The 54,933-nt window shown below is 72.1% G+C and carries 54 protein-coding genes, 3 tRNA genes and 3 pseudogenes (2 of these 60 only partly in view); 35 read left to right on the forward strand and 25 right to left on the reverse strand.

From position 1 onward, the window contains the following. The 6 genes from ACH4D3_RS06375 to ACH4D3_RS06400 form a co-directional block, all read left to right on the forward strand. A protein-coding gene (locus ACH4D3_RS06375; protein WP_398317025.1) for an ABC transporter permease crosses the window boundary here: on the forward strand, nt 1-769 show its 3' portion. It extends 29 nt beyond the left edge of the window; 769 of the gene's 798 nt are visible here — the last part of the coding sequence; the start codon falls outside the window, past its left edge; it ends in the stop codon at nt 767-769. A 51-nt stretch (nt 770-820) separates the two neighbouring features. After that, nucleotides 821-1,882 carry a 2-aminoethylphosphonate ABC transporter substrate-binding protein gene (locus tag ACH4D3_RS06380; protein WP_398317028.1) on the forward strand — a complete coding sequence of 354 codons (1,062 nt, stop codon included), beginning with the start codon at nt 821-823 and terminating at the stop codon, nt 1,880-1,882. Between the two features lie 75 nt (nt 1,883-1,957). After that, nucleotides 1,958-2,737, forward strand: a complete 780-nt coding sequence (locus tag ACH4D3_RS06385) for an HAD-IIA family hydrolase (protein WP_398317031.1) — start codon at nt 1,958-1,960, stop codon at nt 2,735-2,737. Nucleotides 2,738-2,840: 103 nt separating this feature from the next. Then, entirely contained in the window at nt 2,841-3,395 is a 555-nt protein-coding gene (locus ACH4D3_RS06390; RefSeq protein WP_398317033.1) for a hypothetical protein, read from the forward strand. A 2-nt stretch (nt 3,396-3,397) separates the two neighbouring features. Beyond that, nucleotides 3,398-4,132: a class F sortase gene (locus ACH4D3_RS06395; protein WP_398317036.1), complete on the forward strand. Its 735-nt coding sequence runs from the start codon at nt 3,398-3,400 to the stop codon at nt 4,130-4,132. Nucleotides 4,133-4,398: 266 nt separating this feature from the next. After that, nucleotides 4,399-5,430, forward strand: a complete 1,032-nt coding sequence (locus tag ACH4D3_RS06400) for a glycoside hydrolase family 6 protein (protein WP_398317039.1) — start codon at nt 4,399-4,401, stop codon at nt 5,428-5,430. 61 nt (nt 5,431-5,491) lie between these two features. On the opposite strand, the gene ACH4D3_RS06405 is transcribed toward ACH4D3_RS06400, so the two are convergent. The 3 genes from ACH4D3_RS06405 to ACH4D3_RS06415 all read right to left on the reverse strand — a co-directional run bounded on the left by ACH4D3_RS06405 (nt 5,492) and on the right by ACH4D3_RS06415 (nt 9,758). Further along, nucleotides 5,492-7,429, reverse strand: coding sequence for a galactose oxidase-like domain-containing protein (locus ACH4D3_RS06405; RefSeq protein WP_398317042.1), 1,938 nt, complete (start codon nt 7,427-7,429; stop codon nt 5,492-5,494). Continuing rightward, nucleotides 7,426-9,387, reverse strand: a complete 1,962-nt coding sequence (locus tag ACH4D3_RS06410; RefSeq protein ID WP_398317045.1) for a glycosyltransferase family 2 protein — start codon at nt 9,385-9,387, stop codon at nt 7,426-7,428. Before ACH4D3_RS06410 ends, ACH4D3_RS06405 begins: the two co-directional genes overlap by 4 nt. 297 nt (nt 9,388-9,684) lie before the next feature. Next, a tRNA-Lys gene (locus ACH4D3_RS06415) sits at nt 9,685-9,758 on the reverse strand. Between the two features lie 196 nt (nt 9,759-9,954). On the opposite strand from ACH4D3_RS06415, the gene ACH4D3_RS06420 reads away from it, so the two are divergent. From ACH4D3_RS06420 to ACH4D3_RS06430, 3 genes are all read left to right on the forward strand, one after another. Beyond that, the gene (locus ACH4D3_RS06420; RefSeq protein WP_398317048.1) at nt 9,955-10,971 is read left to right on the forward strand and encodes a peptidoglycan-binding protein; all 1,017 of its coding nucleotides are present in this window, start codon (nt 9,955-9,957) and stop codon (nt 10,969-10,971) included. A 56-nt stretch (nt 10,972-11,027) separates the two neighbouring features. Beyond that, a complete protein-coding gene (locus ACH4D3_RS06425) occupies nt 11,028-12,179 on the forward strand; it encodes an SPFH domain-containing protein (RefSeq protein ID WP_398317051.1) in 1,152 nt (383 codons plus the stop codon). A gap of 146 nt (nt 12,180-12,325) precedes the next feature. Continuing rightward, a complete protein-coding gene (locus ACH4D3_RS06430) occupies nt 12,326-12,931 on the forward strand; it encodes a lytic polysaccharide monooxygenase (protein WP_398317054.1) in 606 nt (201 codons plus the stop codon). A gap of 45 nt (nt 12,932-12,976) precedes the next feature. Here ACH4D3_RS06430 and ACH4D3_RS06435 read toward each other — a convergent pair. The 6 genes from ACH4D3_RS06435 to ehuB form a co-directional block, all read right to left on the reverse strand. Continuing rightward, nucleotides 12,977-13,050 (reverse strand) — tRNA-Lys (locus ACH4D3_RS06435). Nucleotides 13,051-13,152: 102 nt separating this feature from the next. Beyond that, nucleotides 13,153-13,911, reverse strand: a complete 759-nt coding sequence (locus ACH4D3_RS06440) for an IclR family transcriptional regulator (RefSeq protein ID WP_398318887.1) — start codon at nt 13,909-13,911, stop codon at nt 13,153-13,155. A gap of 181 nt (nt 13,912-14,092) precedes the next feature. Continuing rightward, nucleotides 14,093-14,878 carry an ectoine/hydroxyectoine ABC transporter ATP-binding protein EhuA gene (ehuA, locus tag ACH4D3_RS06445; RefSeq protein WP_007449894.1) on the reverse strand — a complete coding sequence of 262 codons (786 nt, stop codon included), beginning with the start codon at nt 14,876-14,878 and terminating at the stop codon, nt 14,093-14,095. Continuing rightward, the gene (gene ehuD, locus ACH4D3_RS06450) at nt 14,868-15,518 is read right to left on the reverse strand and encodes an ectoine/hydroxyectoine ABC transporter permease subunit EhuD (RefSeq protein ID WP_398317057.1); all 651 of its coding nucleotides are present in this window, start codon (nt 15,516-15,518) and stop codon (nt 14,868-14,870) included. The genes ehuA and ehuD overlap by 11 nt, the downstream gene beginning before the upstream one ends. Beyond that, the gene (ehuC, locus tag ACH4D3_RS06455; RefSeq protein WP_398317060.1) at nt 15,515-16,216 is read right to left on the reverse strand and encodes an ectoine/hydroxyectoine ABC transporter permease subunit EhuC; all 702 of its coding nucleotides are present in this window, start codon (nt 16,214-16,216) and stop codon (nt 15,515-15,517) included. The genes ehuD and ehuC overlap by 4 nt, the downstream gene beginning before the upstream one ends. Beyond that, nucleotides 16,213-17,142 carry an ectoine/hydroxyectoine ABC transporter substrate-binding protein EhuB gene (gene ehuB / locus ACH4D3_RS06460; protein ID WP_398317063.1) on the reverse strand — a complete coding sequence of 310 codons (930 nt, stop codon included), beginning with the start codon at nt 17,140-17,142 and terminating at the stop codon, nt 16,213-16,215. The genes ehuC and ehuB overlap by 4 nt, the downstream gene beginning before the upstream one ends. A 107-nt stretch (nt 17,143-17,249) precedes the next feature. Between ehuB and ACH4D3_RS06465 the strand changes: the two genes are divergently transcribed. Next, the gene (locus ACH4D3_RS06465; protein ID WP_161379005.1) at nt 17,250-17,744 is read left to right on the forward strand and encodes a DUF3830 family protein; all 495 of its coding nucleotides are present in this window, start codon (nt 17,250-17,252) and stop codon (nt 17,742-17,744) included. Nucleotides 17,745-17,910: 166 nt separating this feature from the next. Here the strand turns inward: ACH4D3_RS06465 and ACH4D3_RS06470 are convergent, their stop codons facing one another. Both ACH4D3_RS06470 and ACH4D3_RS06475 read right to left on the reverse strand, forming a co-directional pair. Beyond that, nucleotides 17,911-19,302, reverse strand: coding sequence for an amidase (locus ACH4D3_RS06470; RefSeq protein WP_398317066.1), 1,392 nt, complete (start codon nt 19,300-19,302; stop codon nt 17,911-17,913). Between the two features lie 35 nt (nt 19,303-19,337). Next, the gene (locus tag ACH4D3_RS06475; protein ID WP_398317069.1) at nt 19,338-20,321 is read right to left on the reverse strand and encodes a D-2-hydroxyacid dehydrogenase; all 984 of its coding nucleotides are present in this window, start codon (nt 20,319-20,321) and stop codon (nt 19,338-19,340) included. A 188-nt stretch (nt 20,322-20,509) separates the two neighbouring features. On the opposite strand from ACH4D3_RS06475, the gene ACH4D3_RS06480 reads away from it, so the two are divergent. From ACH4D3_RS06480 to ACH4D3_RS06505, 6 genes are all read left to right on the forward strand, one after another. After that, on the forward strand, nt 20,510-21,412 hold the full coding sequence (locus ACH4D3_RS06480; protein WP_398317072.1) for a decarboxylase: 903 nt from the start codon (nt 20,510-20,512) through the stop codon (nt 21,410-21,412). Further along, nucleotides 21,409-22,140, forward strand: coding sequence for an aspartate/glutamate racemase family protein (locus ACH4D3_RS06485; RefSeq protein WP_398317075.1), 732 nt, complete (start codon nt 21,409-21,411; stop codon nt 22,138-22,140). The genes ACH4D3_RS06480 and ACH4D3_RS06485 overlap by 4 nt, the downstream gene beginning before the upstream one ends. Nucleotides 22,141-22,556: 416 nt before the next feature. Further along, nucleotides 22,557-24,122: a polysaccharide lyase family 1 protein gene (locus tag ACH4D3_RS06490; protein WP_398317078.1), complete on the forward strand. Its 1,566-nt coding sequence runs from the start codon at nt 22,557-22,559 to the stop codon at nt 24,120-24,122. Between the two features lie 151 nt (nt 24,123-24,273). After that, complete coding sequence (locus ACH4D3_RS06495) at nt 24,274-24,621, forward strand: hypothetical protein (RefSeq protein WP_398317081.1); 348 nt, start codon at nt 24,274-24,276, stop codon at nt 24,619-24,621. Between the two features lie 153 nt (nt 24,622-24,774). Then, complete coding sequence (locus ACH4D3_RS06500) at nt 24,775-25,389, forward strand: bifunctional DNA primase/polymerase (protein ID WP_398317084.1); 615 nt, start codon at nt 24,775-24,777, stop codon at nt 25,387-25,389. Next, nucleotides 25,380-25,453 (forward strand) — tRNA-Lys (locus tag ACH4D3_RS06505). The genes ACH4D3_RS06500 and ACH4D3_RS06505 overlap by 10 nt, the downstream gene beginning before the upstream one ends. A gap of 177 nt (nt 25,454-25,630) precedes the next feature. Here ACH4D3_RS06505 and ACH4D3_RS06510 read toward each other — a convergent pair. After that, nucleotides 25,631-26,893 carry a M6 family metalloprotease domain-containing protein gene (locus tag ACH4D3_RS06510; RefSeq protein WP_398317087.1) on the reverse strand — a complete coding sequence of 421 codons (1,263 nt, stop codon included), beginning with the start codon at nt 26,891-26,893 and terminating at the stop codon, nt 25,631-25,633. Nucleotides 26,894-27,225: 332 nt separating this feature from the next. On the opposite strand from ACH4D3_RS06510, the gene ACH4D3_RS06515 reads away from it, so the two are divergent. After that, nucleotides 27,226-29,184, forward strand: a complete 1,959-nt coding sequence (locus tag ACH4D3_RS06515) for a putative bifunctional diguanylate cyclase/phosphodiesterase (protein WP_398317090.1) — start codon at nt 27,226-27,228, stop codon at nt 29,182-29,184. Here the strand turns inward: ACH4D3_RS06515 and ACH4D3_RS06520 are convergent. Then, nucleotides 29,160-30,260, reverse strand: a complete 1,101-nt coding sequence (locus ACH4D3_RS06520) for an LLM class flavin-dependent oxidoreductase (RefSeq protein WP_398317093.1) — start codon at nt 30,258-30,260, stop codon at nt 29,160-29,162. The two genes, ACH4D3_RS06515 and ACH4D3_RS06520, sit on opposite strands and share 25 nt — an antisense overlap. 133 nt (nt 30,261-30,393) lie before the next feature. Next, nucleotides 30,394-30,987, reverse strand: a complete 594-nt coding sequence (locus ACH4D3_RS06525; protein WP_398317096.1) for a TetR/AcrR family transcriptional regulator — start codon at nt 30,985-30,987, stop codon at nt 30,394-30,396. A gap of 138 nt (nt 30,988-31,125) precedes the next feature. On the opposite strand from ACH4D3_RS06525, the gene ACH4D3_RS06530 reads away from it, so the two are divergent. Further along, entirely contained in the window at nt 31,126-31,983 is an 858-nt protein-coding gene (locus ACH4D3_RS06530; protein ID WP_398317099.1) for a class I SAM-dependent methyltransferase, read from the forward strand. A gap of 36 nt (nt 31,984-32,019) precedes the next feature. Here ACH4D3_RS06530 and ACH4D3_RS06535 read toward each other — a convergent pair. Then, nucleotides 32,020-32,448, reverse strand: a pseudogene (locus ACH4D3_RS06535) (hypothetical protein); the annotation flags it as partial. On the opposite strand from ACH4D3_RS06535, the gene ACH4D3_RS06540 reads away from it, so the two are divergent. The 3 genes and pseudogenes from ACH4D3_RS06540 (at nt 32,433) to ACH4D3_RS06550 (ending at nt 33,979) form a co-directional block, all read left to right on the forward strand. After that, nucleotides 32,433-32,630 carry a hypothetical protein gene (locus ACH4D3_RS06540; RefSeq protein WP_398317102.1) on the forward strand — a complete coding sequence of 66 codons (198 nt, stop codon included), beginning with the start codon at nt 32,433-32,435 and terminating at the stop codon, nt 32,628-32,630. The pseudogene ACH4D3_RS06535 and the gene ACH4D3_RS06540 overlap by 16 nt on opposite strands. Beyond that, on the forward strand, nt 32,602-33,117 hold the full coding sequence (locus ACH4D3_RS06545) for a DUF6879 family protein (protein WP_398317105.1): 516 nt from the start codon (nt 32,602-32,604) through the stop codon (nt 33,115-33,117). The genes ACH4D3_RS06540 and ACH4D3_RS06545 overlap by 29 nt, the downstream gene beginning before the upstream one ends. Before the next feature lie 14 nt (nt 33,118-33,131). Further along, a pseudogene (locus tag ACH4D3_RS06550) lies at nt 33,132-33,979 on the forward strand (helix-turn-helix domain-containing protein). Here ACH4D3_RS06550 and ACH4D3_RS06555 read toward each other — a convergent pair. Both ACH4D3_RS06555 and ACH4D3_RS06560 read right to left on the reverse strand, forming a co-directional pair. Next, nucleotides 33,980-34,177, reverse strand: a complete 198-nt coding sequence (locus ACH4D3_RS06555) for a DUF397 domain-containing protein (protein ID WP_398317108.1) — start codon at nt 34,175-34,177, stop codon at nt 33,980-33,982. 4 nt (nt 34,178-34,181) lie between these two features. Continuing rightward, nucleotides 34,182-35,033, reverse strand: coding sequence for a helix-turn-helix domain-containing protein (locus ACH4D3_RS06560; RefSeq protein ID WP_398317111.1), 852 nt, complete (start codon nt 35,031-35,033; stop codon nt 34,182-34,184). Between the two features lie 223 nt (nt 35,034-35,256). On the opposite strand from ACH4D3_RS06560, the gene ACH4D3_RS06565 reads away from it, so the two are divergent. Beyond that, a complete protein-coding gene (locus tag ACH4D3_RS06565) occupies nt 35,257-35,667 on the forward strand; it encodes an ATP-binding protein (RefSeq protein WP_398317114.1) in 411 nt (136 codons plus the stop codon). A 9-nt stretch (nt 35,668-35,676) separates the two neighbouring features. On the opposite strand, the gene ACH4D3_RS06570 is transcribed toward ACH4D3_RS06565, so the two are convergent. After that, the gene (locus ACH4D3_RS06570; RefSeq protein WP_398317117.1) at nt 35,677-36,243 is read right to left on the reverse strand and encodes a dihydrofolate reductase family protein; all 567 of its coding nucleotides are present in this window, start codon (nt 36,241-36,243) and stop codon (nt 35,677-35,679) included. A 128-nt stretch (nt 36,244-36,371) separates the two neighbouring features. Continuing rightward, nucleotides 36,372-37,226 carry an NAD(P)H-binding protein gene (locus tag ACH4D3_RS06575; protein ID WP_398317120.1) on the reverse strand — a complete coding sequence of 285 codons (855 nt, stop codon included), beginning with the start codon at nt 37,224-37,226 and terminating at the stop codon, nt 36,372-36,374. Between the two features lie 122 nt (nt 37,227-37,348). Between ACH4D3_RS06575 and ACH4D3_RS06580 the strand changes: the two genes are divergently transcribed. Continuing rightward, nucleotides 37,349-37,936: a TetR/AcrR family transcriptional regulator gene (locus tag ACH4D3_RS06580; protein WP_398317123.1), complete on the forward strand. Its 588-nt coding sequence runs from the start codon at nt 37,349-37,351 to the stop codon at nt 37,934-37,936. On the opposite strand, the pseudogene ACH4D3_RS06585 reads toward ACH4D3_RS06580, so the two are convergent. Further along, a pseudogene (locus ACH4D3_RS06585) lies at nt 37,917-38,537 on the reverse strand (LD-carboxypeptidase); the annotation flags it as partial. The gene ACH4D3_RS06580 and the pseudogene ACH4D3_RS06585 overlap by 20 nt on opposite strands. Nucleotides 38,538-38,583: 46 nt before the next feature. After that, complete coding sequence (locus ACH4D3_RS06590) at nt 38,584-38,949, reverse strand: VOC family protein (protein WP_398317126.1); 366 nt, start codon at nt 38,947-38,949, stop codon at nt 38,584-38,586. Nucleotides 38,950-39,053: 104 nt separating this feature from the next. Between ACH4D3_RS06590 and ACH4D3_RS06595 the strand changes: the two genes are divergently transcribed. Continuing rightward, the gene (locus ACH4D3_RS06595; RefSeq protein WP_398317129.1) at nt 39,054-40,019 is read left to right on the forward strand and encodes a helix-turn-helix transcriptional regulator; all 966 of its coding nucleotides are present in this window, start codon (nt 39,054-39,056) and stop codon (nt 40,017-40,019) included. Nucleotides 40,020-40,112: 93 nt separating this feature from the next. On the opposite strand, the gene ACH4D3_RS06600 is transcribed toward ACH4D3_RS06595, so the two are convergent. Next, on the reverse strand, nt 40,113-41,540 hold the full coding sequence (locus ACH4D3_RS06600) for an MFS transporter (protein WP_398317132.1): 1,428 nt from the start codon (nt 41,538-41,540) through the stop codon (nt 40,113-40,115). A 308-nt stretch (nt 41,541-41,848) separates the two neighbouring features. On the opposite strand from ACH4D3_RS06600, the gene ACH4D3_RS06605 reads away from it, so the two are divergent. From ACH4D3_RS06605 to ACH4D3_RS06655, 11 genes are all read left to right on the forward strand, one after another. Further along, nucleotides 41,849-43,336 carry an aldehyde dehydrogenase family protein gene (locus ACH4D3_RS06605; protein WP_398317135.1) on the forward strand — a complete coding sequence of 496 codons (1,488 nt, stop codon included), beginning with the start codon at nt 41,849-41,851 and terminating at the stop codon, nt 43,334-43,336. A 22-nt stretch (nt 43,337-43,358) separates the two neighbouring features. Beyond that, nucleotides 43,359-44,369: a VOC family protein gene (locus ACH4D3_RS06610; protein WP_398317138.1), complete on the forward strand. Its 1,011-nt coding sequence runs from the start codon at nt 43,359-43,361 to the stop codon at nt 44,367-44,369. Continuing rightward, nucleotides 44,366-45,166 (forward strand): aspartate dehydrogenase domain-containing protein, encoded by an 801-nt coding sequence (locus ACH4D3_RS06615; protein ID WP_398317141.1) that lies wholly within the window; start codon nt 44,366-44,368, stop codon nt 45,164-45,166. Before ACH4D3_RS06610 ends, ACH4D3_RS06615 begins: the two co-directional genes overlap by 4 nt. Beyond that, nucleotides 45,163-45,981: an alpha/beta fold hydrolase gene (locus tag ACH4D3_RS06620; protein ID WP_398317144.1), complete on the forward strand. Its 819-nt coding sequence runs from the start codon at nt 45,163-45,165 to the stop codon at nt 45,979-45,981. The genes ACH4D3_RS06615 and ACH4D3_RS06620 overlap by 4 nt, the downstream gene beginning before the upstream one ends. A 5-nt stretch (nt 45,982-45,986) precedes the next feature. Then, nucleotides 45,987-46,508 carry a cupin domain-containing protein gene (locus tag ACH4D3_RS06625; RefSeq protein ID WP_398317147.1) on the forward strand — a complete coding sequence of 174 codons (522 nt, stop codon included), beginning with the start codon at nt 45,987-45,989 and terminating at the stop codon, nt 46,506-46,508. Next, nucleotides 46,501-47,253, forward strand: coding sequence for an SDR family oxidoreductase (locus tag ACH4D3_RS06630; protein ID WP_398317150.1), 753 nt, complete (start codon nt 46,501-46,503; stop codon nt 47,251-47,253). The genes ACH4D3_RS06625 and ACH4D3_RS06630 overlap by 8 nt, the downstream gene beginning before the upstream one ends. 38 nt (nt 47,254-47,291) lie before the next feature. Next, nucleotides 47,292-48,083, forward strand: coding sequence for an SDR family oxidoreductase (locus tag ACH4D3_RS06635; RefSeq protein ID WP_398317153.1), 792 nt, complete (start codon nt 47,292-47,294; stop codon nt 48,081-48,083). Between the two features lie 9 nt (nt 48,084-48,092). After that, entirely contained in the window at nt 48,093-49,724 is a 1,632-nt protein-coding gene (locus ACH4D3_RS06640; RefSeq protein WP_398317156.1) for a thiamine pyrophosphate-binding protein, read from the forward strand. A gap of 14 nt (nt 49,725-49,738) precedes the next feature. Then, a complete protein-coding gene (locus tag ACH4D3_RS06645) occupies nt 49,739-50,698 on the forward strand; it encodes a PDR/VanB family oxidoreductase (protein ID WP_398317159.1) in 960 nt (319 codons plus the stop codon). Between the two features lie 71 nt (nt 50,699-50,769). Beyond that, the gene (locus tag ACH4D3_RS06650) at nt 50,770-50,997 is read left to right on the forward strand and encodes a recombinase-like helix-turn-helix domain-containing protein (RefSeq protein WP_398317161.1); all 228 of its coding nucleotides are present in this window, start codon (nt 50,770-50,772) and stop codon (nt 50,995-50,997) included. Between the two features lies 1 nt (nt 50,998). After that, nucleotides 50,999-52,027, forward strand: a complete 1,029-nt coding sequence (locus ACH4D3_RS06655) for a Rieske 2Fe-2S domain-containing protein (RefSeq protein WP_398317164.1) — start codon at nt 50,999-51,001, stop codon at nt 52,025-52,027. Here the strand turns inward: ACH4D3_RS06655 and ACH4D3_RS06660 are convergent. From ACH4D3_RS06660 to ACH4D3_RS06670, 3 genes are all read right to left on the reverse strand, one after another. Beyond that, nucleotides 52,006-52,554 carry a MarR family winged helix-turn-helix transcriptional regulator gene (locus ACH4D3_RS06660; RefSeq protein ID WP_398317167.1) on the reverse strand — a complete coding sequence of 183 codons (549 nt, stop codon included), beginning with the start codon at nt 52,552-52,554 and terminating at the stop codon, nt 52,006-52,008. The genes ACH4D3_RS06655 and ACH4D3_RS06660 overlap by 22 nt on opposite strands. Nucleotides 52,555-52,804: 250 nt before the next feature. Beyond that, entirely contained in the window at nt 52,805-54,160 is a 1,356-nt protein-coding gene (locus tag ACH4D3_RS06665) for an AAA family ATPase (RefSeq protein WP_398317170.1), read from the reverse strand. Then, on the reverse strand, nt 54,157-54,933 hold the 3' portion of the coding sequence (locus ACH4D3_RS06670) for a hypothetical protein (RefSeq protein WP_398317173.1). It continues 852 nt past the right edge of the window; 777 of the gene's 1,629 nt are visible here — the last part of the coding sequence; its start codon lies off the right edge, out of view — the gene reads right to left on this strand; it ends in the stop codon at nt 54,157-54,159. Before ACH4D3_RS06670 ends, ACH4D3_RS06665 begins: the two co-directional genes overlap by 4 nt.

Raw genomic sequence — 54,933 nt, forward strand, 5'->3', positions numbered from 1 at the left:
GGCCGTGTGGGCGCTCTTCCTCGTCCTCTTCCTGCCGCTGTTCGCCCTCCCGCTCCTCGTGGTCCTCGGCGCCTCCTTCGCCACCAACTGGTCCGGCGTACTGCCCTCCGGCCCCACCACCGCCCACTACGCGGCCGCCACCCGCGGCGAAGCCCTCCAGGCGCTCACCACCAGCCTGGTCACCGCCATCGCCGCCAGCCTCCTCGCCCTCGCCACCGGCACCTGGGCCGCCCTCGCCGCGGCGGCGCTGAAGCAGCGCCACCGCAAGGTGCTCGACGCCCTCTTCGTGCTGCCGCTCGCGGTGCCCTCCGTCGTCGTGGGACTCGCGACCCTGGTCGCCTTCTCCCAGCCGCCGATGCTGCTCAACGGCACCCGCTGGATCGTGATCATCGCCCACACCGTGCTGGTCACCGCCTTCGCCCACCAGTCCGTGTCCGCCGCCCTCACCCGCCTCGATCCGGCCTACGAGCAGGCAGCCGCGTCACTGGGCGCCTCACCGGCGTACGTCCTGTGGCGGGTGAGGCTGCCCCTGCTGCTGCCGTCCCTGACCGCCGCCGCCGGGCTCTGCTTCGCCCTGTCCATGGGCGAGCTGAGCGCCACGATGATGCTCTACCCGCCCGACTGGACCCCGCTGCCCGTCCTCGTCTACGCGGCCACCGACCGCGGCGCCCTGTTCACCGGCTCCGCCGTCGCCGTGGTCCTCATGGCGGCCACCCTGCTGGTGCTGCTCGCCGTCTCCCGGATCCGCACCAGAGCCTCCTACCGCTGAACCAGCCCCTCCCGTCCCTCCCGTCCCGTCACGCAAGGAGTCCACCTCGCCATGCCCAGGAACGCCCTCAAGCCGCTCACCGCGCTCACCGCCGTCACCGCCCTCGCCGTCCCGCTGACCGCCTGCTCCGGCACCTCCGCCGCCTCCGACGAGAACGTCGTCACCGTCTACAGCGCCGACGGCCTCAAGGGCGAGAACGGCGACGGCTGGTACGACCAGGTGTTCAAGGACTTCGAGAAGGAGACCGGCATCAAGGTCGAGTACGTCGAAGGCGGCTCCGGCGAGATGGTGCAGCGCACCGTCCGCGAGAAGCGCAACCCGCAGGCCGACGTCCTCGTCACCCTCCCGCCCTTCATCCAGCAGGCCGACACCAAGGGCCTGCTCCAGAAGTACGCCCCGAAGGGCGCCGAGCGGGTCAGCAGCGCCGACAAGGCCGCGAACGGCACCTGGACCGCCGTCGTCAACAACTACTTCGGCTTCGTCCACAACAGGAAGGAGCTGAAGCAGGCCCCCGCCACCTGGGAGGACCTGCTCGATGCGAAGTACAAGAACAAGCTCCAGTACTCCACCCCCGGCGTCGCCGGCGACGGCACCGCCGTCCTCATCAAGGCCATGCACGACTTCGGCGGCGAGCAGCCCGCCATGGAGTACCTGAAGAAGCTCCAGGCCAACAACGTCGGCCCGTCCGCCTCCACCGGCAAACTCGCCCCCAAGGTCGACAAGGGCGAACTGCTCGTCGCCAACGGCGACGTGCAGATGAACTACGCCCAGTCCAAGTCCATGCCCAACCTCGGCATCTGGTTCCCGGCCCCCGAGGGCGGCAGGCCCACCACCTTCGCCCTGCCCTACGCGGCCGGCCTGGTCACCGACGCCCCGCACACCGAGAACGGGAAGAAGCTCCTCGACCACCTGCTGAGCCAGAAGGCACAGCGGCAGGTCAGCGAGATCGGCGGCGGCTTCGCGGCCCGCCAGGACGTCAAGGCCACCGACGCCAACGCCATCGCCCTCACCAGGCTGATGGACGGCGTGGAGGTCTTCGAACCCGACTGGAACGACATCGAGGAGAACCTCACCTCCTACATCGACGCCTGGAAGGAAGCCACCGGAAGCTGAGACGGCCGTTCCCACAAGATCCCGCACTGTCTAGGCTGGGGCGCACGCAGGACCGCGCAGGCAGGAGACCCGCACATGGCAGACCGCAAGCCCATCGAGTCGTGGCTCACCGACATGGACGGGGTCCTCATCCACGAAGGCGTGCCGATCCCCGGCGCCGACGCCTTCATCAAGAGGCTCCGCGAATCCGGCAAGCCCTTCCTGGTCCTCACCAACAACTCGATCTACACCCCGCGCGACCTGCACGCCCGGCTGCGCCGCATGGGGCTGGAAGTGCCGATCGAGGCCATCTGGACCTCGGCGCTGGCCACCGCCCAGTTCCTGGAGGACCAGCGGCCCGGCGGCTCGGCGTACGTCATCGGCGAGGCGGGACTGACCACGGCCCTGCACGACATCGGCTACATCCTCACCGACCACGACCCCGACTACGTGGTCCTCGGCGAGACCCGCACCTACTCCTTCGAGGCCATGACGAAGGCGGTACGGCTGATCAACGCCGGCGCCCGCTTCATCTGCACCAACCCCGACGAGACCGGCCCCTCCGCCGAGGGGCCGCTCCCGGCGACCGGCGCGGTGGCCGCCCTGATCACCAAGGCGACCGGCAAGCAGCCGTACTTCGCGGGCAAGCCCAACCCGCTGATGATGCGCACCGGGCTCAACGCGATCGGCGCCCACTCCGAGACCAGCGCGATGATCGGCGACCGCATGGACACCGACGTGCTGGCCGGCATGGAGGCCGGGATGCAGACCTTCCTCGTCCTGACCGGCCTCACCCGGCCCGAGCAGGTGGAGAACTTCCCGTACCGCCCGTCCCAGGTGGTCGACTCCATCGCGGACCTCGTGGAACGGGTCTGAAACGCGGACCTCCTCCGCATGACCCGATCGGAGTAGCCCCGACCCCGCGCGGGATGCGGTGCCGGGGCTCGCGGGGCAGCCTCCAGGTAACTGGAGGTACACGATGGGCTCACTGAAAGTAACCCTCTGTGCGGGTGCCGCGCTGGCCACCGCGTTGTGCGCACCGGCGGCCTACACCTACGCGGCGGACGGCGGCGGCATCTCCGTGTCGCCGTCCTCGCCCGCCCCCGGCACCGACGTCACGCTCCGCGTGCCCGACTGCACCGAGAAGACGGCGGTCGCCGTGTCCGCGGCCTTCGAGTCGGACGTACGGCTCAGCCTGGCCGCGGGAGACGGCGTCCTCGTCGGCTCCAGCCAGGTCCGCACCAGCGTCCGGGCCGGTGCGTACGCCGTGCAGGTCAAGTGCGGCGAGCAGGCGCGCAAGGGCACCATCACCGTCCACGACGAGCGGCGCCCGACCGCACCCGCCTCGCCCGTCGCCCCCGTCGACGCGGGCGGCGGCGGCACCGCGGAGCTGGCCGCGTCGGGGACCGGGGACGGGGCGCGCGTCGATCCCCCCGGCACCGCGCACACCGTGACCGGCCTGGTGCTCGCGGGCATCGCCGCCGTCGCCGTGGCCCTGCGCGGCGTCCGCAGCCGGAGCCGCAGGACGGACTGACCATGTCCGAACAGGACGAGCAGGACACCGGACGGACGCCCGCGCCGGGAACCACGCCGGAGGCCGCCTCGGAGGCCGCGCCGCCGCCCGCCGCCCCCGGCGGGCGCCTGGTCACCGGCATCGCCTGGGCGGTGCTGCTGCTCGGGCTGTGGCTCTGGGGCCGCGAGGCCACCGACGTGCGGGAGGGCATATCGCGGCCGGCCACCGGGGACATGGCGGCGGCCGGGCGGCCCCCCGACGTCCCGCTGCCCCCGGCCCACGCGCCCCTCGACGACGCCCGGCCGCAGCGGCTCGACGTCCCCGGACTCGACATCGACGCCCCCGTCGTGGCCCGCGGCCTCGACGCCAAGGGCGCCATCGAACCACCGCCCTTCGACCAGCCCGGCACCGTCGGCTGGTACGCGGCCGGGGCCACCCCCGGAGCCGCCGGGACCGCCCTGCTGGTCGGCCACGTCGACACCGAGACCCGGCCCGCCGTGTTCTACCGGCTCAGCACCCTCGAACCCGGCCAGACGATCCGGGTGGCCCGCGACGACGCGGAGGTCGCCGAGTTCACCGTCGACGACGTCCAGGTCCTCACCCGCGACGGCTTCGACGCCCAGCAGGCCTACGGACCCCGCGACACGGACCGCTCGGAGCTCCGCCTCATCACCTGCGGCGGCACCTTCGACCAGGCCACCGACAGCTACACGGCCAACGTGGTCGTCTCCGCCTACCTGACCGGAACCGGCTCCTAGGGCCTGTCTGACAATTCCCGTCTGCCGCGCGACGCCATGCACGCACTCTCGCCGCACCGGCCCCAGACCCGAGTACGGCCAGTACGCGGGTCTGGGGCCGGCACGCCGAGAGCACGCACCTGACGCCGCGCGGCCGCCCTTCGGGCGACGACGCGAATTGTCAGACAGGCCCTAGCACAGACCCGGAGCCCCCGCCCGGGAACCGCGTGGGCGCGGGAGGCGTATGTCAGGATTGAGCCTCGGAACAGTGCACCCAGGGGGGTTGGATGTACGGCAGCAAGGCGGCCGGAAGCATGTCCAGGAGGGGGGCCGCGTCGGCGGCGGCACTCGGGGCGGCGGCCCTGCTGCTCGCGGGCTGCTCCTCGTCCGGCGACGGGGACGACAAGGGCGCGGGCGCCGGGATCACGCAACAGCCCAAGGAGACCGACCCGTTCTGGGTCAACCCCGACGGCAACGCGGCCCAGCAGGTCGCGTCGCTGACCGAGTCGGGCAAGAAGGACCAGGCCGAAGAGATCCGCAAGATCGCCCAGCAGCCGACCGGCGAGTGGATCAGCCCGGAGAACCCCGAGGAGCAGGCCCGCGGCTTCACCGAGGCCGCCGACGAGGCCGGCCGCACCGCGCTGCTCGTCCTCTACAACATCCCGCACCGGGACTGCGGCCAGTACTCCGAGGGCGGCGCCGCGGACGGCAACGCCTACCGCTCCTTCGTCGACGGCGTCGCCAAGGGCATCGGCGACCGCGCCGCCACCGTCGTCCTGGAACCGGACGCCGTGCTCCACCTCGTCGACGGCTGCACCCCGCAGGAGTTCCACGAGGAGCGCTACGACCTCCTCAAGGGCGCGATCGCCAAGCTCGGCGCCCTGAAGAACACCAAGGTGTACCTGGACGCGGGCAACGCCGGCTGGGGCCACCCCGACCAGATCTTCGACCCGCTGAAGCGGGCCGGCATCGACCAGGCCGACGGCTTCGCGGTCAACGTGTCGAACTTCTACACCACCGAGGACTCCATCGCCTACGGCAAGCAGCTCTCCGCCAAGGTGGGCGGCAAGCCCTTCGTCATCGACACCAGCCGCAACGGCAACGGCCCCTACACCGAGGGCGCCCCGGACGAACGCTGGTGCAACCCTCCGGGCCGGGCCCTCGGCGAAACCCCGACGACGAAGACCGCCGACCCCCTGGTCGACGCCTACCTGTGGGTCAAGCGCCCCGGGGAGTCGGACGGCGAGTGCAAGGGCGGTCCGAAGGCGGGGGAGTGGTATCCGCAGTACGCCTTGAGTCTGGCCGAGGGCACCGGGTGACGCCGGGTCCCCGCGCTTCAAAGGGCGCGGGGACCTGACATGTGCGGCTACCGCCGCAGCGCTACGGCACCCGCACCCACTCCGCCTTGCTCGGCGTCCCCTCCCCGTCCGTCACGAACATCATGTACCACCCCGACTGAACCAGGTTCTTGCCCTCCGGCACCGTCACCGTCAGCTTGTCCCCGTCCGCCTTGAAGTCCAGCGCGATGGACCGCTGATCCACGTCCGTGACGTGGGTCGACGCGCTCGGCCGGATCAGCCGCACCTTCTTGACCGTCGACGCCGCACGCGAGGTGAACGTCCCCGACTCACCGCGCGCGATGGTCTGCGGGCCGCCGGACAGGTCGGGCCGCGAGTCGCGGTACAGGTACGGCGGCGTGTAGATCTCGATCCGCTGCTCGAACTTGCCCGGCTTGGTGTTGGCCTTGTCGGCGTAGAGCGAGTCCGAGCCGAAGAACATCAGCCGTCCGTCGGGCAGCAGGATGGACCCGGAGTGGTAGTTGCGTCCCACCAGCGGGTCGGCGACCCGTTCGAACTCGTTCGTGTCCGGGTGGTAGAGCCGCGCCTGGAGGATGTTGGAGTCGCCGCGGCCCCGGTAGTCCTCCGAGCCGCCCGAGACCAGCACGCTGTCGTCGGGCAGGACCGAGGCCTGCGGGTAGCGCGTGCCCTTCTCCAGTGACGGTCCGTCGACGAACTTCGGGTCGTCCGCCTTGAGGTCGGCGATCCGGGTCTTCTCGCTGGACAGCTTGGACTCGCCGACCCCGCCGCCGCCGATCACCATGTACTTCTCGTCCTGCGCCGGGGGCAGCAGCACCGTGTTCGCCGTCTCCAGCATGTTCTTGTCGCTCATGCCGGGGACCTTGGTGAACTTGTTGGTCTCCACGTCCCAGATGCCCGGGGTGCGGCCCACGTCGTCGGGTCCGTACCCCGCGTTCGCGCCCGAGTAGAAGATCTTGCCGTTCTGCATCAGGAACAGCGCCGGGTACGTCGGGAACTGGCGGACCTTGTCGGTGTAGGTCCACTCCTTGGTCTTCGGGTCGTAGATCTCGTTCTTGCCGGGGACCAGCTGGCCGATGTCGTCGAGGCCGGAGACGCTGAGGATCTTGCCGTCGCCCAGGGTGGTGAGCGTCGGGTACCAGCGGGCCTCGTGCATCGGGTCGACCTTGATGTACTTCTCGGCGACCGGGTCGAACTCGAAGGCGTCCCGGATGCCCTGGAAGTCCTTCTTGTCGAGGGCGAGCTTCTGTGCGATGCCGTACGTGTTGCGGGCGTCGGCACCCGACAGGCCCTGGATGCGGTAGTTGTCCTCCGTGCCCGTCTCGTACTTGTGGCCGCTCTTCTGCGCCTCGACGTAGATCCGGCCGAGGCCCGGGTCGTTGCGCACGAACGCGCCGGTCTCCGGGTCGAAGACCTTCTTGGCGCGGGGCACCAGGACCGGGTCCTTGGAGACGAAGGTCTTGCCGTTCTCCTTGCCGGTGAACTTGGTGCCCGCCGGGAGGGTGATCGGCTTGTCCGGGTTCTCGTTGTGGACGACCATCAGGCCGCCGGCCTTGGTGACGTCGCCCTTGAGCTTCTCGTACCGCTTGGTGCCGCCCGCGATCAGCAGGTTGCCGTTGGCGAGCTGCGTGTGTCCGGTGCAGAACAGGTCGGTGGGCGTCGGCACCTTCTTGATGGTGCCCTTGACGGGGTCCCAGATCCGGGTGTCGTACTGCTTGTCGTCGGAGTTGTCCTGGTTGTTGCCGGACCCGGCGACCATCAGCACCTTGCCGGTGCGCAGCAGTGCCGCGTGGATGGTGTTCTGCCGGTACTTCTCGGGAAACTCGATGATCTCCCACTTGCCGTTGGCGGCCTTGTACTCCGGCTGATTGATCTTGTACTGGTGGTATTTCTCGGTCCCGAAGCGGTAGAGCCACGGCCCGTTCATCCCGGCCAGCGCGACTACCACCGCCGTACCTATCGCGAAGCGACGGGCGCGGCGGCGGCCGGCACGGTCTTTCATTCCTTACGTCCCCCAAGTCCACCAAGGGCGATCTGCATGGTCTGGTCGTCTCCCCCGTCGGCGGGGGCGGCCCAGTCGGGCCTCTGCTGCGGCGCGTGCTGTCCGTACGGCGCCTGCTGCGGCGGGACCCGCGGTGCGGGCTCCGCCGCAGCGACCGGCGGTTGCTTCTTCGCCTTCCTCAGCTCGTGGCGCCAGGCGAACATCGGCGACGCGGTGATCAGCAGCGCGAACGTCGCCCAGATGATCATCGCGGGGTGCGAGTGGCCGTAGACGAAGCCGGCGGCGATCGAGCCGCCGAAGATCACGATGAAGTACCAGTGGTAGCGGAAGGTGCCGAACAGGGTGTCCGGGCTCGCCGAGTCGCCCTTCGGGGTCACCACGAACTTGCTCTTGCGGCGCAGCACGGAGTCGATGAGCGCCTTCGCGTACAGCGGCGCCGACAGCGCGGACATGATCATGCCGGCCACGCCGCCGGAGCCCTCCGGCTCGTGCGGGGAGACGTTGTGGCGGCGGTTCCAGACGTACAGGCCGATCTGGAGCGCGGAGGCGTTGCCGTAGAGCATCAGCCAGACCGCCGGGTCGATGTTGACGCCGGAGGCGCCCAGGCCCAGGAACAGGCAGCAGCTCAGCGCCGCCAGGATCCAGTTCAGGGCCGACATCGGATAGAAGATGATCATCATCGTGTAGTTGAAGAGCTTGCTCGGCGGCAGCGAGTACCAGCCCTTCCAGTACTGCTTGAGGATCGTCTCGTACGTCCCCCGCGACCAGCGCATCTGCTGGGTGAAGAAGTCCGTCCAGGCGTTCGGGCCCTCGCCGACCGCGAGCACGTCCGGGGTGTAGACCGAGCGCCACTTGCGGCCGGTGACCGGGTTCTTGTGGCGGTGCATCTCGAAGCCGGTCGCCATGTCCTCGGTGATCGAGTCGTACAGGCCGCCGATCTGCTTGAGCGCCCTGATGCGCACCGCGTTGGAGGTGCCCACGAACATCGGCCCGCCGTAGCGGTTGCCGGCGCGCTGGATGAGCGCGTGGAAGAGGAACTGCTGCGACTCGGCGGCTTTGGTGATCGGGTTGTCGTAGTTGCCGTAGACCTGCGGGCCGATGACGAAGCCGACGTCCGGGTCGCGGAAGAAGCCGAGCATCCGCTCCAGGTAGTTCGGCAGCGGCACGTGGTCGGTGTCGACGGAGGCGAAGAAGTCGTAGTCGTCGCCGTGCGCGTCGAGCCAGGCGTTGTAGTTGCCGTGCTTGGTCTTGGCGCGGTGCGGGCCCTTCTTCCGGTTCCACTTCGCGACGCCCTTGCGGGAGAAGTGGTGCACGCCCAGGCGCGCGCACACCTCCTTCACCTCCGGGTCGTCGCCCTCGTCGAGGAGCCAGACGTGCATCAGGCCGCGGTGGCGGATCTTCACGGCCGCCTCCAGGGTCTTCGTCACCATCTCCAGCGGCTCCTTGCCGGGCACGAAGGAGGTGAGGAAGGCGACCCTGGTGCCGGTCTCGGGCACCACCGGGACCGGGTCGCGGGCGACCAGGGTGGCGTGCGCGTTCGACAGCACGTTCAGGCAGCGGAACAGCTCGATCAGGCCGATCGCGACCAGCATCACGATGTCGAGCGCGGGCAGCCAGGAGAAGGCCACGTAGTCGCGCTCCGTCCAGTGCTCCGGCTGGAGCAGCCAGACCAGCAGCACCACCGACAGCAGCGGGGCGGCGGCCAGCATCAGGGCGACCCGGAGGCGGTGCGGCTCCTGAGAGATCAGCGAGCGGTACTGCACCCGGTACGGCTTGTTCGGGTCGGGCTGGGTGAGGGGGCCCGCGAGGCGGCTGTAGTGCTCGTAGTCGTACTTCGGCAGCGTCTTCTTTATCCGGCGGAACGAACCGGTGTTCCAGTTCCGGTGCCCGGGCACCCTGAGCTGGGTGGTCTGGGACGGGTCGTGGTCCTGCCCGGCGCCCGTCGGCGTCGACGTCATGTGTCATCCCCCCACACGCGGGTCATGCGTGTTTCGTCGCTTGCTTCGCCCGCTCCGGCCCCCCTCGGCCGTCACGGACGTATCAGTGGTGGTGGGTCACTGATCACCACGGCATCCACACCTTATATAGACATGGAACGGCGACCCCCGGTTGCATGATGCCCCCCTCGGCATCGCCTCGGCACCCGGCCCCCCAACCGGACCAGGGTTCTACGGCGTTCGCCATGATCGCAAGACGTCCCGGTACCGGATACGCCGAAGGCCCCCCGTGTGATACGGAGGGCCTTCGGCCGTCGGTGCGCCGCCAGGGACTCGAACCCCGGACCCGCTGATTAAGAGTCAGCTGCTCTAACCAACTGAGCTAGCGGCGCCTGCTGACCTGCACAACTCTACCCGACGCCGACCGGTGCTCCGGACCACCGCCCGCGGCACCCGCGGGGCCGCCCCTCGCCGGGTACATCATTCGGACCGTCAACATGCGCGTGGTGAAGACAGTTGCGAAACTGACCGAGATGTACCGAACCGTACCGCCGCGGACCTGCCCACCGGGAGTGTGAGGGGAATCGCATGGAGACTCCCGTATTCGAGGAGATCGAGCCCGCGAGCGACTGCGACTGCGCCGGCTGCCGCCACTGGCGGCGGGTGCTGCCGCATGCCCCGGCGGGCCGCGCGCTCGCCCATCCGGCGGCGTACCGCACGCTGGTCGCGGCCACCGCGGCCGCTTCCGCCACCGCCGTGTCCGTCCTCGGCGCGGGCGCGGCGGCGGCGCTTCCGGCGGCCGCCCACGCCGTCCATCGGCCGGGCGTTCCGGCAGGTGACGAGCCCGGCACTCCCCAGGGGCCGCGAGCCCCGCTGCACGGCCCGGTGGGCCGGCCCGCGGCGCCCCCGGCCGGTGCGGAACTGGCCGGCGTCACCCGTACGGAGATCATCGAGCGGGCCAGGAGCTGGGTGGCCGCGAAGGTCCCGTACAGCACGACCGCCTACTGGTCCGACGGTTACCGGCAGGACTGCTCGGGCTTCGTGTCGATGGCCTGGAAGCTGCCCGCCAACGAGTGGACCGGAAGCCTCGGCACCGTCGCCGACCGCATCACCAAGGAGGAGCTGCGGCCCGGCGACATCCTGCTCTTCCACAACGCGTCCGACCCCCAGGCGGGCTCCCACGTGGTGATCTTCGGCGGCTGGACGGACGGCACGCGCACCGCCTACACGGCGTACGAGCAGACCCCGCCGCACACCCGCGAGCGCGACACGCCCTACGCCTACTGGAGCGACTCCGCCCAGTACCTGCCGTACCGCTACCAGGGGGTCGCGGCGGCCGGGGCCGCGGGTCCCGCCTCGCACGGGGTGGCCGGATACCCCGGCCGGGGGATGTTCCGGCCGGGCGCGGACAACCCGTACGTCACCCGGCTCGGCGGGCAGCTGGTGAGGAAGGGATTCGGCACGTACTACACGAGGGGGCCGGGTCCGCGCTGGGGCGAGGCGGACCGGCGGGGCGTCCAGGCCTTCCAGCGCGCCCAGGGCTGGCGCGGCGGAGCGGCGGACGGCCACCCGGGCCCGGAGACCTGGCGGCGGCTCTTCTCCTGAGCGCCCCGGGGTGATCATCCGTTCATGACGCGTCTGGCGCGGAGGCTGGAGGACGCATGAGTACGACATCGTCAACGAACCCGGAGACCGCGCCGGCGGCACCGGCGGAGTCCGCGGCGGCGACCGGTCAACGGCCCGCCCGGCTCATCCACAACGAGGCCACCACCGAGATCCCCGTCCACCTGCTGTTCCGCGACGACCCCGATCCGGCACCGGTACCGCTGCCGCCCGCGGTCGTCGCGCGCCGGCCGGGCCCGGGGGAGCGGACCGGGGCGCGGCCGGGCGCGCGGCGCCCCGTCGCGGCGCGCCCGCGCCCGGCACCCCGGGTCGACCCGGAGCTGACGGAGCGTCCGGCCCGGGTGCTGCCCGGCGCCGCGGGCGTGGCCGCCGGTCTGTGCGGGGCGGCCGGGTGCGCGGCCACCTCCTGGTGGGCGGGTCTGGTGCCGCCGCTCGCGGCCCAGGCGCTGGGGCTGCCGGCGTACGCGGGGGCCGGGCTCGGGCCCGCGCAGTGGGCGGCGTACGCGGCGGCGGGGGCGCTGGGGATGTTCGGGTTCGGGGGACTGGCCCGGGGCCGGACCGGACGGGCCTGGGTGCTCGGCCTGTTCGGCCGCTACCGGGGTACGGTGCGGCGCACCGGCCTGATGTGGGTGAACCCGCTGCTGCTGCGCCGACGGGTGGACGTGCGGCTGCGGCACTGGCGCAGCGAGCCGATGCCCGCGGCCGACGGCAACGGGGTGGCGCTCAGGGCGGTGACGCTGGTGGTGTGGCGGGTGCGGGACACCGCGAAGGCCACGCTGGGGGTCGAGGACCACGAGACGTATCTGCGCGAGTGCGTCGAGGCGGCGCTGGCCCGGGTCCCGGTGGAGCCGCTCGGCACGGTGCGCAGTTCGGCGGACGTGGCCGGGGACACGCTGACCCGGCTGGTGGCGGCGGACGCGGCGCCGGTCGGCCTGGAGGTGTTCTCGGTGCGGCCGGTCCGGGTGGAGTACGCCCCCGAGGTCGCCGCCGCGATGCACCGGCGCCGGATCGCGGCGCTGGACGCGGCGCAGCGGGCGAGCGTGCTCACCTCGGTCGTGGACTCGGTGGAGGACACGGTGACCCGGCTGACCATGCGCGGGCTGGTGGAGCTGGACGACTACGAGCGCAAGGTGCTCGTGAAGGACCTGACGGTGGCGTTCTGCGCGGGGCGGGGGGACGCGGGGCGCTGACCTGTTCCGCGTTTGGTATGGACATGTTCAATTGTCAGCAATAATCTGAGACTTGGTCTAGACCTGCACGGTTCAACTGCACGGTTCAACTGCACGGCTCACTGAACTTCCCCTGAACTTCCCCACACGTCACAGGGAGCAGCAGTATGCGCACCAGGACCAAGTTGTACGCGGCCGCGCTGGGCATGGCGACCACCGGAGCCCTCGTGCTCTCGTCCGGCGGCGCCAGCGGTCACGGCTACACCGACCTGCCCGTCAGCCGGCAGAAGGTGTGCCAGAACGGCACGGTCGGCGGATGCGGCGCCATCCAGTGGGAGCCGCAGAGCGTGGAGGGGCCCAAGGGCTTCCCGGCCTCCGGGCCGGCCGACGGCAGGATCTGTTCCGCGGGACACGGGTCGTTCGCCGCGCTCGACAGCCCCAAGCAGCCGAACGGCCAGGCGTGGCCGACCACCAGGGTGAACGGCGGACAGAGCTACACCTTCCGCTGGCAGTTCACCGCCCGGCACGCCACGACCGACTTCAAGTACTACGTCACCAAGCCGGGCTGGAACCAGAACCACAACCTGGCCCGGTCCGACCTCAACCTCACCCCGTTCTTCACGGTGCCCTACGGCGGCAAGCAGCCCCCGGCCACCCTCTCCCACAGCGGCACCCTGCCGTCCGGGCTGAGCGGACACCACGTGATCCTCGCGGTGTGGACGGTCCACGACACGGGCAACGCGTTCTACGCCTGCTCGGACGTCACCTTCTGAACGGCGGAAGGGCCCCCTCGCCGAGCGAGGGGGCCCTTCCTTGTGTGCGCCGCCAGGGACTCGAACCCCGGACCCGCTGATTAAGAGTCAGCTGCTCTAACCAACTGAGCTAGCGGCGCATGACTCCCGCCGTCCGCTTCCCGCGGTCGGCGACGACGAAAATACTACCCGGTCCCGGGCAGTGCTCGTGACCGACTCCGGCCCGGCCCGCCCGAGCGGAGCTAGATCGCCAGCGACAGCAGCACCGGTGCCGCGCTCCGGTTCAGCTCGTCCGCGGCCCGGCGCAGCCGGTGCGCGTGCTCGACCGGCAGCGACAGGGCCAGGCAGCCCACGGCGGAACCGGCGGTGATCGGGACGGCCGCGCAGACCGTGCCGACCGCGTACTCCTGGAGGTCCAGGACGGGCACGGTGGCCGGCTGGGACTCCAGCCGGGACAGCAGCAGCTTGTCGCTGGTGATGGTGCGCGAGGTCAGGCGGGCCATCCGGTGCCGGGCCAGGTGGTCGCGGCGGCCCGCGTGGTCCAGCTGGGTCAGCAGGGACTTGCCCACCGCGGTGGCGTGCGCCGAGACGCGGAAGTCCACCCACTCGTTCACCCTGGGCGCGGCCGGGCTGTCGGCGTACTGGGTGACGCTGACCTCGCCGTCGACGTACCGGCTGATGTAGACGGCGGCGCCCACCGAGTCGCGCAGCCCCTCCAGGGTGCGCTGGAGCTTCTCGCGCAGCGCCTGCTCGCGGCCCTGGGCCGAGCCGAGGCGGGCCAGTGCCTCCCCGGTGACGTACGCGCCGTCGGCGGTCTGCTCGACGTATGCCTCGCGGCGCAGCATGCGCAGGAGCGTGGTCAGGCGCTCCGTGCCGATGCCGCTCTCGCGGGCGATCTCGGTGTCGGTGACACCGGAGGTGTGCCGCGCCACCGTCTCCAGGACGCGCAGGGCGTCCTCGGTCGGGTGGGGCGGCGCGGTCGGCTTGTGCTGCAGCGCCACGGTGGTCTCCCCCTGCGCTCGCTGGTGCATCCCTGCGTTCACGATAGCCGCCAAGGGGCTTCTCGTGAGGGGGTGTTGACCGGATTTCGGGGCCCTCATCTGCGACGCAGGCCCTCTGGCATATGCCGATGGCCTGCCCCAACGTCCCGACCTCGGACGTTGGGGCGGCGGCACCGCGCAATTACAGGACGGCGCTGAGAAACTCCCGCGTCCGGTCGTGCTCCGGCTCGCTGAAGATCTTCTCCGGCGCGCCGGCCTCGATGACCCGGCCCGAGTCGAACATCAGGACCTGGTCCGAGATGTCCCGGGCGAAGTTCATCTCGTGGGTCACGCAGAGCATGGTGATGTCCGTGGTGCGGGCGATGTCCCGCAGCAGGTCCAGGACGCCCGCGACCAGCTCCGGGTCGAGCGCCGAGGTCACCTCGTCGAGCAGCAGCACCTTCGGGCGCATCGCCAGTGCCCGGGCTATCGCCACCCGCTGCTGCTGGCCGCCGGAGAGCTGGGCCGGCCGGGCGTCGCACTTGTCGGCCAGGCCCACCATGTCCAGCAGGCCCTTGGCCCGCTCCACGGCCTCGTCCTTGGACATCCCGAGGACCGTGACCGGCGCCTCGGTGATGTTGCGCAGGACGCTCATGTTCGGGAACAGGTTGAACTGCTGGAACACCATCCCGATCTGCTTGCGGACCTCGCGCCGCTCCTTCTCGGTCGCCGGGAAGAGCTTCTGCCCGTCCACGGTGATCGTGCCCTCGTCGGGCTTCAGGAGCGTCATCAGCAGCCGCAGGATCGTCGTCTTGCCCGAACCGGACGGGCCGATCAGGGTGACGTGCTTGCCGGCGTCGACGGAGAAGTCCAGGTGGTCGAGGACGGTGTTGTCCCCGAACCGCTTGGTGACCTGCTCCAGGCGGATCAGCTCGCCGGAGCTGCGCTCGGGGCTTTTCTCGGGGTTGGGAAGAGTGTCAGTGGGCAAGGCGTCGCTCCAGGGCTCGCAGGGCAAGGGAGGCCAGGTAGGAGATGATGATGAAGGCCACACCGATCACCGTCAGGGGCTCGGTGAACTGGAAGTTCTGCTGCGAGAACAGCCGCGCCTCGCCGAGCATCTCAAGGACCGTGATCGCCATCAGCAGCGGCGTGTCCTTCAGCATGGAGATCACGTAGTTGCCGAGGGCGGGGGCCACCCGGCGGATCGCCTGCGGCAGGATGACCGCCGTCCAGGTCCGCCGCATCGGCAGGTTCAGCGCCGTCGCGGCCTCCCACTGGCCGACCGGCACCCCCTCGATGCCGGCCCGGTAGACCTGCATCGTGTACGTCGAGTAGTGCAGGCCGATGGCGACCACACCGGTGGTGAGCGCCGAGAACGTGATGTCCCACTCGGGCAGCACGTAGAACAGGAAGAACAGCTGCACCAGCAGCGGGGTGTTGCGGACGAACTCGGTGACCACACCGACCGGCCAGGTCACCCAGCGGCTCGGCACCCGCATCAGCAGCGCCCACACCAGGCCGAGGCCGAAGGAGACCAGCGAGCCGAGGACCAGGATCTGCAGGGTGACCAGCAGGCCGTCCCAGAAGTGCGGCATGAAGTCGGAGACCGCGCTCCAGTCCCATTTCACGACACACCACTTCCCTCAGGCACGCGCACGGCCGCCGTCTTCTTCTTCGGCGCCTTTCCGACGCCCGCCTTCAGCTTCTTCTCCAGGCCGCGCATCACCCGCGTGAGCAGGAACGCGATCACGAAGTAGATCAGCAGGACGTACGTGTAGATCTCCGCGCTCTCCTGCAGCGCCAGGCGCACCAGGTTGGCGCTGAAGGCCAGGTCCCCCATGCCCATGATCGACACCAGGGCGGTGCCCTTGAGCAGCTCGATCAGCAGGTTGGAGAACGGCGGGATCATCTCCGGCACCGCCTGCGGCAGCAGGATCAGCTTCATCCGCTGCCAGGGCGTGAAGCTGAGCGCGATACCGCCCTCCTTCTGCGCCGGGTCGACCGCGGCCAGCGCGCCGCGCACGATCTCGGAGCCGTACGCCCCGTAGGTCAGACCGAGCGCCAGCGTGCCCGCCCACATCGGCACCAGCTGCCAGCCGAAGGCGGGCGGCAGCACGAAGAAGACCCAGAAGATCATCACCAGCGCGGAGGTCCCGCGGAACACCTCGGTGTAGAAGCCCGCGAGGAAGCGGACGATCCACAGCCGGTGGGTGCGCGCGATACCGACCACGAAGGACACGCCCGTCGCCAGCAACGAGCTGAAGAAGAGCAGCTGGACGGTGACCCAGACGCCCTGGAGTACGAGTTCCCACAGTCCCGAGGTCATCCGCCGCAGAGCTCCTTCGCGGTCAGATCCGTCATCTCTTCCTCGGTGAAACCGAAGGGCTTGAGGATCCGCAGCAGTTCGCCGCTCTTCTTCAGCTTCTGCAGCTCGACGTTGAAGGCGTCCCGCAGGTTGGTCTCGTCCGGGCGGAAGGCGAAGGCGCCGCCGTCGACGTGGGGCTTGCCGCCGACCAGCGGTGCGAAGGGCTCGGTCGCCTCCGCCTTGTTCGACTTCTTCACCACCTCGCGGACGGTCAGGGCCGTGCCCGCGAAGACGTCCACGCGCCCGGACTCGACGGCGTTGAGTCCGGCCACCTGGTCGGGGACGATCACGATGTCGTCCTCCTTGTACCCGTGCTCCACCGCGTAGGCGATCTCGGCGTAGCCGGTGCCGGTCGCGAACTTGGCCTTCTTCTTGACGACGTCCCGGTAGTTGTGCAGCCCGAGCGGGTTGCCCTTGCGCACGATGTACGCGTCGAGCATCTGGTAGTCGGGGTCGGAGAAGATGACCTGCTCGCAGCGGTCGGCGTTGATGTACATCCCGGCCGCCACGATGTCGAACTGCTGGGACGCGAGCCCCGGGATGAGGGAGCCGAACTCCGTCGGCACGGGCTGCACCCGGTCCACTCCGAGCCGCTTGAAGATGACCTTCGCCAGCTCCGGGGCCTCACCGGTCAGCTCGCCGTTCTTGTCGATGTACCCGAAGGGGATCTCGCCGGCGATGCCGAGCCGGGCGACGCCCTGTGCCCTCAGCCGCCCGAGCAGGTCTCCCCCCTTGACGTCGGAAGCGGTGGCCACCCGCGAGCAGCCGGCCGCCCCCAGCGCGCCGAGCGCCGCGACCCCCGCGAGCAGCGACCGGCGGGTGGGCCCGGCTGTCCTGGACCTTAGGTCGGATATACCCCTTGGTGGGGTTCTGTGTGGTGGAGCCATGGGCGCGCAGCTACCCGAAGGTGGGCAGGTTATGCCGATCTTTTTCAGTCCGATACATCGGCCCGGCGCCCTTGACCGCGGGGCCGCGGGGCACTGCCATGGAGGGCATGGCTGATCGCTACATCGAAGTCTCGCTGGTCAAGCGCGGAATCACCTGCACGGCCCAACTGCTCGACGACCGGGCCCCGATCACCTGCGCGGCCGTGTGGGACGCGCTCCCCCTCGGCGGCGACGTGTACCATGCCAAATACGCCCGCAACGAGATCTACGCCCTTTTCCCGCCCTTCGCGACATCCGAACCCCCGCTGGAGAACCCGACGGTAACGCCCATTCCGGGCGACCTGTGCTATTTCGCCTTCGCGGGTGCCGAGCTGGGCACGAAGGCGTACGGCTACGACCGCGAGGTCCGCCCCGGCACCACCCTCGTCGACCTCGCGCTCTTTTACGAGCGCAACAACCTGCTCCTCAACGGCGACGTCGGCTGGGTCCCCGGCACCGTCTGGGGCCGCATCACCGAGGGCCTGGAGGCGATGGCAGAGGCCTGCAACGACCTGTGGCGCACGGGCGCCGCGGGGGAGACCCTGAGCTTCCGGAGGGCCTAGCCGCAGGCAGTGGTGCCGCCCCGGCCCGAGCCTGCGGGCAGTCGTGCCGCTGGGGCGGCACGGGTGGGCGCTGGGGGTACCTCCCAGGCCGTTCAGGCACTGGGGGAGGCACCCGGCCAGCGCCGGTCAGCGTCCCCCACCCCACGCTCACACCGACGCCGGTCAACTACTGGGCCGACGTACCCGTACCCCCCTCGTACAGCGCGTGCGCGGCCCGCAGGACCAGGTCGTCGCGGTGGCGGGCCGCGACGATCTGCACGCCGATCGGCAGCCCGTCCCCGTCCACCCCCACCGGCACGGTGGCAGCAGGCTGCTGCGTGAGATTGAACGGATACGTGAACGGCGTCCACCCCGTCCACCGCCGCTGCCCCGACCCCTTCGGCACCTCCACCCCCGCCTCGAACGCCGTGATCGGCAGCGTCGGCGTCACCAGCAGGTCGTACGCCTCGTGGAAGCCGCCCATCCGCCGCCCCAACTCCATCCGCACGTCCACCGCCGCCAGATAGTCCAGCGCCGAGTACCGCGCCCCCGCCCCGACGATCTCCCGCAGCCCCGGGTCCAGCAGCTCCCGCTGCCCCGCCCGCAGGTGCTGCACCACCCGCGCGGCCCCGCTGAACCACAGCGTGTGGAAGGCGTCCACCGGGTCCGTGAAGTCGGGGTCGGCCTCCGTCACGTACGCGCCCAGCTCCGCCAGCCGCTCCACCGCCCGCCGCACCGCCCCGGCCACCGCCGGACGCACCGCCACCTGACCGCCGAGCGAGGGCGAGTACGCCACCCGCAGCCCCCGCACCCCGCCCGGCAGGGCCTCGGTGTACGACCCGGGCGCCGGGCCCAGCGCCGACCAGTCCCGGGCGTCCGGGGAGCCGACGACGTCCAGCATCAGCGCCGCGTCCGCCGCGTCCCGCGTCATCGGACCGACGTGCGCGAGGGTGCCGAACGCGCTCGCCGGGTACAGCGGCACCCGGCCGTACGTCGGTTTCAGGCCGAAGACGCCGCAGAAGGACGCCGGGATGCGCACACTGCCGCCGCCGTCCGTGCCCAGCGCCAGCGGGCCCGCCCCGAGCGCCACGGCCGCCGCCGCACCCCCGCTGGAGCCGCCCGCGGTACGGGAGGGATCGTGCGGGTTCCGCGTCACGCCGGACAGGGGCGAGTCCGTCACGCCCTTCCAGCCGTACTCGGGCGTGGTGGTCTTGCCGACGAACACCGCGCCGTGCTCGCGCAGCCGCGCCACGGACGGCGCGTCCTCCTCCCAGGGGCCGTCCGGCGAGACGGCCCGCGATCCGCGCAGGGTCGGCTGACCGCGCGTCAGCAGGATGTCCTTCACCGTGACCGGCACCCCGTCCAGACGCCCGCACGGCTCCCCGCGGCGCCACCGCTCCTCGGCCCGCCGGGCCTGGTCCAGCGCCTCCTCGCCGGTCAGCCGGACGAACGCGTTCACCTCCGGCTGGATCCGCTCGGCCCGCGCCAGCACGGCCCGGGTCGCCTCCACGGGGCTGAACGCGCCCTTGCGGTAGCCGTCGACGAGCTGTACGGCGGTCAGCTCGGTGAGGTCGGTCATGCGGCACCCTCCGCGGGTCGGTGACGTCGGCGACGTCAGTGTCCGGGCACGTATCCACGCTTCTTGTCGACCACGTTGGCCAGCGGTCCGCCCGCCGCCCAGCTCTCGAACAACTCCACGAACTGGGCGCCCAGTTCGTCCCGCCAGCCGATCGTGTCCCCGCTCATGTGCGGCGAGACGATCAGCCCCGGCACCTCCCACAGGGCACTGTCCGGCGTCAGGGGCTCGTGGTTCAGCACGTCCAGGGCGGCGCCCGCGATCCGGCGCGCGGTCAGCGCCTCGACCAGGTCGTCCTCGACGACCAGCGGGCCCCGCCCCACGTTCACGAACCGGGCGGAGGGCCGCATCAGGGCGAACCGCCGGGCGTCGAACATGCCGCGCGTGTCGTCGGTGAGCGGCGCCGCCGCCACCACCCAGTCGGCCCCGGCCAGCAGCCGGTCCAGGTCCTCCGGGCCGTGCACCTCGGGGCGTGCGGTGCGGCCGGCCAGCGCGGTGGTGATGCCGAGCGCCCCCAGTGTGCTCGCGATCGCCCGGCCGATCGGGCCGGAGCCCACCACGCAGGCGCGGGTTCCGGCCACCCGCATCGACTCGCGGTGCCGCCAGGTGCGCTCGCCCTGGAGGCGCAGCGTGGTGGGCAGGTCCTTGGCCATCGCCAGGACGAGCGCGGCGACGTACTCGGCGATCGGCAGGTCGAAGACCCCGCGCGCGTTGGTCACCACCGTGTCCGACTCGGCCAGCTCCGGGCACATCAGATGGTCCACGCCGGCGCTCGCCGTGTGCACCCAGCGCGGACGCGGGCCGCCGCCCGGCCACGCCTCGCGCACCGCGTGCGAGGTGAAGTCCCACACCAGCAGCACGTCGGCGTGCGGCAGCCGCTCCGCCAGCGTCGCCGCGTCGGCGTGCTCGACGCGGGCCCGGCCGGTCAGCCGGCCCAGCCGGGGCGGCGGTTCGGCGTCCAGCACGAGGAGGGTCGGCGCGGGAGTCGGCGCGGGCGCGGGTGTGCGCGGGGACGTGGTCATCGGCGGTCTGTCTCCGGTCGGTGGAAACGGGGGGCGGTTCAGGTGTTGACGCGGAAGTTAACCGGCTGTTGACCTGGGAGTGATGCGGGCGGATTGACCACGCTCGCACCGGAACCTACCTTCGTCAACACGGCCGTGCGTAACGGTGCGTTGCCCTCCCCTTTCTCAGTGTGAGGCCGGTGCGTGCCATGGACATCTCCTTTCTCGGCGGACCAGCTCCGCAACGCGGGGTCGGCGTGGTCGCCCCGTTCGACTTCGCACTCGATCGCGAGCTGTGGCGATGGGTGCCCGACGACGTGTCACTGCACATGACACGGACCCCCTTCGTGCCCGTCGAGGTCAGTCTGGACCTCGCCCGGATGGTCAGCGAGCACGAAACCCTCGGCGAGGCGGTGCGCACCCTCAACGCCATCGCCCCCGAGGTCGTCGCCTACGCCTGCACCTCGGGCAGTTTCGTCGGCGGCATCGCCGGGGAACGCGCCATGTGCGAGGCGATGACCTGGGCGGGCGCGGTCCCGTCCGTCACCACCTCCGGCGCCCTGCTCGACGCGCTGGCCGAGCTGGGCGTGCGCCGGGTCGCGCTGGTGACGCCGTACACCGTGTCCGTGACCCGGGCGCTGGAGGCGTACGTCGCCGAGGCGGGCGTCACCATCACGGGCTGCGCCTTCATGGGGCTCACCCGGCACATCTGGCGGGTGCCGTACCGCGACGTGGCCGACATGGCCCGCCGGGCCGTACCCGCACCGGGGGCGGCGGACGCCCTGTTCATCTCCTGCACCAACCTCCCCACCTACGACGTGATCCCCCAGCTGGAGGCCGAGCTGCGGATCCCGGTGATCTCGGCCAACCAAGTGACGATGTGGGCGGCGCTGCGCCGACTGGGTACCCCTGCGGTGGGGCCGTACCAGGCGCTGACCGATCCGGCCGCGCGCCTCGGCCCCGCGGCGACGGGCGCGGCGGGTCCCGCGGTGGTGGGGCCCGTGGGCCCCGTCGACCCCGCGGTGGCGGGCCCGGTCGGACCCGCCGCGGTGGACATGCCGGGCGTCGGTGACGTCCCGGACACGGAACAGCAGCAGGAAGGGTGGACATGACAGCACTGGGATTCCTGTACCCGGGCCACTCCGGCGAGGACGACTACCCACGCATCGAGCAGCTCCTGGGCAGCGACATCCGGGTGGACCTGGTGCACACGGACATCGGCGAGGACGCCCACCGGGTGGACGCGCTGCTCGAGATGGGCTCGCCGCGACGCCTTGAGGCGGGCGTGGCCGAGCTGCGGCTGTCCGGCGCCGACGCCGTGGTGTGGGCCTGCACCAGCGGCAGCTTCGTGCACGGCTGGGACGGCGCCCACGAACAGGTGCGCGCCCTGGCCCAGGCGGCGGGCCTGCCGGCCTCGTCCACCTCCTTCGCCTTCGTGCACGCGGCGAAGGAGCTCGGGGTGCGGCGGGTCTCGATCGGCGCGACCTATCCGGACGACGTGGCTCGGCTGTTCGCGGACTTCCTCGGCGCCGCCGGCATCGAGGTGGCCGACGTCGTCAGCTCGGGCATCGTCACGGCGGCCGAGGTCGGCACCTGGACCGAGGCGGAGGTGCTGGCGCTGGCCCGCGCGGCCGACCGCCCGGAGGTCCAGGCGGTGCTCCTCCCGGACACGGCCCTGCACACGGCGGCGTACATCCCGGCCCTGGAGAAGGAGCTGGGCAAGCCGGTCCTCACCGCCAACCAGGTCACGATCTGGGAGGGGCTGCGCCTGGCCGACCGGCGGGTCAACGCGCCGGAACTGGGCGCGCTGTTCACCCGGGAGCCGGTGGTGCAGGCCTGAGGCGGTCCGCGGCGGGTTCACGACGGGCCCGCCGCACGGAAGAACCCCGGTCCCGCGTGAGCGGAACCGGGGTTCTCGTCGAGCGCTGGGCAGGCCTTGCACCTGCATTTCCCCACGGGAAGTGGGGCGTCTTTCCTTGGACGACCAACGCACTGCCTGCTGCGGGGAGTTGGCCCCCGTGATCAGGCAAGATGATCGTACCGCAGCTCCGGCCGGGGTGCACATCGAGCGGCGTCGGTTCAGGTAGATAGACGCAGATCGCGGATCTGAACCATAAGTTACGCACCTGAACCCTTGTCAGCTCTCGAAGCTCCCCCTATTCTCACGCCGAGAAAGCGCTTTCCGCCCTGGTTTGATTGACATGATCACGCCAGGGCTTCCGTTCCGGCATGTGAAGGCGAATGGGGAGACCGAGGATGAGACGACCAGTCGCGCTGCGACTCCAAGCGGCACTGGGCACGCTGGCCCTCGCGGCCGCGGCCGGTGTGGTGCTGACGATGCCCGAGGCGGCGGCAGCGGCCGGCGGCGCCACCGGCTACGCGACCCAGAACGGCGGCACGACCGGCGGCGCGGGCGGACAGACCGTCCGGGCCACCACCGGCACCGCGATCCACCAGGCCCTGTGCGGCCGGGCCAGCAGCAGCACCCCGATCACCATCGAGGTCGAGGGCACCATCAACCACGGCAACACCAGCAAGGTGTCGGGCGACAGCTGCAACACCGCGGATGACAAGATCGAGCTGAAGCAGGTCAGCAACATCACGATCGTCGGAGTCGGAAACGGCGCCGTCTTCGACCAGCTGGGCATTCACATCCGGGAGTCCAGCAACATCGTCATCCAGAACGTGACCGTCCGGAACGTCAAGAAGTCCGGCTCGCCCACCTCCAACGGCGGCGACGCCATCGGCATGGAGAGCGACGTCCGCAACGTCTGGGTCGACCACTCCACCCTGGAGGCCTCCGGCGGGGAGTCGGAGGGCTACGACGGCCTCTTCGACATGAAGGACAACACCCAGTACGTCACCCTGTCCTACAGCGTCCTGCGCAACTCCGGCCGGGGCGGGCTGATCGGGTCCAGCGAGAGCGACACCTCGAACGGGTACGTCACCTTCCACCACAACCTGTACGAGAACATCGACTCCCGCGCCCCCCTGCTGCGCGGCGGCACGGCCCACATGTACAACAACCACTACGTGAGCCTGAACAAGTCGGGGATCAACTCCCGCGCCGGCGCCAAGGCCAAGGTCGACAACAACTACTTCGAGGACTCCAAGGACGTCCTCGGCACCTTCTACACCGACGCGGCCGGCTCCTGGCAGGTCAGCGGCAACATCTTCGACAACGTGACCTGGTCCGAGCCCGGCGAGGACAACAACCCGGCGGGCCCCGACCCGCAGTCCAACACCACGGTGTCCATCCCGTACTCCTACAGCCTCGACGACGCCTCCTGCGTGCCGTCCGTCGTGAGCGGCACGGCCGGCGCGAACAAGGGCCTGAAGGTCTCGGACGGCAGCTGCACCCCGCAGAGCCCGGACCCGACCGACCCGACCGACCCGGACCCGACCGACCCGGACCCGACGGATCCGACCGACCCGGACCCGACCGATCCGCCGAGCGGGACCAACCTGAGCATCGGGGCGGGCTCCGACGGCTCGTCCAAGGCGAGCGGCACCAGCTACGGCAATGTGCGCGACGGCGACCTCGGCACGTACTGGTCCCCGGCCGGCCCGACCGGCTCCATCTCCGTGAAGTGGTCCTCCGCCACCACCGTCGGCAAGATCAACATCCGTGAGGCGGCGGGATCCGAGGGCACCGTCGGCGCCTACCGCGTGGTGAACCACGACACCGGCGCCGTCCTGGCCTCCGGCAGCGGGGCGGGCGTGATCGGCTTCTCCCCGGTCTCGCTGGAGAAGATCACCTTCGAGATCACCGGCGCCTCCGGCACCCCGCGGATCGCCGAGTTCGAGACGTACGCGGGCTGACCCGGCCGCAGGGGGCGGGGCGGGTCCGGATCGCGGCTCCGGGCACGCCCCGCCCTCTTGCGCGGGCGCGGGACAATGGACGGTGGCCCACTCCACCGGAGTGACCCCGCACCCGGGGACGGGCCGTCGTCACGCACGAGGAGGAGAAGACATGGCGGAGCCCACGCCGCGTCGGCACGAACCGCGGCTACGCCCCGCGCCCCTGCTCTTCGAGCCGGCGGAGGCGGCCGCCGATCCCGAGCACTTCTTCGACCTCGAGTCGATCGACGACCCCCGGGCCCTGCTCGAACGGGCCACCGAGCTGACCCACGCGTTCCGCGCGGCGGCGGACCGGGCGATGGAGTTCCAGGCGATCGCGGCGGCGCAGCTGGCCGATCCGAGGCGGTTCGACCGGCTGACGACCGCGGACATCGGCGAACGCGCGGAGTGGACCGAGGACTACGCCAAGAAGATGGTGGAGTTCGGCCGGGACCTGATGCGCGGCGAGCCGGCCGACTGAGCGGACCGAGCCGCAGGAGGGGGAGAGCGGCGGGCGGGTGGCCGGAGCGCATATGCCAGAAGGGTGGGCAAGATACTCCCCTCCCGGCCGCCGCGTACCGGTTTCTGGCAACCCAGCGGAGCGGGACCCTCACGCCCGGTAGATATTTGCGGTATGAGCAGCACACGCAACGCCACGCCCCATGCCTCGGACGTCACCTCGGACGGCGCCGCCTGGCTGGCCTCGGCGGGCGCGTACCCGCGCAGCACGCTCGCACTCTGGGAGGAGCGGCCCGAGGCTGCGGTCGTCCTGCCGTGCGGTTCCGCCTTCGACGTGGTGAGCGCTCCCGCGATCTTCGGCCGCCGGATGCTGGACCGGCTGTGGGACGACGGCCCGGGCTCGGGCCCGGTGGCGGAGTTCCGCGGCCGGATGCTGCTGTTCGCCGCCCCGGGCACCGCCCAGCGGCTGCCGTCGCTGCTCGACTGGGAGGAGTGGAGCGCCCGCGGCCGGGAGGGCGGCCGTACGGGAGCGGTGCCGCCGCTGCTGTGCCACGGCGCCGGGGACGCGGTGACCGTACCGGCACCCGCGGGCCCCGCCGCCCCCGCGGAGGCGCCGCCGCGCTCCGGATCCCGCTGGCTGGTGGCCCCGGACACCCGCCAGCCGTGGCTGCCCGGCCCGGAGATCATGCTCTGGGCGGCCGTGCGGGCGGCCCGCGCGGCGGTGCGGATTTCGATTTTTCCTCCCGCCGACCAGGATGCTAAGGTCTACGACGTCAGCAGGCGCCGCTAGCTCAGTTGGTTAGAGCAGCTGACTCTTAATCAGCGGGTCCGGGGTTCGAGTCCCTGGCGGCGCACGATGGCGATGGCGAGGCGTGTTCGCGGAAAGCGCGAACCGGCCTCGCCATCGTTGTTTTTGCGCGGCTTCGCCGCGCGTTGTGGGGGCTTCGCCACCCACGCCCCCCGCTCGGTGGTCCGGGGGTGGGGGCTTGCCCAAGAGTTTGCGTGGGCCGGGGGGATGACGGGGTGGTGGGTCACCCGGGGGTGATCTGTACGGTCCAGGTGCCCGATTCCGTGCGGTCCTCGACCTCCACCCGTACGCCGTCGCCGGGGACCGTGAAGCTTTCGCCGAGGGACACGGGGGCGTCGGCGAGCGGGGGGTAGACCGAGTCGGCCCAGCAGGCCTCGGTGTCCGGGTGGGCGTCGACCACCTCGATCGGCCCGCCGCCGGACTCCGCCCCGCTGTGCACCCGGTACACCAGCACCCCCGCGCGGCAGGACGCCGCGTCGTTGCCGACCGGTGTGCGCACCTCGAAGGCGAGCGCGCTGCCCGCCCCCGTGCGCACCACCGCCAGCTTCGTGCCCCGCCCGAGGCCGAAGGCCGGCGCGCCCGCGGCGCCGGGCACCACCACCCCGGGGCCCGCGCCCAGCGGCTCCAGTGTCAGCCGGGTCGGTTCGCCGCCCCGCACGCAGGCCACCTGCCGGGGCCGCAGCCAGCCCAGCTTCCACTTGTGCCAGCCGAACAGGTCCGGGGAGAGTCCGAACTGGCTGCCCATCAGGTCCCAGTCGCCGACGTGCGTGTCCCAGTCGCCCTCGCCGTCCGCCGGGCGGTGGTACAGGTCCGGCAGGTCGAAGACGTGCCCCGTCTCGTGGGCCAGCACCAGCCGGTCCGGCGGGTGGTTCTCGAAGACCGTGACCACCCGCCGGATGTCCGTGCCGTCCGCCCGCAGCGGGGTCTCCAGGTTGACGACCTTCGTGGCGTCGGAGTCCACCCCGGGCGCGTCCGGGTCCGCGACGAAGTAGACGACGTCGTACCGGGAGAAGTCGACGTGCCGGTCGGCCGCGGTCAGCGCGTCGCGCAGGTAGGCGGCCCGGTGCTCCGGGCTCCAGTCGCGCCGTATGGCGTACGACGTCGACGGGCTCGGCATCCGGATCCAGTCCCGCAGCGGGTGCGGGCGGAGCGTGAAGGCGCCGTAGGAGGCGCGCCGGAAGAAGTCGCCGGTGGCGGGGAAGTGGTCGGCGGCGAGTTCGGCCGGTGCCGTCAGCGGCTGGGAGTCGGGGAAGGACAGGAACACCATCACCGCGTCCAGGGCGCGGGCGGGCCGCGGATAGGCGGCGTTCCAGGTGTCCAGGCCCTCGGAGTGGTGCACGGCGGTGCGCTGCAGCGCGCAGGGCTCCGGGGAGAAGGGCTCGGCGACCGAGGGCGCGGTGATCAGGGAGGTCGCGGCGAGCGCCGACATCGTGGTGCACACCGCGGCGGTGCTGCGCAGCCTGGTCCGGGGGAGCTGGCGCGGCACATGAACCTCCGGACGCGGTTGACGGGACACCGCACCCAGCTTGTGCATGATTGTCGCATTACGCCCTGTTCGCGTGCACCGGATGGGTGAGCCGTCCGGGATTTCGCAGGTGTTCTCCCGGGCAACACCACGAAGACACTCACGGAACGTCACAACTGGTCGGAGGGGTGACGGACCCGTCCAGGTGTGAGCAGAAACGATCTGCCGGAGGGAGTACTCGGTCCCGAACGCGGAACGGCGGCTGGAAGGGCCCGGTGTCAGCCTCTATGATCGGCACACTTTCCTGCACGAACAGAGCACGAACAGAGATCGAGGCACTGCGGGAGCGAGCGGTGAACGGAACCTCAGAAGGGCCGGCGCCCGCAGCGGATCTCGGCCCGGCCATTACGGACAGTGATGAAGGTCTGGCTCCTCGTGCCGTGCGTACGGAGCCCCCGGCCTACCGCTCGGTGTTCACCACGGCCCCGCTCGCCATGGCCGTCGTCGACGCCGAGGGCCTGGTCGTCAGCGCCAACGACACCCTGGGCACCCTGCTCGGCACCGACCCGGACGCGCTGGCCGGGTCCGTGGCGGCCGACCTCGTCGACCTCGCCTCCGACGCCGGCACCTGGCACGCGTACCGCGAGGTGCTGCGCGGCCACCGGTCCCGGCTGCGCTGCACCAGGCGGCTGAAGCGGGCCGACGGGCACTCCCTGTGGGCGCAGGTGACGGTCGAGCCACTGGCCGATTCCGAGGGCTCCGGGGGCACAGGCGGCTCTGGGGAATCCGGGGACTCCGGGGACTCCGGGGACGGGGACGCCCCGGGCGGCCTGCTGCTCTCCGTCGCCGACGTGAGTGCCCGGCGCGAACTCCAGGCCCGGCTGCGCCACCTCCAGATGCACGACCCGGTGACCCGGCTGCCCAACCGCGCCCTGTTCTTCGAACGCCTGACCGCCGCGTTGGAGGCCGAGTCGTACGAGCACGGCGGCACCGGCCGGATCGGCGTGTGCTACCTGGACCTGGACGGCTTCAAGGCCGTCAACGACACCCACGGCCACCGCGTCGGCGACCGGCTCCTGGCCGCCGTGGCCGAACGGCTCACCAGGTGCGCGGAGGAGGCCGCCCACGCCCGGTCCGGCGCCCCGCTGGTGGCCCGGCTGGGCGGCGACGAGTTCGCCCTGCTGGTGGAGGACTCCACCGGCACCGACCAGCTCGCCGACCTGGCCGGGGCGGTCCTCACGGCCCTCCAGCCGCCCTTCGAACTCTCCGACCGGCGCCTGTCGGTCACCGCCTCGGTCGGCGTCGTCGAACGCCACACCGCCGGCACCACTCCCACCGCCCTGATGCAGGCCGCCGACACCACCCTGTACTGGGCCAAGGCGGACGGCCGGGCCCGCTGGACCCTGTTCGACCCCGAGCGCAACGCCAACCGCATGACCCGCCAGGCGCTGGCCGCCACGCTCCGCCCCGCCATCGAACGCGGCGAGTTCGCCCTCGAATACCAGCCGCTGGTCGGCATGGAGGACGGCCGGGTGCGGGGCGTCGAGGCGCTCATCCGCTGGAATCATCCTCAGTTCGGCGTACTGGCGCCGAATCGGTTCATCGCACTGGCGGAGGAGGATGGCTCGATCGTTCCCCTCGGCCGCTGGATCCTGCGCACCGCCTGCCACCAGGCCCGCCGCTGGCAGCTGGCCCACCCGGACGAGCCGCCGATCTTCGTCAGCGTCAACGTGGCGGTCCGCCAGGTCTGGGACTCCGACCTGGTGGCGGACGTGGCCCGCACCCTGGAGGAGACGGGCCTGGCGCCCCACCTCCTCCAGCTGGAGCTGACCGAGTCGGCGGTGATGGGCTCGGCGGGGCGCCCGCTCCAGGTCCTCAAGGCGCTCAGCGACATGGGCGTCCACATCGCCATCGACGACTTCGGCACCGGCTACTCGAACCTGGCCTACCTCAGCCGGCTGCCGGTCTCGGTGCTCAAGCTGGACGGCGCGTTCGTCCGGGGCTTCCAGTACGAGGCCGTGCCCGACGCCGTGCCCGACGCCCCGGCCGCCGGCACGGCCGGGGTCGCCAATCCGGCCGACGAGGTCATCGTCGAGGCGATGGTCCAGCTCGCCCACCGCCTCGGCCTGACCGTCACCGCCGAGTGCGTGGAGACCTCGGACCAGGCGACCCGGCTGCGCCGCATCGGCTGCGACACCGGCCAGGGCTGGCTGTACTCCCGGCCGGTGGCACCGGACCGCATCTCCGCGCTGCTGGGCCACGCGGAACCCGGCGGCCCGGCCGGGGTTCAGGCCGGCGTCGGCAACCCGTAGGCGTCGGCGATCAGCTCGTAGGAGCGCAGGCGTACGTCGCCGCCGTGGGCGTTGGCGGTGAGCATCAGCTCGTCGGCGCCGGTGCGCTTCTGCAGGTCGTCGAGGCCGGCCCGCACCTCGTCGGCGGTGCCGTGGATGACGTTGGCGTTCCAGGACTGGATGAACTCCTGCTCCATCGGGCTGAAGTCGTACGCCTCGGCCTCCTCCGGCGTCGGCACCAGCCCCGGGCGCCCGGTGCGCAGCCGGACCATGTTCAGCGCGGCCGCCAGCACCTGCCTGCGCGCCTCCCGCTCCTCGTCGGTGGCGAGCGCGGAGACGCCGATGAGGGCGTACGGGGCGTCCAGGACGGCGGACGGCCGGAAGGACTCGCGGTACAGGTCGAGGGCGGGGATCGTGTTCTGCGCCGAGAAGTGGTGCGCGAAGGCGAACGGCAGCCCGAGGGTGCCGGCCAGCCGCGCGCTGAACCCGGAGGAGCCGAGCAGCCACACCGGCGGCCGGTGCGCCGACTGCACGCCCCCGGGCGAGGTGGCCTGCACGGGCCCGGGCACGGCGTGGATACGGGCGTAGGGGTGCCCGTCCGGGAAGTCGTCGTCCAGGAACCGGATCAGCTCCGCGAGCTGCTGCGGGAAGTCGTCGGCGCCCTCGTTCAGCCGTTCGGTGCGGCGCAGCGCGGCGGCGGTGGCCCCGTCCGTGCCGGGGGCGCGGCCGAGCCCCAGGTCCACCCGCCCCGGCGCCATCGCCTCCAGCGTCCCGAACTGCTCCGCGATGACGAGCGGCGCGTGGTTGGGCAGCATGACGCCGCCCGACCCGAGCCGGATGCGGTCGGTGTGGGCCGCCAGGTGGGCGAGGATCACCGCGGGGGAGGAGGAGGCGACGCCGGGCATGGAGTGGTGCTCGGCGACCCAGTAGCGCTCGAAGCCGCGGGCCTCGGCGAGCCGCACGATGTCCGCACTGGTCCGCAGCGCGTCGGTGGCGGTCCGACCGGCCCCGACGGTCACCAGGTCCAGTACGGAGAGGGGGACGGGAGCGGTGCCGTGGGCGGTGCCCCGGATCTCCGCTGCGGCGTCTGCGGGCATGGTGGGGTGCCTCCTGTGCTTGGCGTGGTCGTACACGTCGTCGTACTCGCGGTCGCACGTGGATCGCTCTCGCGGTCCTGCGTGGGTCGCTTCGCGACGTAACAGGAGGCGGCCTCCGGTTATTCCCGGCGGCTCACGAGGCCGGGGCGTTCACCAGCGTGGCGATCAGGCGGGTCACCAGCGGGCGCGGATCGGCCGCGCCCGGCCGGCCGGTCATCAGGAGATGGTGGACGGTGCCGACGACGGCGAGGGCCACCGAGGGCGGGTCGACGGTCCGCGCCACGCGGCCGAGGTCCCGCTCGGCCTCCAGGTAGTCGGCAATGGCCTCCTCGATCGCGGTGAAGCCCGGCGCGCCCCGCTCCAGCGCCTCGCGGATGGCCAGCGTGGCCGCCGGGCGGGTCATGGCGAGGCCGGACAGGGCGAGGCCGCCGGAGTCGAACAGGGCGAGCGCGACGGTGTTCAGGTTCCGCTCCACCGTGCCCTGCCCGGCGATCCCGGACAGGGCCCGCGCCTTCGTCGCCGTCTTCGCGAACCGGTCCAGGCACAGCTCGGCCACGAATCCGTCGAACCCGGCGAAGTGCGCGTGCAGCAGTCCCTTGGCGCAGCCCGCCTCGGTGGTGACCGCCCGGCTGGTGAGCGCGCCCGGGCCGTCCCGCTCCACGATGCGCTCGGCCGCCGCGAAGAGCCGCTCGCGTACGTCCGGTGTCGCCACTCCGCGCGGTGCCATGGGCCTCTCATTCGTCCCGGATCGGTCGCCCCGGCTGGGCTCGACCCCGTGGATGGTAACGGGGATTGCGGGGTTTGGGCACTTGCCCATACTGTTTGGGCGCACGCCCATTCTCCGTCGTCCACCCGGGAGGCACCCGTGCCGGACATCGTCAACACCGAGCAGGCTCAAGCGTGGAACGGCCCGGAAGGAACCCACTGGGCCCGCAACCAGGACCGCTGGAACGCCGTGAACGAGGGCTTCAACGAGCCCCTCCTCGACGCGGCCGGCATCACCGCAGAGGCCCGGGTCCTCGACCTCGGCTGCGGCTCGGGCCAGACCACGCGGCGCGCCGCGCTGCGGGCACCCCGGGGACACGCGCTGGGTCTCGACCTGTCCGGCCCGATGCTGGCCGAGGCCAGGAGCCGCGCCGAGCGGGAAGGCGTCGCGAACGTCTCCTTCGCGCAGGGCGACGCGCAGGTGCACCCCTTCGACGCGGGTGCCTTCGACGCGGCGGTCAGCCGCTACGGGGTGATGTTCTTCGCCGACCCCGTGGCCGCCTTCGGCAACGTCGGCAGGGCGCTGCGGCCCGGCGGGCGGCTGGCGTTCGTCTGCCCGGCCGACGCGACGCTGAACGGCTGGGTCACGGCGATGGCGTCACTGCGCGAGGTCCTGCCGGTGGGCGACTTCGGACAGCCCGGGCTGCCCGGCATGTTCTCCCTGGCCGCCCCGGACCGCATCGGCGACGTCCTCACCGCGGCGGGCTTCGCCGACATCGACGTCAACCAGGTCCAGGCCTACGGGACGTGGGGGCGGGACGCCGAGGACGCGGCGGACTTCCTCCTGGGCACGGGCCCCGGCCGCCACCTCATGGACCTGGCCGACCCGGCCGCGCGGACCCGCGCCCGCGGCATCCTGACGGACCATCTGCGCGCGCACGAGGCGGCCGACGGCACGGTCCGGCTCCTCAGCACGTCCTGGCTGACCACGGCAACCCGCCCGACGCCCGCCGCATGACCGGGTGACGGCGACCGCGCCGGAAACGCGTCCGGTCGGGCAGGGCAGTTCGGCGTTCGCCCGATTCGGGGAGCAGGTCACCACGGCGAGGGACAGGTACGAGGGATGTTCCAAGTAGAAGCCGTACGACACGTCGGCGCCCACGTGGAGCTGCCCGCTGGCACCGTCGACGAGTCGGCCAAGGCGGGTGCTGTCCCGGTCCCTGTCTGCCGAGAAGTGGGGCGCGTACTCGGCCAGCCGTTCACCGAGCCATGTCGCCGCCTCTTTCGGCTCCTCCCACGTGCCCTGGACCAGTGACCGAGGCTTGAGCAGCCAGTATGCGGTCTCCAGCGGCGGCAGGTCCGCCGTGGGGAACGCTGCGGCCACCTCCCGGTACCGCTGAATCGCTTCCGGTCTGCTCCCGGCAGGGGGCGGCTCACCCCGACACGGACCGGGACCACTGCCCCACGGTGTGGGCGGACGCCGACGCTCAGGAGATCCTGCTGCAGGGTTGGAAGCCGGACACCGACACTCGGACGGGGTGCGAGGCGAGCAGCCCCGCGAACGGCTCAGTGCCCGACAGTGAAGCCATCGTCAGGATGCCTGCCCGGATGATCCCGATGATCAGGGAGGCGTGCGATGCCGTCGAGCGTGCCCAGCTTCGCTGAGTTGCTCGGCCGGTGTGAGCGGTCCGCCGTCCACCTGGAACTGCGCGACTCCTACGCCCCGACGGACCGGTTCGAGGCGTGGAAGCGCGGTGAGCGGATCGACTGGGAGGACCGCGCGTCCTGGTGGCACCCCTACGATCAGCTGATCAAGGACACCGTGTCCCGGGGCGTGGCGATCCGTCGCGCCCGTGTGGTCTCCGAGCCTGTGTCGGACTACATCCGTTGGGAGCACTACGTGACCCGCGCGAACGTCACGGCGGGTGAGGAAGTGCGGTGGCTGCCACGGCGCCGGGCTACGAGCATCGCTCTGCCGGGCAATGACTTCTGGCTCTTCGACGGCACCCTGCTCCGGGTGCACCACTTCTCGGGTGACAGGGCGGTGGTCGAGGATGAGATAACGGCTGACCCGGAAGCCGTGAAGCTGTGTTCCGCCGCCTTCGAAGCGGTCTGGGAGCGAGCGATCCCGCACGGCCTGTACGAGATCTGACGAAAGCCGGCTCCATGCCCCTGCATCCCTCCTCACGCGTTCAGAAGGCCCGCGAACAGTTGGCCGGTCGGCTGCGCGAGATCCGTCACGACGCGGGGATCAGCGGGCGGGAGCTGGCCGTCAGATGCGGCTGGTCGGAGTCGAAGTCCTCCCGCATCGAGAATGCCAGGACTCCTCCCTCCGACGCGGACATCAAAGCGTGGTGCCGGGCCTGCGCCGCCGATGATCAGACGGCCGACCTCATCGCCGCCAACAGACAGTCCGCAGACGCTCATGTGCAGTGGAGGCGACTGCAACGAAGCGGCCTTCGACAGTTGCAGGAGTCGACCGGGGATCTGTACCGGCAAACGAAGATGTTCAGGACCTACGTCTCCGACGTGATCCCCGGATTCCTCCAGACGTCCGGATACGCCACCGCCCTTCTGTCGTCGATCGCGGGCTTCCGGGGGACCCCGGACGACGTGGGCGATGCCGTCGCGGCCCGTATGAGGCGCAACCAGGTGCTGGGCAACGGCGCACACCGGTTCTCGTTCGTGCTGGAGGAGTCAGTGCTGCGGTACCGGTTGTGCAGTGCAGCGACCATGGCAGCGCAACTCGGACACCTGCTCCGGGTCATGGATCACCAGAACGTGGCCGTGGCACTCATCCCGCTCTCCGCCCAACGAACCGTCTGGCCCATGCCCACCTTCACGATTTTCGATGACACCAGGGTGCACGCGGACACCCTGGTGTCACTGCCACTCTTACGCAGCCTGGCCAGGTCAAGCTGTACGCCCGTGCCTTTGACCGGCTGTCGCAGGAGGCTGTGAGGGGAGCGGCAGCACGTTCGCTCATCACGGATGCGTTGGCATCCCTGGACTGACTACTTCTTCGCCCCGGGTGGGTTTCGGAGGGCGGTGAGGAAGGCGGTGAACGCGGGGGCGGGAAAGGTGAGCACGGCCCGGGCGGGGGCCTTGGAGTCGCGGACGGCTATGTGGGGGTGGTCGAGGGCGACCTCCACGCAGGCGTTGCCTTCACCGCCGCCGGAGTAGGACGACTTCTTCCATGCGCCGCGCGTCATCGGGTCACAGCTCCTTTGCCAGCCGGTGAATGAACTCACGGGAAGGTTTTGGCTCGAAGGCTACTTCTTCCACCCTGCGGAACAACGTGCGGAAGTGGCTCAGTTGAGCGGCTGCGTCAACAAAGACAGTGCCATGCGGTGTGTCGCGGACGACTGTGTCCAGTTGGGGGACGGGTCCGCCCGCGTACACCATCGCGCTACCCGCGCCCGCGAAGCCGTTCACGGCGAAGGGGATGACGCGTACGGTCACGTGGTCGGATTCGGAGAGGCCCAGGATGTGGGCGAGCTGAGTGCTCATTCCAGCCTCGTCGACCACCTTGATGCGCAAGGCCGCTTCATGGATGACGGCTTCGTACGGGATCGGCTGCGGGTGCTCGAAAATGACCCTGCGCTTCATGCGGTGATCCACCCAGCGCTGGATCTCTTCGCCTGAGAACTGAGGGTTGACGTAGGAGAACAGGGCGCGAGCGTACTCCGCCGTCTGCAAAAGCCCCGGCACGTGCAGAAAGTCCACGTCCCATCGAAGAGACGCGTGATGCTCCAACTCCGAAAGGTCCAGGAAGGGGTGGGGAAGTGTTCCCCGGTACTCCTCCCACCATCCGTGAGTTCGACCGGTGGCCATCGTCACCAGTGCTGCGATCAGGTCCTCGTCCGCACAGGCGTAGTGCGCGGCAAGGCGCCGCAGGCGCTCCTCGCTCACACCTGCGATGCCGGATTCGATCTGACTGATCTGAACGGAGTTCACGCCGAGGAGGCTCGCTGCCTCAGTCGCCTTGAGGCCTGCGGCTTCCCGCATCTTGCGCAGTTCGATCCCAAGACGTTCCTGGCGTGCCGTGGGCGTACGTCTGGGCGGCACGTCTCGTCTCCTCCGTGTTCAACGGCCGCTCGCAAGCAGCCCGTTCGAGGCAATGTTACGTGACCTCCTTGCTGTGTCATAAATATATGCCCTACTGTCGGTGATGAAAGACGCACCCAGTGCAACTGATCGACGTCGGAAGTGCACCGCTTTGCCCTGTCATGGCAGCGCGGCATAGACACCGGCGCTGCGTCCATCCGCCCCGTCCCCGAAGGGAACCGGCATGCCTGAAAACGATACGTGGGAGTACTCCCTCTACATCCCGAACGACCTTAGAGCCGTGACCGTCTGTCGTCGGACCCTCCGGCTGATCCTGACGATGCACGGGCTGATCCGGATGGTCGATCTCGCCGAACTGCTCGCGACGGAGCTGGTGTCCAACGCCGTGCGGCACACCAAGGGGCCGGCCGCGCTGCGGGTCCGCTGGTCCGGGGGCGGAGTGCTTCGGCTGGGCGCCTGGGACGCGGATCCCTCGCCGCCCCAGCCGCCGCAGCCCTTCGACCGGGCGGCCGACCGGGAGGACGGGCGAGGGCTGGCGCTGGTCCGGGCGTGTGCGGACGTGTGGGGGTGGCAGCCGCTCGCACGGGAGGGGAACCGGGGCAAGTACGTGTGGTGCGAACTGGGTGTGGCTTGACGGGGTGGGTCAGCGGGTCACGTGGTGGCGGAGGAGGATGACGTTCCGGCCGAAGGCGCGGGACTCGGCGAGTTCGAGGTTCACCCTGCGTCCGTGGGGCGGGAAGAACGGGGTGCCGCCGCCGACCAGCACCGGGTGGACCATGGTCCGGTACTCGTCGATCAGGTCGGCGTCGGCGGCCTCGGCGGCGAGGGTCGCGCCGCCGATGGAGATGTCGCCCGCGCCGGGTTCCGCCCGCCAGTGCTCGATCTCCTCCGCCAGGGTGCCGGACGCCAGCCGGGTGTTGGTGCCCCGCACCGCCGTCAGCGTCCTGGAGAACACCACCTTTGGCAGCGCCTTCCACAGCGCGGCCCACTCCAGCTCCGCGGCGCCGAGCGACTCGTCCTGCTCGGCGGTCTCCCAGTACAGCATCGTCTCGTACAGCCGCCGCCCCAGCAGGTGGACGCCGGTCTCGCGGATCTCGTCCGTCCAGTACCGGAAGACCGCCTCGTCCGGGTCGCTCCAGTCGATGTCACCGCTCGCGTCGACGATGTAGCCGTCCAGGGACACGTTCATCGAATAGACCACTCTGCGCATCGGAAGCCCTCCTCGGTAGCCGTTCGGGTTCGACGGTACGGCCGCCGGGCGGGCGCCGCAGCGGGTGCCGGAAGTGCGGCGCGCACCGCACGGCCGCCAGGGGCATGCAGGGCCGGGTGGATCGGCGGTCAGGCGGCCGGACGGGCCGCGAGCCGGTCCGTGACGGTGCGGGGCTCGCGGCCGAGGAGTTCGGCCAGCAGGGGGCCGGGCTCGGCGAAGTAGCCGGCGCGGGCCGCCTGGTAGTAGGTGAGCATCAGCCGGGCCGTCTGCTCCGGTACGCCGGTCGCGATCTGGTCGGCGATCCACTGGTCGTCGTCCAGGACCACGCGCTCGACGGTGCGACCGGTGAGGTCGGAGGCGGTCCTGGCGAGGTCGTCGAAGGTGACGGCGGTCGGCGCGGTGAGGTTCACCGGGCCGTCGAGCCGGCGGTCACCGGCGAGGACGGCCGCGGTGGCCTCGGCGATGTCGTCACGGTCGGTGTACGGGACGGGACCGTCCTGCGGCTTGGCGATCACGCCGGTCCGCTGCCACGGGCCGAGGACCTGGTCGAGCGGGCCGTAGGCGCCGTTGCGCAGTGCGGTCCAGGCGACTTCGGAGTCGCCGAGGATCGCCTCGGTGGCGATGTGGAGGTCCGACGGCCGGTACGGGTTGCCGGGGACGGCGCCCTGCTGGCTCGTGTAGACGACCCGCCGGACGCCGGCCGCGACCGCGGCTTCGACGGCATTGCGGTGCAGGCCGACGAGGTCGGCGGCCGGGTCGTTGCCGGAGACCAGAAGGACCTGGTCGGCCCCGGCGAAGGAGTCGCGCAGCGCGGCCGGGTCCTCGTAGGAGCCCTGCCGCACGCGCACGCCGCGGTCGGCGAGGTGCCGCGCCCTGCCGGTGTCGCGGACGCTGACGCCGATCTCGTCGGCGGGTACGCGCCTGAGGAGGTGCTCGACGGTGGCGCCGCCCAGCCCACCGGTGGCGCCGGTGACAACGATCATGGTCTTGGCCTTCCCGCATAAGTTGACCACATGGGTCACTTTCTCTTCTGTCGACGACCGTAGGTAAGCTGACTCGACGAGTCAAGTTGTGATGGTGAGGACAGGAAGGGACGGTGAGGGCCATGACCGGTGCGGTGTCTTCGGAACCCCGGCTGCGCGCCGACGCGCGGCGCAATTCCGAGCAGATCCGCGCCGCCGCGATCGGCGCCTTCCAGGGGCGGGGCCTGACCGTGCCGCTGGAGGAGGTCGCCAAGGCGGCGGGGGTGAGCAAGGCCACGATCTTCAACCGGTTCGGCGGGCGGGTCGGGCTCATCGAGGCCGTCATCGAGGAGGTCGTCGCCCGCGAGCTGTTCGCCCTCATCGACCGCACGCGGACCGTCGACGACGGCGGCGAGCGGATCGCGTACTACCTCACCGCGATCCGCGACCTCCAGTACCGCCAGCCCGCCTTCAACGACGTCCTGTTGCAGACGTATCCGAACTCGGAGCAGCTCATGGAGATCTGCCGGGTCGGAAGCGGGGCCAACGAGGAGATCGTCGCGGCGGCGCGGGCCCGCGGTGCGCTGCGGCCGGAGTTCACGGCGGGCGACCTCCACGCCCTCGTCCTCGACAACGCGCTCGCCCTCAAGCACGGCGAGCGGCCCGCCCGGGAGGACTACGACCGCCGCACCAGGTACCTCCTGGACGGCATCAGGCCAGCGTCTGGGTGAGTTCGCTCCGCGTCGACGTGTGGGTCAGGCGGCCGTGCGCGCCGTTGACGATCGGCAGGTAGGGCGGCACGTGGCCGCACTCCACGTCGGCGACGATCGGCACCCGCAGCGGGCCGAGCGCGTCCAGCACGGCCTGGTGCTGGGAGAGCGAGGGGACACCGGGGGCCGAGGTCCGGCCGACCAGTACCGCGTTCGCGGCGTCGAAGAAGCCGGCCAGCCGCATGCCGTGCAGGTTGCGGCAGATGGTCAGGGCGTCGTCGCCGCAGGCCTCCACGTACACCAGGAGTCCCTCCGGGGCCGCGGTCCGGGCGAAGGCGGACGTGTCCAGGCACCCGGATCCGGTGAGGTTGCAGAGCGTCTCGATACAGCCGCCGATCAGACGGCCCTCGACCTCGACGTCTCCGCCGCCGTCCAGCCGGGTCCAGCCGCCGGGGGTGTCGAGCTGGTACTCCCGTACGTCCGGGTGGAGCGCGTAGTCGTCCCAGCCGGTGGTCCGGTGGCGGCCCGGCGGCGTCTGGGTGAACCGGTGGCCCCGGGGCGCGCTGACGATGTCGAGCCAGGAGACCAGCCCGTCGGGGGTCCGGTACGGGGTGTCCTGGAAGGCGGACCCGCGGCAACCCGGGCTCGCCGGATCGAGGAGGCAGGGCCTAGTCGACGGGTGAGACCCGGATCAGGTTGCCGTCCGGGTCCGTCACCACGAAGGTGCGGCCGAAGACCTCGTCGTGGGGTTCCTCCACCACGGTGACGCCCTTGGCGACCCACTCGGTGTGGAGCGTGTCGATGGCCGCGGAGGAGCCCGGCACCATGAGGCCGACCTCCGAGGTGCGCGGGGTCTCGGGCGCGACCTGGTCCGCGCGGCCGCTCCAGAGGGCGAACAGCACTCCCGGGGCGACCTCGAACGGAACGTAGCGCGGCGTGGTGACCACGGGCTCGATGCCGAAGAGGTCGGAGTAGAAGGCGGTCGCGCGCTCGACGTCGGTGACGTAGACGAGGAAGAGGTTGGGTGCGGACATGGGGATCGGCTCCTTCCGGGCGGGCCGGTCGGTTCCGGCCCTCGGTGTCAGCCTCGCCTGAGAACATGACAGGAGTTGTCCTGTTCGGAGCGGGGAGGTGTCCGGTGAGCCGGCCGCAGCGGTTGATCGAGCTTCTCGCGGCCCTGCAGGCGCGCCCGCGGACCACCGCCGACGCGCTGGCCGAGGAGCTGGGGGTGTCGACGCGGACCGTCCTGCGGGATGTGCGGGCGCTGGTCGACGCCGGGATTCCCGTCTTCACCGAGCGGGGCAAGTACGGCGGCATCAGTCTGCTCCCCGGTGACCAGGCCGACCTGTCGAAGCTGACGACCGGCGAGGCGGACCTGCTGCGGGCCGTCGGGCTCGACCTCGACCGGGCCCGTCAGCTCGGCGGTGAGGCGGCCGCCCGGTCGGCGCTGCGCAAGCTCGCCTCGCGCAGGCGGCCGCCGCCCGTCCGGGACGACCTGCCGCTCGCGCTGACGGACGTGATCGCGATCGACAACCGGCCCTGGTTCGAGGACGCCGCGCCCCTGCCCGACGTCGCGGGGCTGGTACGGGACGTGCGTACGGCGAGGCGGCTGCGGATCGTCTACCGCAGGAGCGGGGACGCCGCCGCGCGGGAACTCGTGGTCGACCCCTACGGGCTGGTCCAGCGGGGCGGCCGCTGGTATCTCGTGGCCGACCGGGACGGGCGTCCCCGCATGTTCGCGCTCTCCCGGCTGCTGCGCTGGGCCGTGCTCGACGACGCGCGCCGGCTGCGTGCCGGTGCCGATCTCGCCGGTACGGCACGGGAGTTGGGCGAGGCGTTGGAGCGCGGGGAGCATGTGATGGTCACGGCGCGTGTGGACGCGGCCAGCCTCGACATCGCCCGCCGGATCCTGGGCGCCAGGCTCAGGGCGGTGAGTGACCGGGGGGACGACGGGCGGGTCGGGATCACCGTGGCGTACGACCGGGTCGACGGCGTACGGCAGCTGCTGCAGTTCGGCGAGCACATCGAGGTCGTCGCGCCGGAGGCCGCACGGCGACTGGTCGGGCGGCTCGCGACCGCGCTCGCCCGCACGCACACCGGCTAGCACCGGACCCGTGGCCGGCCGGGTCCGGAGCCGGTGCCGCACCGGGGCCCGCACCGGGGCCCGTGCCGGACCGGGGCCCGTGCCGCACCGGCCCTACGGCGCCACGTCCTCCAGGGCGCGGCCGCTGGTCTCCTCCGCCCAGGCCGCCGCCGACAGGGAGCCCGCGACGGCGACGACCGCCAGGGTCACGAAGACCGTGCCGATCGCGCCCCCGGCGTAGATGGCGCCCACGACGATCGGGCCGAGGATGACGCCCAGGCGGTTCATCGCGCCGCCCACACTGGAGCCCAGCGCCCTGATCCGGGTCGGGAACAGCTCCGGTGTGTACAGGTAGAGGCAGATGTTGGAGCCGAAGAGGAAGACCGCGGCCAGGGACGTCCAGGCCAGGACGCCGCCGGCCGAGTCGCCCCCGGTCAGGCCCAGCAGGAGCAGGCACAGGGCGGCCGCCGCCATGCACCGGATCACCGTGTCGCGGCGGCCGACCCGGTCGACGGTGAGGGCCACCAGCAGGCAGCCGGCCAGGCCCGCGCAGCTCGTCACCGTGGAGTAGAGCAGCGCCGTGGACAGGTCGAGGCCGAAGTGGTCCTTGTAGATGGTCGGCAGCCAGGACGTGATGCCGTAGTTCGCGAAGTAGCCCGTGAACCACAGGGAGCCGATGACGAGGGTGCGCCTGCCGTACCGGCCGGTCAGCAGTTCGCGCAGGCCGCCGGTTCCGCCGCCGTCCGGCGGCGGAGAGGCGGGGCGGGCCGGTGCGGGGTCCGGCAGCGGGGCTCCGGTGGCCCTCTCGACCTTCCGCTCGATCGACGCCATCGTCGCCAGTGCCTCGTCGTGCCTGCCGTGGTCGGCGAGCCAGCGCGGCGACTCCGGGACCCAGCGGGCGAGGGCGAAGCACAGCAGGCCGGGGACGGCCGCCAGGCCGAACATCCAGCGCCAGCCGAGCAGCGGCACCAGCCAGGCGGCCAGCAGCGCGCCCGCGGTCAGACCGGCCGGGAAGACCAGCTCGTACAGGAGGACGAAGCGGCCCCGCTGGTGGGCGCGGGTGATCTCCGCGATGAAGGTGGCCGCGATCGGCACCTCGCCGCCGATGGCCATGCCCTGGACGAAGCGGAGCGCCATGAACGGCTCGGGGGAGGTGCACAGGGTCAGGGCCAGGTTGCAGACGCCGGACAGCGCGATACAGGCGGCGATGACCTTCACGCGGCCGATCCGGTCGGCGAGCCGGCCCGAGACCAGGGCGCCGACCAGCATGCCGATCGAGCCGACGGTCATCAGGGCGGTGACCTGTGCCGTGCCGAGGTGCCACTCGTCGCGCAGTTCGGGCAGCGCGTACGCGATCAGGAGCTGGTCGAACGCCTCGAAGAACGTGACGGCGCCGACGACCAGCCGGACCATCACCTGCCAGCGGCACAGCGGCAGGCGTTCGAAGCGGGCGCCGATGGCGGCCGCGAGGGCGGCGGAGTCGCTCTCGCTCTCGTCGTCGCCCGGTCGGCCCGGGGTGTCACGGGCTGCGTCGATCGTCATGGATGGGTCTCCGGTGTCCGTGTCCCGTACGTCGGGGAGTGCGCGAGAGCGCACGGGAGGGTTCGGGCCGCACGGCACCACGGGACGGCCGCGGGCCGGCGGCGAGATGAGGGTTGGAGAGGTGCGGCGACGCCCCACTTATGTAGGCGCTGAATGTCTCAGTGCTTAAGTTCTACCGGTAGCCCGCCGATGTTAGGCAAGCCTTACTCCTGACGTCGCAAAAAATTCTCGACCGCGGGCCCTTGCGGGGAAATTATTTAAGCCCTTAGATTTCTAGCGCTTAGACACGTTCCCCACCGGAGGTCCCCATGCCGCGCATCCCGGCCGACGAGATCCTCATCGCGGGCCAGTGGCGACCGGGCGGCGGCCTGCCGATCCACACCGTCGACCCGGCCGACGGCACCGTCCTCGCCACCGTCCACGCCGCCTCACCGGACGACGTGGACGAGGCCGCGCACGCCGCCGCCGCGGCCGCCGCCGCCCCCGAGTGGCGCGACCTGCCGCCCCACCGGCGGGCCCGCGTCCTGTACCGGATCGGCGACCTGATCGAGGAACACGCCGACGACCTGGCCGCGCTCCAGACCGCCGACACCGGCAAGACCCTCGCCGAGACCCGCGCGCTCGCACTGAGCGCCGCCGGCACCTTCCGCTACACGGCCGCCGCCCTGGAGACCGCCGAGGACGCCCTCACGCCCCCGCGCGGCCCGTACCTCACCATGAGCACCTACGAGGCGATCGGCGTCGTCGGCGCGGTCAACCCCTGGAACTCGCCCATCGCCTCCGACGCGCAGAAGGTCGCGCCCGCCCTGGGCGGCGGCAACGCCGTGCTGCTCAAGCCCGCCGAGTGGACCCCGCTGGTCTCCCTCGCCTTCGGGCGCCTCGTCCACCGGATCCTGGCCGAGGAGAAGCTGCCGACCGCGCTGCTGGCCGTACTGCCGGGCAAGGGCCGCGTCGTCGGCGACGCGATCGTCCGGCACCCGCTGGTCGGCCGGATCGGCTTCACCGGCGGCACCGCCACCGGACGCGCCATCGCCCGCGCCGCCGCCGACAAGCTGGTCCCCGCCTCGCTCGAACTGGGCGGCAAGTCCCCGACGATCGTGCGCGAGGACGCCGACACCGAACAGGCTCTCGCGGGCGTCATGTACGGGATCTTCTCCTCCAGCGGCCAGTCCTGCATCGCCGGATCGCGCCTGTTCGTGCACGCCTCGCGGTACGACGCCTTCGTCGGTGAACTGGTCGAACGGGTACGGAAACTGCGCGTCGGACCGGGCACCTCCCCCGACACCCAGGTCGCGCCGCTCGTGCACCACGCGCACCGCGACGCCGTCGCCGCGGCCGTCGACCGCGCCCGCGAGGAGGGCGGCCGGGTGCTGTGCGGCGGAGCCGCGCCGGAGGGGGAGCGCTACGCGCGGGGCGCCTACTACCTGCCGACCGTCATCGACTCCCTGCCGCACTCCGCCCGCGCCTGCCGGGAGGAGATCTTCGGCCCGGTCCTCATCGCCCTGCCCTACGACGACGAGGACCAACTGGTCGACCTGGCCAACGACTCCGTCTACGGGCTCGCCTGCGGCATCTGGACCCGCGACGCACGCGCCGCCTGGCGGCTCGGGCGGCGCATCGAGGCCGGAACCGTCTGGATCAACACCTACAAGCAGTTCTCCGTCTCCACCCCCTTCGGAGGGATGAAGGACTCCGGGCTCGGCACCGAGAAGGGCCGCGACCTGATCCGCGCCTACCAGCGGCAGAAGTCCCTGTACTGGGGCACCGACGCCGCGCCCCTGCCCTGGGCCAACTGACCACCCCACGGGAGATCCCGCCATGAACCAGCCCCTGCCCCCGATCGGCCGCCTGCGCGCCCTGCGCTCGGTCGAGCTGCTCACCCCGGACTTCGCCGACGCCGTCGACTTCTACGAGGAGGTCTGGGGCCTGGAGGTCGTCGAGGCCGAGCACAGCGCGAGCTGGCTGCGCGGCACCGGCGAGGAACACCACGTGCTCAGGCTGACCCGCTCCGAGACGATCGGCCTGGGCCGCCTGGTCTTCGCGCTCGGCACCCCGGCCGAGGTCGACCGGGCCGCGCACCGGCTGCGGGCCCGCGGCATCCTGCTCGTCACCGAACCCGGCCCCCTCGACCAGGTCGGCGGCGGCTACGGGCTGCGCTTCCACGACCTCGACGGACGGCTCATCGAACTGTCCGCCGAGACCTGGGCGGTCACCGCACGCGGCCGGGACGTGTCCCTGCCGGTGGGCGTCACCCACGCCGTCCTCAACACCCCCGACATCGACGCCTCCGTCGCCTTCTACCGCGACGTGCTCGGCATGCGCGTCTCGGACTGGTCCGAGCACCAGATGGCGTTCCTGCGCTGCGGCTCCGACCACCACTGCGTCGCCTTCAACCAGGCGCCGTGGGTCTCCCTCAACCACGTCGCCTACGAGATGACCTCGCTGGACCACTTCATGCGCGGCCTGGGCCGGCTCCGGCACCACGGCGTCACCCCCGAGTGGGGACCCGGCCGGCACGGCCCCGGCAACAACACCTTCTCGTACTTCACCGACCCCACCGGCCTGGTGTGCGAGTACACCACCGAGGTCGCCCAGATCGTCGAGGACACCTGGATCTGCAAGGTGTGGCGGCGCACCCCCGAGCTGTCCGACCTGTGGGGGACCGCGGGCCCGCCCTCGCAGCGGATCCGCGCCCACATGACGGGCACCCCCGACGGCAGCCCGGTCACCGGTCCCCGCACCGCGCCCGTGGACGCCCCGGTGGACGCCCCCGCCCGTACCGGCACTGGCACCGGCACCGGCACCGACACCGAAGGAGCAGCGGCATGAACGGCGGCACACGCAAGGTCGGCCTCATCGGCTGGGGCGCCATCGGCCGTACCGTCGGCAGCGCCCTCGCCGCCGGCGAGGTGCCCGGCGCCGAACTCGCCGGCGTCGTCGACAACCGCCCCCTGGGCGACGCGGTCCCCGCACCCCAGCTCACCGTGGAACAGGCCCTCGCCGCCTGCGACCTGATCGTCGAGGCCGCGGGACAGGGCGTCGTACGGGCCTGGGGCGAGTCGATCCTCGCCTCCGGCACCGACCTGCTGGTGGCGTCCACCGGAGCGCTCACCGACGAGGACCTCGCGAAGAAGCTCCTCTCCGCCGGGCCCGGCCGGGTCTACTTCACCGGCGGCGCCGTCGGCGGACTCGACCTCCTCCAGGCCGTACGGGCGATGGGACCGCTCGGCGAGGTCACCCTGACCACCACCAAGCTGCCGTCCACCCTCGAACAGCCCTGGATGGACGAGGAGACGCTCGCCCGTCTGCGGTCGGCGACCGGACCCGTGGAGGTCATGTCCGGCACCGCCCGCGACATCCCGGCGAAGTTCCCCAGGTCCACCAACGTCGCCGCCTCCGTCGCCCTCGCGGTCGGCGACCTCGACGCGGTACGGGTCAGGGTCGTCGCCGACCCGGCGGCCGCGCACACCTCCCACGTCGTCGAGGCGAGCGGGCCGCACGGCTCGTACCGCTTCGAGGTGCGCCACCTGCCCGACGCCGCCAACCCGGCCACCAGCCAGGTCGTCCCGTACGCGGTACTGCGCTCACTCGCCGCCCTGGCCGGACGCCGGGGGCTGATCCTGTGACCGCCCACGACCTCGCCGGGCTGCACCTGGAGGAGAGCGGCGGCGACGGGCCGCTGGTGCTGTGCCTGCACGGCATCGGCTCCTCGTCCGCCGCCTTCGCCCCGCAGATCGAGGCCCTCGCCGCCGCCGGTCACCGGGTCGTCGCCTGGGACGCCCCCGGATACGGCAGGTCCGCCGACCCGGACGGCGACCTCACCCTCGACGACTACGCCGACACCGCCGCCGCCGTCATCCGCGCCCGCGCCACCGAGGCGCACGTCGTCGGCGTCTCCTGGGGCGGGGTCGTCGCCCTGCGGCTCGCCACCCGGCACCCGGACCTCGTCGCCTCCCTCACCGTCGCCGACTCCACGCCCGGCTCCGGCACCGGCCCCGAGAAGGCCGCCGCCATGCGCGCCCGGGTCCCGGAGCTGGAGCGCCTCGGCCCGCGCGCCTTCGCCGAGGAACGCGGCCCCCGGCTGCTGTCCCGGGACGCGCCGCCCGAGCTGGTGCGACGGGTCGTCGACACCATGGCCGACGCGATCAGGCCGCCCGGCTACCGGCAGGCGGCCGAGTCGATGGCCGCCACCGACCTGCGCGGCGAACTCGCCGACGTCACCGCGCCCACCCTCGTCCTGTGCGGCGACCAGGACCGGATCACCGGCCCCGACGCCTCACAGGTCCTGGCCGGCGGTCTGCACCGGACCGCCTACGTGATCGTCAAGGACGCCGGTCACCTGGCCAACCAGGAGCAGCCCGAGCACTTCAACGCCTGGCTGCTCTCCCACCTCCACATCGTCACCGACACCCGCGACCGCACCCACACCCGGAAGGGCTGATCACCATGCCGCTGACCACCGACGACTACGACAACGGCTCGGACCTCGCCAAGTACACCGACTCCCTGATCGCCACCAAGGCCTCCCGCGAGCCGGACTGGGGCACCCTTTCCTTCCAGGAGAAGGCAGGCCCGCAGTACAGGCGGGCGCAGATCCGCTACGTCGGCTCCGGCGCCACCGGCAACCACGAGGAGGACGGCCGGATCCTGCCCTCCGGCGGCTTCACCTTCTCCAACATGCTGCTGCCGCCCGGCGCCGAGGGCCCCGCCCACACCCACCACGACGTCGAGGAGGCCTTCTTCGTCCTGGAGGGCGAGGTCCGCGTCGGCATCCACCGCGGCCCGGACGAGACCGAGTACCGCACCCTCGGCTACCGCGACATGATCGTGGTCCCGGCCGGGGTGACCCGCTCGCTGAAGAACGAGGGCGACACCGACGCCCTGTTCTGCGTGGTCATCGGCACGCGGAAGCCGCAGGTGCCGACCTACCCCGAGTACTCCCCGCTGTACGGCGTCACCCGTGACTGACCCGGCCACCGGGCGCCGCACGGTCGTCGTGACCGGCGCGGGCCGTGGTCTGGGGGAGGCCATGGCCCGCCGGGCGGCGGCCGACGGGTACCGCGTCGTCGTCGCCGAGCTGAACGAGGAGCGGGGCTCGCGTACGGCGGCGGCGATCCAGGAGGCGGGCGGCGCGGCCGAGTTCGTCCCGCTGGACGTCGCCGACCCCGCCTCGGCCGAGGCGCTGGCCGCCCGTGTCGCGCCCGGCGGCCCCGTCTACGCCCTGGTCAACAACGCGGCGCTGGCCAACGGCGTCGGCGGCCGGGAGTTCCAGGACATCGACGTCGAGACCTGGGACCGGCTGATGACCGTCAACGCACGCGGCCCCTGGCTGGTCGCCAAGCACCTGCTGCCCCTGATGTCCGACCCCGGACGCATCGTCAACATCGCCTCCGACGCCGCTCTCTACGGCTCCCCGCGGCTGGCCCACTACATCGCCTCCAAGGGCGCGGTCGTCGCCCTCACCCGGGCCATGGCCCGCGAACTGGGCGAGCGGGGCATCACCGTCAACGCGGTGGCGCCGGGCCTGACGGAGGTCGAGGCGACCGAGACGGTACCGGCCGCGCGGCACGCCCTGTACGCGGCGAACCGCGCGATTCCCCGGCCGCAGCGCCCCGACGACCTGGTGGGGCTCGTCTCCTTCCTGCTCGGCGAGGAGTCCCGCTACCTCACCGGCCAGGTCGTCGCCGTCAACGGCGGCTTCACCATGCACTGAACCCCCGCCCCCCGCACCCCCGTTCGCAAGGAGAACCCATGGACCTCGGCCTCGCCGACCGCACCGTCCTGGTCACCGGCGGCAGCTCCGGCGTCGGCCTGGCCACGGTCCGCGCCCTGCTCGACGAAGGCGCCCGCGTCGCCACCTGCGGCCGGGACGCCGACCGGCTCGCCAAGGCCGCCGCCGGTCTCGGCGCCGGCCGGGACCGCCTGTACACCGGCGTCTGCGACGTCCGGGACGCCGACGCCGTACGGGACTTCACCGAGCGGGCCGCCGCACGGCTCGGCGGACGGCTCGACGGGCTGGTCAACAACGCGGGCCAGTCGAGGATGAAGAGCCTCGACGAGACCACCGCCGACGACTGGCGCGACGAGCTGGAACTGAAGTTCGCGGGCGTCCTGAACCCCCTCGCCGCCGCCCGCGCGCACCTCGGGGCCACCGGCGCCGCCGCGGTCGTCAACGTCAACGCCGTCCTCGCCAAGCAGCCGGAGACCCGGCTGATCACCACCAGCGCCGCCCGCGCCGGCATCCTCAACCTCTCCGCCTCCCTGGCCCGCGAACTGGCCCCCGAGGGCATCCGCGTCAACTCCGTCTGCCTCGGCCTGGTCGACACCGGCCAGTGGACCCGCCGCCACGCGGCCGCGGACAGCGGGCTCGGCTACCAGGAGTGGCAGGCGGAGATCGCCGCCGACCGGGGCATCGCGCTGGGCAGGCTCGGCCGCGCGGAGGAGGTCGCCTACGCGATCGTCTCGCTGCTCTCGCCGCGCGCCTCCTACATCACCGGAACCAGCATCGACGTCTGCGGCGGAGTCGGCCGCGGCATCCTCTGAGGAGTTCGCATGCGTTACGACCACGGGGGCGCACTCCTGGCCGCCCACCTCAAGTCCCTCGGCGTCGACACCGTGTTCGGCATCGTGTCCGTGCACAACCTGCCGCTGGTGGAGGCCGTCGAGGCCGACCCGGACCTGCGGTTCGTGCCGGTGCGGCACGAGGCGAGCGCCGTCAACGCCGCCGACGCCCACGGCCGGGCCCGGGGCTCGATCGGCTGCGCGCTCACCTCCACCGGCACCGGCGCGGGCAACGCGGCGGGGTCCCTGATCGAGGCGCTGTCCTCCGGGACGGCGGTGCTGCACGTCACCGGGCAGGTCGAGTCGGCGCACCTCGGCAGCGGGCGCGGCTTCATCCACGAGACCAAGGACCAGCTCGGCATGCTCACCGCGGTGTCCAGGTACGCCGCCACCGTCACCTCCGCCCGGGACGCGGGCCGCATCCTGCGCGAGGCGTCCGCCGCCGCGCTCACCGCGCCGGGCGGCCCCGCGAGCGTGGAGTGGCCGATCGACCTCCAGTACGCGCCCCAGGAGGACGACGGCGCCCCGGTGCCGCTCGCCGGGGCCCCGGTGCCGGACCCGTCCCGGCTGGCCGCGGCACGCGACCTGCTGTCCTCCGCCCGGCGCCCGCTGATCTGGGCCGGGGGCGGTGCGAACACCGCCCGCGACCAGCTCCTGGCCCTGCTGGAGGCGACCGGCGCGGGCCTGCTCACCTCCAACTCCGGGCGCGGCGCCGTACCCGAGGACCACGAGCAGGTCGTCGGCAACTTCGCCACCACGCCCGCCGGACGCGCGCTCCTGGCCGACGCGGACGTCGTCGTCACCGTCGGCACCCACTTCCGCTCCAACGAGACCGCCGACTACGGGCTCCGCCTCCCCGAGGCACACATCCAGATCGACGTCGACGCCGCCGCCCTCGGCCGGGTGTACCCCGCCCGGCACGCCCTGCACGGCGACGCCGCCGCCGTCCTGCCGCGGCTCACCGAAGCCGCCGTACGCGCCGACGCGCAGTGGACGGACCGGGTCCGCCGGGTGCGCGACGAGGTGCGCGCCGCCCTGCACGACGGCATCGGCCCGCAGGCCGCGATCTGCGACGCCCTCGCCGCCGCCCTGCCGCGCGGCGCGGTCGTCGCCCGGGACGTCACCATCCCGTCGTCCGCCTGGGGCAACCGCCTCCTGCCCCTGCACGACCCGCGCGCCAACGTCTTCCCGCGCGGCGGCGGCATCGGCCAGGGCCTCGCCATGGGCATCGGCGCCGCCCTCGCCCGCCCCGGCGAGCCCACCGTCGTGATCGCGGGCGACGGCGGCCTCGCCGTCCACCTGGGCGAACTGCTCACCCTCGCCCAGGAACGGCCCCGCCTCGTCCTGATCGTCTTCAACGACGGCGGCTACGGAGTGCTGCGCAACATGCAGGCCACCTACACCGAACGCCGCTCCGGCGTCGACCTGTTCACCCCCGACTTCGCCGGGCTCGCCGCCGCCTGCGCACTCCCGTACGCGCGGATCGGCGACGCGAGCGAGGCCGCCGAGGTGATCGACGCCGCCGTCGCCTCCGACGGGCCGACCCTCGTCGAGGTCGACCTGGCCGCGCTCGGCCCGATGCGGAACCCGTTCACCCCGCCCGTCAAGATCCCCGCCCGGTAGGGAGGCCCGCCGAGATGAGCACCACCGAAGCCACCGAAGAGCAGGAACTGGACCTCCTCGTCCACCGCACGACCTGGGAGGCGCAGGGCGTCCTCTCCGTCGAGCTGGTCCACCCGGACGGCAAGCCGCTGCCCGCCTGGACGCCGGGCGCGCACCTGGACCTGCACGTCGGCGGCCACGTCCGCCAGTACAGCCTGTGCGGCGACCCCGAGGACGGCGGGACGTACCGCCTCGGCATCCTCGACGAGCCCGCCTCGCGGGGCGGTTCGCGCCACGTCCACACCAAGCTGCGGCCCGGCCAGACTGTGCGGGTGGCCGGGCCGCGCAACCACTTCGCCCTCGAACCCGCCGCCTCCTACGTCTTCGTCGCCGGCGGCATCGGCATCACCCCGATCCTCGCCATGGCCCGCCGGGCGGAACGGGACGGCATCCCGTACCGGCTGGTCCACGGCGGCCGCACCCGCGCCTCGATGGCGTTCGGCGGCGAACTCGCGGCGCTCGGCGGCGGCGAGGTGACCCTGGTACCGCAGGACGAGCAGGGGCACATCGACGTGGCGAGCACGCTCGCGGACCTCCCGGCCGACGCGCTCGTGTACTGCTGCGGACCCGAGCTCCTGCTCAAGGCCGTCGAGGACGCGGCGCCCGAGGGGCGGCTGCGCACCGAGCGGTTCGCCGCACCGGCCGTGGCACGCGCGGGCGACGACGACAGCGCCTTCGAGGTCGAGTGCCGTACGTCGGGCGTGACCCTGAACGTCGGCCCCGGCACCTCGATCCTCGCGGCCGCCGAGAACGCCGGACTGGCCGTCACCTCCTCCTGCCGGGACGGCATCTGCGGCTCCTGCGAGACCCGCGTCCTGGCCGGCACCCCCGACCACCGCGACTTCCTGCTCAGCGACGCCGAGCGTGCCACCGGCGAGACGATGATGATCTGCGTCTCGCGCTGCGCCTCGGACCGCCTCGTCCTGAACCTCTGACCACCTCACCTCCGATGCCTCCGACGCCCCCGATGCCTTCGATGCCTTCGATGCCTCCGATGGAGAACGCCGTGCCCGAGACCACCTGGCCGTACCTGGACCCCCACCAGACCCGTGACCACGAGCCCACCCCGTACGAGCTGAAGCTCGCGCGCACGCTTGAGGACATCTTCACCAAGGACGGTCACGAACTGGCCGACGTGATCGGCGGACTCAACTCCCGCCAGCTGCGCACACCCACGGGTGAGCCCTGGACCGAGGAGTCCTTCCGCGCCGAGATGAACCGCCTGGGAGCCTGACATGACCCTCTCGACCCACGACACCGCCGACCACGTCTACGCCCACGGCCTGCGCAACCAGTGGCACCCCGTCGTACCGTCGGACTTCGTCGCGCCCGGCGACATGCGCAGGGTCACCGCGCTCGGCGAGAACTGGCTGCTGTTCCGCAAGTCCGACGGCGGACTGTCCATGCTGGCCGACCGCTGCCCCCACCGCGGCGCGCCCCTCTCCCTCGGCAAGCACCTGGGCGACCGGGTCGCCTGCTGGTACCACGGGGTCGAGGTCGACACCGCCGGCACGGTCACCTCGGTCCCCGGCCTGCCGGGCTGCAACCTGGAGGGCAAGACCCTCGTCACCTCGCTGCCGGTGCGCGAGGTCGGCGGCGCGGTCCTCGCCTACTTCGGCGACGAGGAACACCCCGAGCCGGTGGAACTCACCCTGCCCGAACCGCTGGCCGACGACGAGATCTCCGCGTTCCTCTGCTACGCGGAGTGGGACGTGCCGTGGCGGTTCGCCATGGAGAACCTGCTCGATCCGATGCACGGCGCCTTCCTGCACTCCGAGTCGCACACCATGTTCGCCGGGGACACCACCGCCAAGTTCCGTATCCGGGAGACCGGGCGGGGCTACTTCTTCGAGAAGACCGACCAGCGGGGCGTCAACTTCGACTGGGTCGAGCTGTGCCACACCGGGGTCGACTGGGTGGACCTGTCCATCCCCTACCCGCCGTCGGCGGGCCCCGGCGGCCCCTTCGGCATCGTCGGCATGGCCTGCCCGGTGGACGCGGGGCGCACCGGCGTCTTCTTCTGGCGCTACCGCAAGGTGGGCGACTGGCAGCGCGACACCTGGCGGTTCCTGTACAAGACCCTCATCGAGGCCCGCCACTGGGAGGTCCTGGAGCAGGACCGCGTCATGCTGGAGAACATGCCCGCGGACGCCGACCAGCGGGAGAACCTCTACCAGCACGACCTGGGCGTGGTCCGGCTGCGCCGGCTGTACCGGGCCCGGGCGGAGCAGCAGTCGTCGGTTCAGCCCGTCCCGGCGGGCTGATCCGGGGCGTCGTCGGACTCGACGATCGAGCGCTCCAGCTTCGACAGCAGACGGCTCAGTTGACGGTGCTCGGCGGGCGAGAGTCCGCCGAGCATCCGGCGTTCGTTCTCCAGGTGCGCGCTGAACACCTCGTCCACCTTCGCCAGGCCCGCCTCGGTGAGCCGCGAGTACACCACGCGCCGGTCCTCGGCGTCGCGTTCGCGCACCAGCAGGCCGTCCTTCTCCAGCCGGTCGAGGCGCAGCGTCACCCCGGCCGAGGAGACCAGCCCGGAGGCCGCGAGCTGCCCGGCGGTCAGCCGGTACGGGGCCCCGGACCGGCGCAGCGCGGTCAGCACGTCGAACCCGGCGACGGACAGCCCGTGTTCGTCGAGCCGCGAGGTCATCCGCGACTGGTACTGCAGATACGACCGGTGCAGCCGGGCCAGCACCTCCAGCGGAGAGGTGTCCAGCTCGGGCCGCTCGCGCGCCCAGTCCCCGACGATCCCCGCCACCGCGTCCGGCCGCCTCGCCGCCTTGCCCTGCGCCATGTCTTCCCCTCGGCGTACATCCGATGAGGAAATCTTAGCCCTAAGGGAATTCCGCCGCCGCCCGCTTTCCGGCGCCCCTCCTTCAGGCCCGCCAGGCGGCCCGGTGTTCGGTGAGGTGGGCCAGGACCGCGTGGTTGGCCTCCCAGCCGTCCGGGCTGTGTTCCTTGGCCGCCTGCGGCGGCGTGCCGGACTCCGTCCGGCGGTCGGGGGGTGTTGTGCCGGGCGTTGGCCGGACTCTCCGGCGCCCCCGTCAGGCCCGCCAGGCGGCCCGGTGTTCGGCGAGGTGGGCCAGGACCGCGTGGTTGGCCTCCCAGCCGTCCGGGAACTTCACCAGCGTTCCCAGCTGGACCGGTTCCGTGGACGGGTAGTCGTCCAGCAGGTCGCTGACGCCCTCGCGGCAGACCACGATGCACGCGTGCCGGTGCCGGGAGGCCAGGACGCACAGGCGGCCGGTCTCCAGATGGAAGGCGGTGGCGTCGGGGCGGCCGGAGAGCGGGTGCAGCACGACCGTGACGTCGTACTCGCGGCCCTGGAGGCGGTTGGCCGTGTCCACGGTCACGTCGTGCACCCCCAGGTCGGCCAGCGCCGCGCGGACCGCCGCCGCCTGGTCCCGGTGCGCGGTGCCGACGGCGATGCGGGCGGCGGTGAGGGGAGCGGGGTCGGGTGAGCGCTCGGAGGTCGCCCGGCCCTCACGGTCGAGGAGGCGCCGGACCACCGCCGCCACCGCGCGCACCGCCTCCGGGTCGGTGCGCGGGGTGTGCCGGGCCGGAAGCTCCAGCAGGCCCCAGCCCGAGGCGGCGGCCTCGTCGATCACCCGGTCGGGACCCGAGCCGTCCGACGGCACCGCGAAGGACAGGCTCCGGTCGCCGGGGCCCGTGCCGCTGCGGAACGGCGTGTACGGGTAGAAGGCGTCGGAGACCAGGCGGGCCGCCGACGCCGGGAGCCGCCAGGAGACCGGCAGCCGGTGCTGGGGCAGACCCGGGTTGTGGGCGAGGAGGGTCGTCACGGCCGAGGACGACGGGTCGTAGGCCAGGCCCGCCCACTGCTCGCTGCCCACCGTCGCGAACGGATCCAGCTGACCGGGGTCGCCCACGAACAGCGCCCGCTCGAACAGCCCGGCGACCGCGAGCAGGGAGTCCGAGCGCATCTGGTACGCCTCGTCGACGATCGCGTGCCGCCACGGCTCGTCCACCTTCACGTGCGCCCACTTCGCCGCCGTCGACAGGACGACGGACAGCCCGGCGAGGTCGGCCGCCTTCGCCGACTTGCGGACGTTCTCCAGTGCGTCGAGCGCCTTGTCGTACGGGTCGGCGTCACTGCTGTGCAGGCGGCCCACCGGAAGGTCCGGGTTCTTCTCGGCCAGCCGCAGCACCAGGTCGTCCACCTGGGCGTTGGTCTGCGCCACCACCATCAGGGGGCGGCCCGCCTCGGCCAGCTCCAGGGCCGCCCGCACCACCAGCGTGGACTTCCCGGCGCCGGGCGGGGAGTCCACGACGACGCCGCGCTCCGTGCCGTGCAGGGTGTCGTGGAGGATCGCCGCGGTGGCGCGGGCCGCCTCCGCGCCCGGGTCGAAGGCGGCGGGGGCGGCGAGGGTCTCGGCGGTCACAGCACGTCCTCCTCGGTCTGGGCGTCGGCGGCCTCCGGCACCGAGGCCGCCTCACCGGGCGGGCCACCGTGGGTCCACGGGGTCTGCTCCGGGTCGGGGAGATTCGCGCCGCCCCGCTGCTCGTGCTCGAAGAGCGTGAAGCAGACCAGGTCGCCCTTCTCCGGCACCGAACCCGCCTCCGGCTCCTTGCCGCGGCCCATCTTGTCCGTGATCCGCAGGACCAGTGTCCCCTCGTCGGGGCCGTCGTCGGTGTCGTCCGGGGTCGCCGGGCCGACGTACTCGGCGGTCTGGGGCTTGCCGCCCAGCGAGCGGTAGACCTTCACCCGCTCGCCCAGGTACGGGCGGTCGTCCGTGCGGACCGTGACCAGCGGGCGCGGACTGGGCCGCTTGCTCTCGCTGTACGCCATCACCACGTCCACCACCTCGCCCGCGAACGCCTCCCCGGCCAGCCGCCGCCCCGCCATCACCAGCGGATCGTCCAGCGCCTCCTGGGCCTCCAGACGGGCCTGCTCGCGCTCGCGCGTGGCCAGCTTGTTCGCCGCCGTCACGGCGTCGTCGCGGCGCGGCTGCGGCGGCTCGCCGGCCAGGATCCGGTCCCGGTGGGAGGTGAACGACCAGCGGTCGCGGGTCCAGCGCTCCTCCGCGTGCGCCCCCTCGGGCAGCTCCCGCAACAGGTCCAGGCCCCGCCACACCGCGTCCCAGGTGGGCCGCGTACGGCTCTCGACCAGGGCGCGGATCTCCCGCTCGGCGGCCGTGAGCGCGCCGAGCCGGTC

It is taken from the genome of Streptomyces sp. NPDC018026 (assembly GCF_044327745.1).
In the GTDB taxonomy this organism is placed as follows: Bacteria; Actinomycetota; Actinomycetes; order Streptomycetales; family Streptomycetaceae; genus Streptomyces; species Streptomyces rubrogriseus.

Excerpts from the sequence above, each read along its gene's own strand:
- ACH4D3_RS06380 (WP_398317028.1), top strand. The coding sequence starts at position 821 with ATGCCCAGGAACGCCCTCAAGCCGCTCACCGCGCTCACCGCCGTCACC.
- ACH4D3_RS06385 (WP_398317031.1), top strand. The coding sequence starts at position 1,958 with ATGGCAGACCGCAAGCCCATCGAGTCGTGGCTCACCGACATGGACGGG.
- ACH4D3_RS06390 (WP_398317033.1), top strand. The coding sequence starts at position 2,841 with ATGGGCTCACTGAAAGTAACCCTCTGTGCGGGTGCCGCGCTGGCCACC.
- ACH4D3_RS06395 (WP_398317036.1), top strand. The coding sequence starts at position 3,398 with ATGTCCGAACAGGACGAGCAGGACACCGGACGGACGCCCGCGCCGGGA.
- ACH4D3_RS06400 (WP_398317039.1), top strand. The coding sequence starts at position 4,399 with ATGTACGGCAGCAAGGCGGCCGGAAGCATGTCCAGGAGGGGGGCCGCG.
- ACH4D3_RS06405 (WP_398317042.1), bottom strand. The coding sequence starts at position 7,429 with ATGAAAGACCGTGCCGGCCGCCGCCGCGCCCGTCGCTTCGCGATAGGT.
- ACH4D3_RS06410 (WP_398317045.1), bottom strand. The coding sequence starts at position 9,387 with ATGACGTCGACGCCGACGGGCGCCGGGCAGGACCACGACCCGTCCCAG.
- ACH4D3_RS06420 (WP_398317048.1), top strand. The coding sequence starts at position 9,955 with ATGGAGACTCCCGTATTCGAGGAGATCGAGCCCGCGAGCGACTGCGAC.
- ACH4D3_RS06425 (WP_398317051.1), top strand. The coding sequence starts at position 11,028 with ATGAGTACGACATCGTCAACGAACCCGGAGACCGCGCCGGCGGCACCG.
- ACH4D3_RS06430 (WP_398317054.1), top strand. The coding sequence starts at position 12,326 with ATGCGCACCAGGACCAAGTTGTACGCGGCCGCGCTGGGCATGGCGACC.
- ehuC (WP_398317060.1), bottom strand. The coding sequence starts at position 16,216 with ATGACCTCGGGACTGTGGGAACTCGTACTCCAGGGCGTCTGGGTCACC.
- ehuB (WP_398317063.1), bottom strand. The coding sequence starts at position 17,142 with ATGGCTCCACCACACAGAACCCCACCAAGGGGTATATCCGACCTAAGG.
- ACH4D3_RS06465 (WP_161379005.1), top strand. The coding sequence starts at position 17,250 with ATGGCTGATCGCTACATCGAAGTCTCGCTGGTCAAGCGCGGAATCACC.
- ACH4D3_RS06470 (WP_398317066.1), bottom strand. The coding sequence starts at position 19,302 with ATGACCGACCTCACCGAGCTGACCGCCGTACAGCTCGTCGACGGCTAC.
- ACH4D3_RS06475 (WP_398317069.1), bottom strand. The coding sequence starts at position 20,321 with ATGACCACGTCCCCGCGCACACCCGCGCCCGCGCCGACTCCCGCGCCG.
- ACH4D3_RS06480 (WP_398317072.1), top strand. The coding sequence starts at position 20,510 with ATGGACATCTCCTTTCTCGGCGGACCAGCTCCGCAACGCGGGGTCGGC.
- ACH4D3_RS06485 (WP_398317075.1), top strand. The coding sequence starts at position 21,409 with ATGACAGCACTGGGATTCCTGTACCCGGGCCACTCCGGCGAGGACGAC.
- ACH4D3_RS06490 (WP_398317078.1), top strand. The coding sequence starts at position 22,557 with ATGAGACGACCAGTCGCGCTGCGACTCCAAGCGGCACTGGGCACGCTG.
- ACH4D3_RS06495 (WP_398317081.1), top strand. The coding sequence starts at position 24,274 with ATGGCGGAGCCCACGCCGCGTCGGCACGAACCGCGGCTACGCCCCGCG.
- ACH4D3_RS06500 (WP_398317084.1), top strand. The coding sequence starts at position 24,775 with ATGAGCAGCACACGCAACGCCACGCCCCATGCCTCGGACGTCACCTCG.
- ACH4D3_RS06520 (WP_398317093.1), bottom strand. The coding sequence starts at position 30,260 with ATGCCCGCAGACGCCGCAGCGGAGATCCGGGGCACCGCCCACGGCACC.
- ACH4D3_RS06525 (WP_398317096.1), bottom strand. The coding sequence starts at position 30,987 with ATGGCACCGCGCGGAGTGGCGACACCGGACGTACGCGAGCGGCTCTTC.
- ACH4D3_RS06545 (WP_398317105.1), top strand. The coding sequence starts at position 32,602 with ATGCCGTCGAGCGTGCCCAGCTTCGCTGAGTTGCTCGGCCGGTGTGAG.
- ACH4D3_RS06555 (WP_398317108.1), bottom strand. The coding sequence starts at position 34,177 with ATGACGCGCGGCGCATGGAAGAAGTCGTCCTACTCCGGCGGCGGTGAA.
- ACH4D3_RS06565 (WP_398317114.1), top strand. The coding sequence starts at position 35,257 with ATGCCTGAAAACGATACGTGGGAGTACTCCCTCTACATCCCGAACGAC.
- ACH4D3_RS06570 (WP_398317117.1), bottom strand. The coding sequence starts at position 36,243 with ATGCGCAGAGTGGTCTATTCGATGAACGTGTCCCTGGACGGCTACATC.
- ACH4D3_RS06575 (WP_398317120.1), bottom strand. The coding sequence starts at position 37,226 with ATGATCGTTGTCACCGGCGCCACCGGTGGGCTGGGCGGCGCCACCGTC.
- ACH4D3_RS06580 (WP_398317123.1), top strand. The coding sequence starts at position 37,349 with ATGACCGGTGCGGTGTCTTCGGAACCCCGGCTGCGCGCCGACGCGCGG.
- ACH4D3_RS06590 (WP_398317126.1), bottom strand. The coding sequence starts at position 38,949 with ATGTCCGCACCCAACCTCTTCCTCGTCTACGTCACCGACGTCGAGCGC.
- ACH4D3_RS06600 (WP_398317132.1), bottom strand. The coding sequence starts at position 41,540 with ATGACGATCGACGCAGCCCGTGACACCCCGGGCCGACCGGGCGACGAC.
- ACH4D3_RS06605 (WP_398317135.1), top strand. The coding sequence starts at position 41,849 with ATGCCGCGCATCCCGGCCGACGAGATCCTCATCGCGGGCCAGTGGCGA.
- ACH4D3_RS06610 (WP_398317138.1), top strand. The coding sequence starts at position 43,359 with ATGAACCAGCCCCTGCCCCCGATCGGCCGCCTGCGCGCCCTGCGCTCG.
- ACH4D3_RS06615 (WP_398317141.1), top strand. The coding sequence starts at position 44,366 with ATGAACGGCGGCACACGCAAGGTCGGCCTCATCGGCTGGGGCGCCATC.
- ACH4D3_RS06625 (WP_398317147.1), top strand. The coding sequence starts at position 45,987 with ATGCCGCTGACCACCGACGACTACGACAACGGCTCGGACCTCGCCAAG.
- ACH4D3_RS06635 (WP_398317153.1), top strand. The coding sequence starts at position 47,292 with ATGGACCTCGGCCTCGCCGACCGCACCGTCCTGGTCACCGGCGGCAGC.
- ACH4D3_RS06640 (WP_398317156.1), top strand. The coding sequence starts at position 48,093 with ATGCGTTACGACCACGGGGGCGCACTCCTGGCCGCCCACCTCAAGTCC.
- ACH4D3_RS06645 (WP_398317159.1), top strand. The coding sequence starts at position 49,739 with ATGAGCACCACCGAAGCCACCGAAGAGCAGGAACTGGACCTCCTCGTC.
- ACH4D3_RS06655 (WP_398317164.1), top strand. The coding sequence starts at position 50,999 with ATGACCCTCTCGACCCACGACACCGCCGACCACGTCTACGCCCACGGC.
- ACH4D3_RS06660 (WP_398317167.1), bottom strand. The coding sequence starts at position 52,554 with ATGGCGCAGGGCAAGGCGGCGAGGCGGCCGGACGCGGTGGCGGGGATC.